Raw genomic sequence first — 54,552 nt, 5'->3', positions numbered from 1 at the left:
CCGCAAGATAAGACCCGAGCAAGTATCCATAAACAGTTGTGCTGGCGACAATAGCAAGAGTGAACCACCTGATCCCTTCCCGAACTCAGAAGTGAAACCTCTTTGCGCTGATGGTAGTGTGGGGTTACCCATGTGAGAGTAAGTCATCGCCAGCTCATTATTCCTAAAAATCCCCCTCCGCTATAAAGCAGAGGGGGATTTTTTTATGCGCGGAATAAATGTAAAGCAAAAGCAAAAAAGAAAAGTTCCCGCAACCAGCGAAAAAATCGGGAGCAGCGTTAATCCCGGTTTTTATTTCATATGTTTATATTGATAAAATCAGCTTTTCCATGCTCTAGGCAAAAAAGGAATTAATAAAGGCTTAAAAAAATCGCCATTTAGGCGATTTTTATCTTTAACTAGAACTTAAACTATTTTAGTTAAACATTTGAGTTGCAGCAGAATATAAAACCCAGAGAATAATAATAGCAACTACAGGTTCTAGAATTTTGGACCACCCTGGAACTGTAGTATTAGCTACTACTGCAGCATTGTGTTGATCTTCACTAACATCAGTATGTTGTTGACTTACCATTTGATTAAACTCCTTCATCGTTGAATCTAATGATATCTCTTCTTGCATAATTGGTTTAGAGCCTTTTAACTCTAACAGGTCGTTTGTTGACCAAACCCAATCAGGCGCTTGACCTGTAAGATGTTCAATTTGTCCTAAGAGTAATTCATGTAATCCTCGTACTTCGAGATTACCAATGTCATTGAGTTGCTTGAGCTCTGCCAGTTGTAAGCGCAATATCTCTGTGACTGCTGGCTCTAATTCACTTTTAGCTAATGTAGACTGGTTTTTTGGAGAAGTGGTCAGGTGGCGTGCAACCTCTTGTATAAAGAGCTCATCGGGTGAGGAAATTTCCTGATAAACTTTTTTGTCATTAGAACGCCAAAGTGTAATCAATTTACCCAACACAAGCGCATTTATTTCTAACAAATGCTCTTTTTTATCTTCTCTAGAGTATTGCCCGAGAAGCTGAGGCTTTTGAGTGTTAATCTGCTCAGCAAAATATTGTACTAAATCAAAAGCCATCAATTTACTCCATATTGTTTTAGTCTAATAACCGTAAACTTGGTTTTTTCTTAGTCTTGGGTTGTTCAGTTTCTTCTGAAAGTGTTGTTGATTTTAAAGTATCTTCAGGGATTTGGGTATCTTCATATTCACTTGGATCAAAGAATAGACCTTGACCATTTTCACGCGCGTAAATGCCCATCACTGCATTTAAGGGTACATATATATCACGTGATACGCCCCCAAAACGAGCGGAGAAAGTAATGGTAGCATCGCTTATATTTAATTTATGTACCGCATGAGGGGCGATATTTAAGACAATTTGTCCATCTTGAATAAATTGTTCTGGAACCATGGTGTTGGGTTGTGTGGCATCAACAAGTAAATGTGGGGTAAGGTTGTTGTCACAAATCCATTCATAAATTGCACGAGCGAGATACGGACGGGTGGGAGTGAGGTTTAATTCCTGATCAGACATTGAAAGATACTCTATTGATTCACTAAAATTTCACGATATTTATTTTTTTCCTGCATGGTCATAGACTTGATAAAAGCAGGACGGCTAAATATCCGTTGGCAATATAATAAAATGGGACGGCAATGTTGTTTAGGGAGTTCAATCCCCATGGAGTGTAACCGTAAAAAAATTGGCGCTAACATGCAATCTAAAATTGTAAAATTTTCTGACATAAAATAGGGGAAATGCTGAAATAATGGCGTTAGAGAGATGAGTATCTCACGCAATTGTTTTTGCGCTTTTGCCTTCTCTTTTGCATTTAAGCTATCTGGGTGACGCAGCATGACATCTGCAAGCTTTAACCAATCTTGTTCAAATCGCCAAATATATTGGCGCTGTTCAGCACGCGGCATAGGCGCATCCGCATATAATTTATTTTGACGATAGCGATCATCTATATATTCGGAAATAATACTGGTATTGAACAGTTTAAGTTCATTTTCAATCAGCATCGGAACTTGGTTGTATGGATTTAAGCTAGCGAGATCTTCATCGTCTTCATCTACAATAATCAGATGATATTTAATTTGCTTCTCGGCAAGGACATAACGAATCCAGTGTGAGCGAAAGTCATCTGCATGGCTATAGAGTGTAATTCCTTGAACAGGTGCGGTTTCGACGGACATAATCCCAAACAAAGCAAAAATGAATAGAATAGGATACTAAAATTCAACCTAAAAAGCACCAAGCATAAAAGATGAATCGATTGAAGACGATGTAAATTATAAGAAAATAACTGGAGGATAAGAAATTATGATAATTAAACTGGGTTTTATGCTGCTTTTTATTTTAATTGGTGTTGCTAACTACTATCTGAGTAAGTCTTTTTGGTGTCATGAGGGAGTGTGGGGTAAAGATGTGCATAAGCAGTAGAAGAACAAAGGCCTCACCTAAATTTTTAGGACATAAAAAAGCCTTGGATGAACCAAGGCTTCTTGTCCGATTCGGTAAACGAATTAACGTTTAGAGAACTGAGGACGTTTACGAGCTTTACGTAAACCAAGTTTCTTACGTTCAACTTCACGAGCATCACGAGTAACGAAACCAGCTTGACGAAGAGCAGGTTTTAAAGTTTCGTCAGAAGCGATCAATGCACGAGTAATACCGTGACGGATAGCGCCTGCTTGACCACCAATACCACCACCAGCAACAGTGATGTAAAGGTCATATTTTTCAGTAACTTCTAAAAGCTCAAGCGGTTGACGAACAACCATACGAGCAGTTTCACGACCGAAATATTGTTCGATAGAACGGTTGTTAATTACGAGTTTGCCTGTACCAGCTGACAAGAAAACACGTGCAGTTGCGGTCTTACGGCGACCTGTACCATAATTAGTAGCCATGTGCTGTATCCCTTAGATGTCCAAAACTTGTGGCTGTTGAGCTGTATGTGGATGCTCAGTACCAGCGTACACTTTCATTTTTTTGATCATTGCATAACCAAGAGGACCTTTTGGTAACATACCTTTAACAGCTTTTTCTAAAACTGCTTCAGGTTTGTGAGCGATTAACTTCTCGAAGTTAGTCTCACGGATACCACCAGGGAAACCAGTATGGCGATAGTATTTCTTATCCTGAGCTTTTTTACCAGTCACAGTAATTTCTTCAGCATTGATTACAACGATATAATCGCCAGTGTCAACGTGAGGAGTATAAGAAGTTTTATGCTTACCGCGTAAACGACGAGCGATTTCAGTCGCAAGGCGACCTAAAGTTTTGCCAGAAGCATCAACAACATACCAGTCATGTTGAACTTCAGCTGGCTTAGCGCTGAGAGTTTTCATTAAACCACTACCTATTATAGTTGGTTTGGACTATGGAATCTGTCCAAACAAAAGGAGACGCGATTCTAAACGAATACGTGAAGAATCACAAATGAAAATGTAGAATTTCAAGCGCTACATTTTATAGGTAAAAGCTGTAATGTGCAAAGAATAATCATAACTATTTTTATATTTTTCACAGAATGAATGGAACTGTGTATTTCTCTACTACATGATGAGGAACTGATACGTATTTTCTGTTCGAAAATAGAGCTTAGGGAAAAACTTGTTTATCTAACCTGTATATAATAATGCTATTCGAGCGCAGGTCAAACGAGACGAAAATATGCTTCCTTTATATGTAACCAGTGGTGAACCAGCAGGTATAGGTCCAGACATTTGTTTAAGTTTGGCAATGCGTATTGATGAACGTCCTATTGTGGTTTTGGCTGATCTGAATTTATTAAAAAAACGTGCTAAAACCCTAAATCAAACTATTGAACTGATTGAGTATCAAGGACAATTAGAATCTTCAGCACAAGGTCAATTATATGTTGAGCATATTCCACTCAATATTGATGTTGTACTGGGTGAATTGAACCCGAACAATGCGGCTTATGTGTTAGAACAACTGCGTCGTTCCGCTGATTATGCCATGCAGGGTAAAAGTGTGGGTGTTGCCACAGCACCCGTGCAAAAATCGATTATTAATGATGCCGGCATTCACTTTAGTGGCCACACCGAATATTACCAGGAATTTGCTGATGTTGAACGTGTGGTAATGATGCTCGCAACCAAAACCTTACGTGTGGCACTGGCGACCACACATCTCGCTTTACGTGACGTTCCAGACGCCATTACCACGCAGCGTTTGCACCAAGTGATTGATATTCTAATTCATGACTTAAAAACCAAGTTTAAGATTGAGCATCCGCATATTTTAGTCTGTGGCTTAAACCCGCATGCAGGCGAGGGCGGGTATTTGGGCATGGAAGAAATTGAAGTGATTAATCCTGTGCTTGAAAGCTATCGGGCACAAGGCATCAATATGAGTTTGAGCCTTCCAGCCGATACCCTGTTCACGCCTGAAAATTTAAAAGATGCAGATGCCGTTCTGGCGATGTATCACGATCAAGGCTTACCTGTGTTAAAATCTCAAGGATTTGGTGAAGCCATCAATATTACTTTGGGCTTACCTTTCATTCGAACTTCTGTCGATCATGGCACAGCACTCTCCCTTGCGGGTACCGGACTTGCGAAAAGTTCCAGCCTGCACGTTGCTGTCGATTTAGCCCTCGATCTGGCGCGCCACTGATTATTGTTCATCACTCACGTTGGAAATGTTTTTATGTATCAAATTAATGCCTTAAACCCAAAAGAAGAAGGGCATCAGGCTCGAAAACGATTTGGTCAAAACTTTTTACATGACCAGCGTGTCATTGCCAAAATTGTACGCTCAGTCAATCCGCGTCCAGGTCAAAATATTCTCGAAATTGGACCGGGTTTGGCCGCGTTAACCTCACCATTAATTGGCGAGTGTGATGCCTTAACCGTGCTTGAGCTGGATCGTGATTTGGCAGCAGGTCTACCGGGTCGTGTACCGCATCCTGAACGTTTAACCATTATTGAAGCCGATGCATTGAGATATGATTATTCTCAACTGTTCCAGGAAGACCGTCCATTACGTGTGGTTGGCAACTTGCCGTATAATATTTCAACTCCACTCTTATTCCATCTCTTGGAATTTGGTGACAAAGTGCAAGATATGCACTTCATGTTGCAAAAAGAAGTGGTAGATCGGATTACCGCTTTGCCAAATACCAAAGAATATGGCCGTTTATCAGTGATGATCCAGTATTACTGTAAACCGACATTTTTATTTGAGGTGCCACCAGGATCTTTTAATCCACCACCCAAAGTGACCTCTGCGGTATTTCGTTTAGAGCCATACGCAGTAAAACCGATTATTGCCAAAAATGAAAAAGCTTTGGCGCGTCTGGTTTCACATGTATTTACTCAGCGTCGTAAAACGCTGCGTAACAGCTTGAAGGGTATGTTGGTGGAAGATGCCTTCGAGAAAACCGGTATTGACCCGATGGCACGTCCAGAGACCTTATCTATGGCACAATTTGTTGCTTTGTCAGATCAAATGGTGGCTTAAGTGGTTCGCTCTGAAATTCGATACAATTATGTCATTGGTGATGTTCAAGGCTGTTTTGAAGCCTTAAAAGCCTTGCTAAAAGAAATTAAGTTTGATCCCGATCAAGATTTTATCTGGTTTGCTGGTGATTTGGTTGCACGTGGTGAAAATTCGCTTGGTGCATTGCGGTTTGTTAAAAAACTTGTTGATGGGGGAGTCGCCGCAACAGTTTTGGGCAATCATGATCTGACCCTTTTAGCCTGCGCGCGTGGTTTAAAAGAGTTGAAAGACAAAGACAATACTCGTGATGTAATTGATGCGATTGATAGTGATGACCTGATTGACTGGCTGCGTAAACAACCCTGGTGTCTTTTCCCCAATGATCACACCATTTTGACTCATGCGGGTATTCCATGCATTTGGTCAGCAGAACAGACTTCTGCTTTGGCAAAAGAAATTGAAGCGATTATCAGTCATGAAGATTTTGCCGTGGTCGATGCTTTCTTGGCTGATATGTACGGCAAAGAACCTGATCTTTGGTCAGATGATCTGGAGGGGAATGCACGCTTACGTTGTATTACCAACTATTTAACCCGTATGCGTTTAACCAGCAGTGAAGGCCGTTTAGAGTTTAGCTTTAAAGATACACTTGATGATCCCATGCCTCAGGGTTTTAGACCGTGGTTTGAGTTTGAATCGGAAGCTGCGAAAACCCATCAACTGATTTTTGGACACTGGGCAGCATTACAGGGTAAAACCATCAATCCTCAGATTCAAAATGTCGATGGTGGCTGTGTTTGGGGTAAACAGTTGATTGCCTATCGTCTGGAAGATAAAGAAATATTTAAAGTCGATAATCCAGTGATGTAATATTTGAATGACTTATAAAATAAAAAAGCCACATGATGTGGCTTTTTTTACGGGTATTTGTTGAGTTGCAATTTACTCAAGTCTAATCCAGGTTTGACTACGTCCCAAGGTTGAAACACCCATATAGGCTCTCAAAGTTAGACGTTTACCTGTAGCATTCAGCTTGATTTTTGCGTCATAAACTTTGCCTGCAAGCGGATCAATCACACGCCCTTTTTCATAGTTATTGGTTCCTGATACATGCTTTAAGCCTTTAATGATTTCCATACCCAGAATTGGGTCGTTGGTATAAGGCGCAGGGCAGTTATTACAGGTATCACGAGGTGTATAGCCAGGACGAGGCGTGACTTTAACAATTTTACCTGTGTAGGTCTGATTGGCTTCTTTATGAATTTTGATGATCGCTTTGGCCGCTCCTGATTTATCATCAATTTGCTGCCAAACTCCAGAAATATCCTCGGCAAAAACATTGCCACTGAAAAACAGGCTCGCTACAGTTGCAAGCAATATATTCTTTTGCATATAAAACCTTTGCATAATTCATGATTTTTATCAATTCGGTATATTAGGCGGTTTGTGTGATTAGTCAATATTCTGCAGAGTATGCAAAAAATAAAATCATTTTATTGACGAATGTAAAAAAGCCACATCACTGTGGCTTCTTATTGAGCTTAAATACTGGATTGGTTAATCTGCACGAAGCCAAGTTTGGCTGCGGCCTAGTGCTGAGATCCCAACATAACCACGTAAGGTTAAGCGTTTGCCATTGGCACTGAGTTTGACTTTAGCATCGTAGACTTTGCCTGCAAGCGGATCAATCACACGGCCTTTTTCATAGTTATTGGTCCCTTCAACATGCTTTAAGCCGGTGAGAACATCCATGCCTAAAATGGCTTTGTTGGTATAAGGGGCCGGGCAGTTGTTGCATAACTTTTGAGGTGTATAACCTGGACGAGGCGTAACTTTAATAATTTTACCCGCATAAGTATTATTGGCTTCTTGTCGAATTTCAATAAGCGCTTTAGGTGAACCGGTTTTATCGTCAATTTGTTGCCAAGTCCCCGACAGATCTTGTGCCAGTACATTTCCACTGAAAAGTAAGCCAACGAAAGTAGTAGCAAGTAAAATATTGTTTTTCATATCAATTCCTTCGACTGTGGAGAGTAATTTTTTTATCCATAAGACCATATTATGAGCGTTTAAGAATTAGTCAATATATTGCGTCATAAAAAATCAAAATAATGTGAAATATTTAAATAATAATGAATGAAAAGCCATATAACGCGGCTTTTTTTCAGGATTAATCACTTTTAATCCAGGTTTGAGTTCGGCCCAAGGCAGAAATTCCCACATAACCGCGTAATATAAAACGTTTACCGTTGGCGGAAACTCGTCCTTTCAAGCCATATATTTTTCCTGTCAAAGGATCCAGTACCCGGCCGTTGGCATAATTATTTCCATTGATATGTTGTAAACCCTTAAACACTTCTAATCCCAATATCGGTTGATCTGTGTAGGGCGGAGGGCAACGGAAACATGTTGCTCGGGGTGTATAACCTGGGCGTGGGGTTACTTTGATAATTTTTCCGGAATAAGATCCATTGCTTTGTTTCTCAATTTCAATCAGTGCCTTAGGTGAACCTGTTTTATCATCAATTTGGATCCAAGTACCAGCGATCTCCTGAGCAAAAACCGAAAAACTGCTGATGAGTGCTACAAGAAATGTAGTCGCGATTGCCATTTTTTTCATAAAATTTCCTTATTTATATAAGTTCACGATCCTGTTAACTTATTTTAAGTTGGAGGAGCGATACGAAATTAAGCAATCGTTTGAGATAAAAATTGAAGCGCTTATTCGTACCACACTAATCCTCTATGCTGAATTGTAATGAGCATAATTTAATCTTGTTTAATCCATGTTTGACTACGACCAAGTGCAGAAACGCCCACATAACCACGTAGCGTGAGACGTTTACCATTGGCACTTAATTTCGCTTTTCCGCTGTAAATTTTACCGGTGAGTGGGTCAAGAACTTTGGCATTTACAAAGTGGTTATCATTGGCAGCTTTCAAGCCGGTTAGAATATCTAAGCCTAAAATGGGTTTATTGGTATAAGGTGCGGGACAGTTTACACAGGTCTCCTTTGGGGTATATCCCGGGCGCGGGGTTACTTTGATAATTTTTGCTGTATAAGTACCGTTGGTTTCTTGGCGCATTTCCAAAATTGCTTTTGACGAGCCTGTTTTATCGTCAATGGTTTTCCAGGTTCCGCTAATATCATCTGCTAACACACTCCCACTAAAAACTGCACTAGCAAAAACCGCACATAATAGATTCTTCTTCATATCAATTCCTGTGAATGTGGAAAAATATTTTTATTATCTATATAAAGATATAATGATCGTTTAAAGATCAGTCAACCTATTAGTTCATGAAAATGAAAAATAATGTGAATTATTTAAACAATAGGGAAGAATAAAGCTACATAGTGCGACTTTTTGTCATATTTAGTCGTTTCTAATCCAAGTCTGGCTACGGCCCAAAGCTGAAACCCCGACATAACCACGCAAGGTTAAGCGCTTACCATTCGGGCTTAATTTCGCTTTCATACTGTAGATGTGGCCACTCAGGGGATCAATAATCTTGCCCTGAGTAAAATTGGATCCTGCTGCGGGTTTTAAGCCTTTTAGAACATCCATGCCTAAAATAGGTTTGTCTGTATAAGGCGCTGGGCAATTTACACAGCTTTCTTTGGCTGTGTAGCCTGGACGGGGAGTGACTTTTACAATTTTTGCGGTATAAGTACCGTTGGTTTCTTGACGAATTTCAAGAATCGCTTTTGAAGAACCGGTTTTATCATCAATATTTTTCCAGCTTCCTGAAATGTCTTCTGCAAAAACAGCACTACTGCTGACAGATAGAAGTAGCGCTGCTAAAATTTTGAAATTTCTCATCAAAAAACCTTTCGATAACTTTATGAACAGTTTTTATCATAAGGTTAAATTTTGACTATATAAATGTATATTAATGAAGTCCCAGTCACATTTTTTGCAAATAGAGTATAAACGTTGGCAACCAGATGGCAGTGAAGACGGCATTTACTGCCATGCCAAAAGCCGCATAACGGCCTGCCACACTGCCTCGTTGCCATGCCTGTGCAGTTCCAATGGCATGTGCGGCCAAGCCTAATGCCAGACCAGAGGCTCTTTCATCGTTAATATGACGCAAGATAAATGGCGAAAAAGCAGCGCCAATTACGCCTGATAAAATGACAATTAAAATGACCAAGCTCAGTGGGGCATGTAACAGTGTGGCGATATTAATGGCAATAGGGGTTGTTACCGCCCGAGTTGCAAATGCCATAATGCTAGCGTCAGACATATGCAATAAATAGGCAAGTCCCATTGGTAAAGCCACCGCACTAATACTGGCAAAAACCAAAATACCAACAATGGCTTTGAGTGGTAAGTCATCATAACGCATGGCTGCAAGCGGAATGGCCAAGGCAACGGTGACATAGCCAAGCAAATGATTAAACAGAGGATTGACCTGTGTCATATAAGATTGGTAAGGAATCCCAAACACAAACAGCAATCCAATAATGAAAAACATGCCGATGACAATGACAGGAACTTGTGGAAGCCTTTTATTTAAAGGTTTGGCAATCAGGTAGGCGAACAGGGTCAATATAAAACCGTAGAGTACTGCTAACATCATATTTCCCTTATAACCAGCGCTTGGCCATTTTTGCGTAAACCCATAATGGAATCAGGGTACTGATAACCATCACCCCAAGAAAAACAGGAATTTCCTTTCCCATGTGTACCAACATAATCAATGAGCCGGCACTGATCGGTAAAAAAGCAAAGGCACTTTCTTTCATGATTTTGTTATTGGTATCGACTAAACGCGCGGGTAATTTGTGGACATTTCTCCAAATAGACAAGCACAGCAACAAGCTAATCAAGCCGACCAAATTACCCAGTTCAGGATGATTAAATTGCGTCATTAACCATACTGCTCCCTCACGGAAGCAGATGATTAAGGCCAGCGTCCCAATCCATGCTGGCCAGTCGATTGTTTTTATCCAGTCCATTTTTACCAAACTTTAAAATTATACTTATCACGTTTTAACCGATTTATCTTTTGATTTCAAATTCCTCAAGCGGTTTTTTAAATTGGATGGCTTTTTTTCCCAGAATTTCATCAATCGGTAAATGGGCCTGTTTAATCAGTTGCTCCAGTTTTTGTGGGGCAATAATGATGTGTAAATGCAGGTTGCCTTCATCATCATGATGTTCAGTCTGAATGACATTTAGCGCATACAGTTGGGTGCGCAATTTTCCATATTCGGGTTTTAACACCAGCTCGAAACTTTGCAGCTGTCCCATCAAGCATTCCTGAACGGCTTGGCGTAACAAGTCCAAGCCTTGGTTGGCGTGTGCAGATACATAGACACGATCGGGCAAGTGCGGTTTGGCATACACAATTTTGGCATCTTCACCGCTGATATCGATTTTGTTGTAGACGCGCAGTACCGGAACATCGACACCAATTTCTTTTAACACCGATTCTACGGCTTCAATTTGTTCCAACATATCTGGGCTGCTGGAATCAATGACATGCAGCAGCAAGGTCGCCTCAGCCGTTTCCTCAAGTGTGGCTTTAAAGGATTCGACCAAGGCATGGGCCAAGTTACGGACAAAACCCACGGTATCGGCCAGAACCAAGGCACCAATCCCATCCCAATTTAAACGGCGTAAAGTTGGATCGAGTGTTGCAAATAGTTGGTCTGCCGCATAAACATCAGAGCGCGCCAATATATTAAATAATGTCGATTTACCCGCATTGGTATAACCGACAAGGGATACCGTTGGAATAGCGGCTTTCTGGCGTGCAGAACGACCTTGCATACGGGTTTGACGAACTTTTTCCAGTTTGTCTTTTAATTGTCCAATGCGTAAACGGAGTAAACGACGATCCGTTTCCAGTTGTGTTTCACCCGGTCCGCGTAAACCGATCCCGCCTTTTTGACTATCTAAACTGATACCGCTGCCGACCAGTCGTGAAGACAAATAATCCAATTGTGCCAATTCAACTTGAAGCTTACCTTCATGCGTACGGGCGCGTTGGGCAAAAATGTCGAGAATAAGCCGTGTACGGTCAATCACGCGGCATTGAATCACTCGTTCTAAATTACGTTCTTGGGAAGGACTCAGGGTCTGATCAAAAATGACCAAATCTATTTCTAATTCTTTAACTTGCTCCGCGATTTCTTCTGCTTTACCCGAGCCAATAAACAGTTTTGGGTCAGGCTTGATACGTTGAGCGGTAATATGTTCTACAATTTCAGCACCCGCTGACTGGGCCAATAAGCGAAATTCTTCTGCATCAAGGTCATCTAAAATTTGCACAGAGACACTTACTAATAGGGCACGTTCGCCACCTTGATGTCGCTCAATATATTCCACTAAATGCTATCTCAACTACGTTAAAACTTCATTCTAGTAGAAAATAAGCAGGGATAGTGAAAAATACAGCAGGCTTGCTCAACTAAGCCAAAAAAACATTGAGTAAATCAAAATATCTGGCCCAAATCTAAGATTTATCATTTTTAAATTAATATTAAGATATTGATAGTATTTATTATTTTTTGATCAATTGGCTTGGTAAATGATAGCAGTCTATTCGTATAATTTTTGTTTTAGATTAACGTCTCGTGTTTATAGATTTTCCTCATTCCATTAAAAAAAGCAAAGTTCGGTTTTTATGATCAATGCAAGATCAAAATGAACAGTATAGAATGGCAGAAAATAAATGATGAAGACTGTGTCTGGTAAATTAGTGATTAATCTATGACTCAACCCTCTGTAACTGAAAGTTCGCCGTTAAATAGTATGTCTAAATTTTTCTTATATAGTAAAAAGTTATTGGCGGTTGTCGCTGCGATTGCACAAGGATTTTATCTGGTTTTTCGCCATCGTTTATATAAAGACCCGAATAATCCGTGTAATACACGTTATGTGCAGCATTTTTGCCGTAAGTTATGCCAAGTTTTTAATCTTGAAATTCAGATACATGGTGTAATTCCGCGTGAGCCGGCACTGTGGGTGAGCAATCACATTTCCTGGCTTGACGTTGCTGTTTTGGGTTCTGGTGCTCGGGTGTTCTTTTTAGCCAAAGCGGAAATTGAACAATGGCCATTACTTGGCAAACTGGCCAAGGGCGGTGGGACACTGTTTATTAAACGTGGTTCTGGCGATTCGGTTAAAATTAAACAGCAAATTACTGAATTTTTAAAACAGGATATTCCAGTATTGTTTTTCCCTGAAGCGACCACTTCAGATGGCTCAAGAATTAAAAAAATTTATGGACGGATTCTAGGTGCAGCCATTGAAGCCAATCGTCCCGTGCAAATATGCTTAATTTGTTATGTGAATCAACACGGACAACTGGATCTGGTGGCGCCGTTTATTAATGATATAAGCTTTGCCGACCACGTCAAAAAAGTCCTGGAAATGCCTAAAGTGAAAGCGCATTTAATGGCCTTGCCGGCAATCTCTCCTGAAGGGCATACGGTCGAAACGCTGACTCAAGAAGTTCAAGATAGAATGACTGAAGGCCTAACACGATTACATCAAAAAGTGATTAAAAGCCCAACTTGAACGCGCACTAAAAATCAATCCCAGACAAGTGAAGGCTTACATAAAGCCTTCGAGTGGCAACCACGAAATCACCTTAACGCCTGCTTTTTGCCACCATTTCATTTTCGGTTCTTTGTGATAAGTCTTGATGCTGCCATCATGACGTTTAATTTTCCAGTTGATTTTGTTGTTGGCATCTAGAACCAGTTTATACGCATATTTGGATAAATTTTGATCCATGGTTTGGTGCACGGATTTGGCTAAATTCGGGCTATCCAGCAATACGCCAATTTCCGTATTTAAATAGGCAGAACGTGGATCGAAATTGAAAGAACCAATGAAAACCTGCTTTTGATCAATCGCCATCAGTTTGGCATGCAGACTGGAACGGCTTAAACCCTTTAAACTGACCTTGGCCTTTGCTGCCAGTTCATCGGTATTGGCATTCAAGTTTTCAGTTTCCGGCGCAGACAGAAACTCATATAACTCGACATCATTCTTTAATAAATTCTTTCGATATTTGCCATAAAAAGCATGCACTAAAAACACATCATTGGCTGTGAAAGAGTTGGTGAGCACCCGCACATGAATATTATTTTGAGCCAGTTCACTCAGCATTTTTTCGCCCTTTTTTTCAGGGACGAAATAAGCTGAAATAATGTCAACGCTCTGTTCCGGTTTTTCTAGACGATTCAGCAGTTGAAAATTCAGATGTTGCTCTTTTTTGGCTTTTGCCCTGATTTTACTCGGTGAATCATTCACGATTTCAGCCTTGACCCAATCAAACTGGATACTACTGTTCAGCCATTTTTCAAAGGCATGTGAGCGGTTGGCTAAATCAAGATAGTTCTGAACGGTAATGGTTTGTGAATGTTGTTCCAGTTGCTGTTTTAGACTGTCGAAACGCAAGGAATAATGCCGAGGATTGACAATTTTCTGGACTGGAAATGCATAATCATCATTCCAGTATTCATCAAAAGAATGAATGATTTCATCGGATGCAGAGCCGACCAGCATCACATCGACATCAGAAAACTGATAACTGTCGCTGACGTTATAGTATTGGTTACTCATATTGCGACCACCGATTAAAGCAATCTGGTTGTCTGCAATAAAGCTTTTGTTATGCATGCGCCGGTTAATGCGTTTTAAATCCAGCACCATGTCCATGGCACGGTAATGCCGGAAACGGTAAGGGTTATAGAGTCTGACATCAATATTTTTATGCTGATCGAGTGCCAGATAAATGCCTTCCATCTTTTTGGCGTTATTGTCGTCCATCAATAAACGGACTTTTACACCGCGGTCTGCTGCTTGAATGATGGAATGCAGCGCCAGCGAGCCAATTTTATCGTTGTCCCAGATATAATATTGTAAATCTAGGGTTTTTTCTGCTTTATCAATAAGATGTATGCGTGCCGCGATAGCTTCTAGGGGGTCATATAAAACATGATAACCGGTAAGGTCGGGGTTTTGTTCTCTGAGCGGTAAAATGATTTGAGCCAATGAGGTTTGTTTGGTTTCGGTATCAAACGCATATTCAATCGGTTGCGGTGTTTGCTTGGGCAGGGTGGTGCATGCAGGAATCCCTACAATCAGGCTACAACTCAACAATACTGCAGATTTATAAGTAGAAGAGTGACGCAATTTACCAGTATCGAGTTGAGTTGTGGGGTGGGAAGATTGCGCCATAAGTTATAAACAATACCAAAATTGGGTTTGAGTATAATTGCCAGCTGTGAAAAGATAAATATTAGAATAGATGAATGATGTCATATCTTCGTTATTGCTAGAGAAATTATTATGTGGGATACAGACTCGGTCGTGTTTTATTTTTATATCATTTTTTTTGTGCTTGGATGTTGGGGTGTGGCACAAGCATGGCTCAGTCAAACGCGTACGGAAACCATTCATCCGTTTAAAGCTTTTGTCCATTTACTGGCATTTTATTTATCTTACTTACTGCTGCCTTTATTTTTCTTTAGCCTGTATGCCGGTTGGAGTGGCTATTACACTATTCACCAGGCTGTGTTTATCTTCCTGCTCAGTAGTGTGCTCATTTATGCACGCTTTATTGAACCGCATCATGTCTGCGTTAAGACCCTGCAATATCAGTTGAATCCCGAACAGAAAATGCAGCGTCCGGTCAAATTGGTGTTGATTGCCGATTTACATATCGGGCTATTTTCCGGGCATGAACGTCAACTGAAAATTATTGTCGAGAAGATCAATCAGCAGCAACCGGATCTGGTGGTCGTGGCCGGGGACTGGACCTATGAACCCGAAAACAAACTTGCCGATGAACTGGCCATTTTAAAACAGATTAATGCACCGGTTTATTCGGTCAATGGCAATCATGATGAACAATATCCCGGTCCTCCAATTCAGCAATTATTAAGACATGCCTTAAAGGTCAATGATGTGATTGATATTGAAGGGCAGATGGTGGAATTTGATGAATTTCGCTTATTGGGGGTAGGCGATTTATGGGCAGGTAAAACCGATATGCGCTATATGCCTGACTTGCCTCAAGACAAGCCCTGGGTTATTTTATCGCATAATCCTGACACGGTGGATATGGTGCCAAAGTTACCCACACATCCATTAATGCTGTCTGGACATACCCATGGCGGACAAGTTGAGCTGCCCTGGTTGACCAATTACATCATGAAAAAAGTTTCTATACTGGGACATAAGAAAGGTTTGTATCAGCATGAAAATGCGGATGTGTTTGTCACGGTTGGAACAGGAATGGTCGGTGTACCGTTTCGTTTTCGGGTGCCGCCAACGATTGATGTCATTGAGCTGATTTAAATGTTCAAGATCGATTGCTGGAACAATTTTTGACATACCCTAAAACAAGATTGATTTATAACAATGAGAATACAACAGGAGAAGAGTATGTCTTTTTCAGAAGAGGTCGGTCAGTTTTTTGCTTTAACAGCGGCTCAATCGGCACAGCTTGAAGCCGGTTTGATTGCTTTAGAGCAGGCTTTTCAGCAAGCCGAAAGCGATGTAGTCAATACGCCTGCATTTGCCAGCAGGTTTTATCAAAAGTTTCAGCAACTGATTAGGGCATTTGCGATTGATGAAAATCATGTAGAAGCTTTTCTGGAGCATTTATATGCAACGGAAAGATACCGTCAACTGGTGACTTACATTGTTCCAAGTTATTACACTGCCGGTGGCGATCGAAAGGTGTTTGAAGAGCTGTATCAGGAAATGTTAAGCGATGAACAGATCTGAAAAAACAGCATAAAAAAACCAGCGTCATCACGCTGGTTTTTTTATTATTTGATGAAATTAAACTTGGTTGTTTACGTCATCATTTTTGGTTTCACGCATCGCCAGGAAAGCAAGAAGTGAAAGGATGGATGCAGCCGTCAAGTAATAACCTACCGCTTGTAAACCATAAGTGGTTGCAAGTTTAGTGGCAATCAGGGGTGCAAAAGATGCCCCAAAAATACCAGCAAGGTTAAAGGTTAATGCAGAACCAGTGTAACGAACTGAAGTCGGGAAGAGTTCAGAAAGTACAGTACCAATTGGGCCATAGGTTAAGCCCATGATCGCTAAACCAGTACATAAGAATAAGAACACGACAATGGTGCTGCCAGACTCAAGCATGCTTGCGAACACTAAACCGAATAACGCTGAAGCGATACATACGCCAATTGAAGTTGCCTTACGACCAAATTTCTCGGCAAAAACTGCAGAAAGGGGAATGAATGCAGCAAAACACAGGGTAGCAACCAATTGCAATTGCAGGAATTCAGCGCGGGTATAACCGAGCTTGGTTGTGCCCCAGTTTAATGCGAATACTGTGGTCAAATAGAACACCACAAAGGTACAAATCGCAGCAATGGTACCCAGAATGAGCATGCGCCAGTGTTTGGTCATGACTTCTTTAAATGGAATAGTTACTTCTTTTTGCTTGTCCAAGACTTTCTGGAATGCCGGGGTTTCATGTAGTTTTAAACGAATCCATAAACCGACAATCACCAATAATGCACTTGAGATAAACGGAATGCGCCAGCCCCATTGCATAAAGTCTGCTTCAGACATAAATGCACCTAGGGTCAAGAATGAACCTGTGGCCAAGATAAAGCCGATGGGTGCGCCCAGTTGCGGGAACATGCCATACCAGGCACGTTTGCCTTCAGGCGCATTTTCAGTGGCAAGAAGAACCGCACCACTCCATTCGCCACCAAGACCAAGCCCTTGTCCTAAACGACAAAGTGCAAGCAATAATGGGGCAACAATACCAATCTGTGCATAGGTTGGAAGTAAGCCAATACACACGGTTGAAATACCCATGGTGAGTAATGCAGCAACCAGTGTGGCTTTTCGACCAATACGGTCACCCAGATGTCCGAATAAGGCAGCACCAATTGGACGGGCAATAAAGGCAATAGCAAAGGTTGCTAAAGACTGAATAGTTGCAGTCGTTGGATCTGTACTTGCAGGGAAGAACAAATGAGGAAAAATAAGAACTGCCGCTGTTGCGTAAATATAAAAATCGAAAAATTCGATTGTTGTACCAACAAGACTCGCAGTGAGTACGCGGAATTTTGAGTTTGTAGCTACTTCTTCCGAAGCAGGAATAGAATTTGATGACGCCATGAGAAACCTTACACTTACTAAAAATAAAAAAGATTAGTTTTAAAAGCGTAATCTTTTTAAAAAAGGCGTAATTTCTTAAAAAAATACGAAATACCGGCTCATGTCCACGGATTTAGGGTTACTAAAAAATGCAGAAGTAGAGGGTTATATCACGTAAAGACAGATCGCTAAGAAATGTGATCCAGCGCCAATCAATACAAAAACATGCCAGATAGCATGCGTATATCTTACTCTTTTTAAGGCATAAAACAATGCACCAATGGTGTACGCAAGTCCACCAATGACAAGATAGGTTAATGCTTGATCGCTTAAAAAGCGTTGCATATCATCCATTACCAGTAGTGCAAGCCATCCCATCACCAGATAAGCGATGAGGGAAATCTTTTGGAAACGATGAATGAAAACTAACTTGAATAATGTACCAATGACAGCAATCACCCACAGTGCAATTAACAGGTACTGTGCTTTTGCCGTTGGAAGTGCGATAGACAAGAAGGGGGTATAGGTTCCGGCAATCAGATAATAAATTGCGGTGTGATCCAGTTTTTTGTACCAACCGCGACGTTGTGGCGATTCGGCATAGTGATATAAGCTTGAAGCGGCAAAAAGCAAGATCAGGCTCAATGCATAGACACATAGGCCAATAAACTGTCCTAGCGGTAAATAACTGCCTTTCACCAGCATGAAAATACTGGCAATGGCTGCTAAAACTGCGCCAAGTGCATGACTAATCGCATTTATTTTTTCTTCATGTGGATCGTAGCTCTGCAAGTTAGATGTGCTCATCGCTTATTTTCTATAATTAAAAATACACTTGTATAGTAATGAAGTTTTACCTTTAAAGTAAGAAGTTTTACACTGACCACTTAATTTACTCGAGTGATCTGTATGTCTCAATTGGCTTCTCCTTTTATTCAGGAACAACAATTCTTAGATGCTTTTCAGCAAGCCATTGAAACACAAAGTTTTGATCGAATGATTCTTAGCCAGTATAAAGGTGAACTTGAAAATCTGGAGAAAATGACCTTGCGAGTCATTTCACTGCAAGGGCAACCTGTTTTAAGTTGCCTGTATCGTTATAAGACTCAGGACGTCACCAAGAACTATCCTTTAGCAGAAGCCAGCCAGCTCGTTCAAGACCTATTGGCCCAGTGTAAACAAGCCAATCTGTTGACTACTGAAGAAGAGCTGCAGCTCAAAAAGAACAAGAAAAAAGCCATGCTGACGGTGAGTAAAAATAAATCCGCAGCCAAGACACAAAATTTAGAAAATCAGCAGGGGCATGACCGCACTAAACATCGCTATGTCGATCAGGACAGTTATTTTTTACAGCCTTTAGGTATTACTGATGCCAAGGCGCAAATTATTCCCAGCATGGCGCGTAAATGGAAACAGATTAATAAATTTGTAGAAATTTTCTCGGGTGCTTTGGATCAAATTACACCGCAAGATCATGCTTTGCGCGTGGTCGATTTTGGTTCGGGTAAGGGTTATCTCACTTTTGCCTTATACGATTATCTGGAAAAGCAGGGTCAAATGCCCTTTGTCACCGGTGTGGAGCTAAATCCGAAAATGGTGGAGTTTTGCCAGCAGGTGGCTGAAAAATCCCAATTTACCCAACTGGATTTTTTCCAGGGCGATGTACGCACCTATCAACCCGAACACCTGGATGTGATGATCGCTTTGCATGCCTGTGATGTGGCGACCGACTTTGCCATTCACACCGGTATTCGTTTAAATGCACAAATGATTATGTGCGCGCCGTGTTGTCACAAGGAATTGCGTCCACAGCTCAAAAGTCCGGAAGTGCTGAAACCGATGCTGCAATTTGGCATTCATTTGGGTCAACAGGCGGAAATGCTCACCGATACCATTCGCGCTTTATTGCTTAAAGCCTATGGCTATGAAACCAAAGTATTCGAGTTTGTGGCTTTGGAACATACCAGTAAAAACAAGATGATCTTGGCGACCAAACGTAAAGATTATCAACAGCCCGATCAGGCAGTGTTGGCTCAGATCCAAGCGCTAAAAGAGATGTATGGCATTCAAAAGCATTCACTTGAATTGTTGCTCAATAACCAGTGGGATCAGCAGGATATTGGCTGCAAGTGCTAACTTAAACCAGTTTAAAATAGATGAGGCAGTCGTAAGGCTGCCTTATTTTTAGGAAGATAATTTTTGATGAGCCAATTTAGCATATGCACAGGTCGCTGGGATGAATTGCAAAATGATGCAAAACTGATTCGTGAGCAGGTGTTTATTCAGGAACAGCAGATTGCGGTTGCAGATGAATGGGATGCTGAAGATGCCATATCCGTGCATTTCGTGGTTTACGATCAAGATCAGCCGATTGCCACAGCGCGATTGTTAAAAAATAACAGCGTCGGGCGTGTGGCGGTGCTGAAATCGCATCGCGGCTTAGGCATTGGAAAACTGCTGATGCAACAGATTATTCAGCAAGCCAAACATCAACAGCGCGAATTTTTAAAATTGTCTTCACAAGTACATGCCATTCAGTTTTATGCAGGCTTGGGTTTTAACGTTGAAGGGGAGCAATATCTGGATTGCGGTATTCCACATGTTGATATGCGATTGTTATTTGCGAGTGCTTAGCTGTTAAATTTTCAATTTTAAAGAAATAAAAGCCACTATAAAAGTGGCTTTTTATTTTTATGAAGCTAAGAATTAATGACCCTGCTCATGTTCAGCTGATTTTTCAGCTTCTGTCATTGCAGCATGTTCTTCTGCCAACATTTGTTGATGATCTTCCACTGTTGCAGAGTCCGCTTGCTTCTGCTTTTTAGCTTCTGCCAAAGCATCTTCAGACATTGCCGGTGCATTTTTAAATGCATGCTGCTGGGTATTTTTTTGCTGTTGGCTCGGCATGTAATCTGGTTCATTGCTTACGGCAAGATAGAAAAACCCCATGAAAAAAGCACTTAAAATAAAGGCAATAATGAGCGCTTTCCAGCCCCAAGGGGATTTTTCAGGAGAAGAATTGTCAGTCATGAGAAAATACCAAAATGGATAAAAATAAATCGGAATCTATGTAACTTTATAACACAGAATAGAATGAAAGCCGACTCATAAGTGATTAAACCCTTCATTTAAATAAGGGATTAAAATTAATTTTAAGAGTTGGATATTTATTTGAATAAGGTCAAAGTTTATATCAGTGTTAGGCAAGGGCTTAAAAATGGACAGGTATTTTTAATGCTCAAAAACAATCCTTAAATGCATGAACGCCCTGATCTTCGATAAAAAGTAAGGGCGTTCATGCTTTATCGCACAATTGTGATTATGAAATTTTCTCGCCAGAGTGCACTTTATCTTTCAGCAGTTGCGGTGCTTTAAAACGTTCACCATATTTGGCTTCAAGTGTGTTGGCACGGATCAAGGCTTTTTCCAGACCATATTGATTCAGATACTGTATGGCACCCCCTGTCCATGGCGCAAAGCCAATTCCAAAGATCGAGCCGACATTGGCGTCCACAACCGACTCCAACACGCCTTCTTCATAGCAGCGCAAAGTATCCAGCGCCTGAACAAAAAGAAAACGGTCAATCATTTCCTGTTCGGAAATATCAACATCTTTTTTCCAGTGGCTTAAACCCGCCCATAAATATTTTTTACCCCCTTCAGGATATTCATAGAAACCCGCACCCGCAGCTTTACCTTTACGGTTAAATTGATGAATCATGCTTTCAATCACATCATTTGCAGCCGAACGTGGCAGGTCTTTGCCTTCAGCTTGCAGGGCTTTACGTGTCTCGGCAGCCACATGTTCAGACAAAGTCAAAGACACTTCATCCTGAATAGCAAGGGGGCCAACAGGCATACCGGCTTTGAGCGCTGCCATTTCAATCTTGGCAGGATGAACCCCTTCAGCAAGCAGTCGTAAACCTTCTTGCACAAAAGTCCCAAAGACACGACTGGTGAAGAAGCCACGGCTGTCATTGACCACAATTGGGGTTTTACCAATTTGTTGTACGAAGTCAAAAGCTTTAGCCAAAGTTTCAGCTGAGGTGTTTTTACCTTTGATGATTTCTACCAATTGCATCTTATCGACTGGGCTAAAGAAATGCAGACCAATGAAATGGCTCTCATCTTTAGAAGCTTTCGCAAGTCCCGTAATCGGTAAGGTAGACGTATTCGATGCAAAAATGCCATTACCCGATAAATAGCTTTCAGCTTCCTGGGTGACTTTGGCTTTCAGTTCCGGATTTTCAAACACCGCTTCAATCATCAGGTCACAACCTTGTAAATCTTCTGCAGAAGCGGTTGCAGTAATCAGTGCTAAAACTTGATCGCGTTTTTCAGTGCTTAAACGGCCTTGAGCAACTTTTTTATCCAGCAGCTTTTGGCTGTAGGCTTTGCCTTTTTCAGCAGCCTCGAGAGATACATCTTTTAGCATGACTTGTATGCCTTTCGATGCAGTGACATAAGCAATCCCAGCACCCATCATGCCTGCACCTAAAATACCGACTTTAGTGGCTTTCCATTTGGCAATGTCTTTCGGGCGACTGGCACCTGATTTAATCGCGTTCAGACCATGCCAGAACGTGCCAATCATATTTTTGGAAATCTGACTGGTGGCAAGGTAGGTGAAATAACGAGATTCAATGGTCAGTGCGGTATCGACATCGACCTGCGCACCTTCAACGGCTGCGGACATAATCGCTTCAGGGGCAGGGTAACAACCTTTGGTTTTGTCACGCAGCATGGCTGGTGCAATCGCAAGCACTTGAGCAACAGCAGGGGTTTTTGGATCACCACCTGGAATTTTATAGCCTTTCACATCAAAGGGTTGTTGCGAGATAGGATTGGCTTTGACCCAGGCAATGGCTTTGTCTAAAAGTTCTTGCTCAGTTTCCACAATATCGTGAATTAAGCCCAAAGATTTGGCTTTATCGACAGAAAATTGTTTGCCTTCCATCAACAGTGGAAAGGCATTTTGCAAACCGAGTAGTCTTACAGTACGCACGATCCCGCCACCGCCGGGCAATAATCCTAAAGTCACTTCAGGTAAGCCAAATTTCGCTTTCGGGTCATTCAGTGCAATACGATGGTGACAACACAAAGCCAGTTCCCAGCCACCACCGAGCGCCGTGCCATTGAGTGCAGCAACCACCGGAATACCACGTGTTTCGATATAACGCAGTTTGGCTTTCATCTCTTCAATCATGTTGAAGAATGCTGTGGCATACTCCGGCTCTGCCTCAATCAGTTCATCCAGGTCGCCACCAGCAAAAAAGGTTTTTTTCGCTGAACGGAAAATAATCCCTGAAATTTCTGCATCTGCCTGTAGTCTGGAAACTGTATCTTCCAGTGCGACACGGAAATCTGCGTTCATGGTATTGGCAGATTGGTTTGGAGAATCTAAAGTTAAAATGACGATATTGTCCGCATTTTTTTCATATTGAATTGCGCTCATTGTTATTCTCCTTATACCAATTCAATAATGGTTGCGATGCCCATACCACCACCGACACATAACGTAGCCAAGCCACGTTTTTTGCCTTGACGTTCCAGTTCATCCAGCAGCGTTCCCAGAATCATCGCACCAGTTGCACCCAAGGGATGACCCATGGCAATTGCACCACCATTGACATTGACTTTAGCCGAGTCAACCTTCAGTTCGGTAATAAAGCGCATCACCACGGCAGCAAAGGCTTCATTGACTTCAAACAGGTCGATGTCGTCAATCGTTAGACCGGCTTTTTCCAAGGCTTTACGCGCTGCAGGAACAGGACCGGTCAACATGATGGTTGGATCAGATCCGACCAGTGCCGTAGCTAAAACTTTGGCACGCGGTTTTAAACCCTGTTCTTTCACCGCTTTTTCTGAGGCAATTAAAACAACAGCTGCACCATCGACAATGCCGGATGAGTTTCCTGCATGATGTACGTGATTGATTTGCCCGACTTCTGGATATTTTTGCAGGGCAATCGCATCGAAGCCCATTTGTCCCATCATGGCAAAACTTGGATTGAGCTTGGCTAAACTCTCAGCCGTAGTCGTAGGCTTAATAAATTCATCTTGAGCTAAAATGGTCACGCCAGCTTTGTCTTTGACAGGCACAATCGATTGATTGAAATAACCTTTAGCTTGAGCTGCGGCAGCTTTCTTTTGCGAGTTTTCGGCAAAAGTATCGACATCTGCGCGACTATAACCATCAATGGTCGCAATCAGGTCAGCACCAATGCCTTGCGGGACAAATTCGCAGGCCATATTGGTTTCCGGATCCAGTGCCCAAGGACCGCCATCCGACCCCATCGGCACACGCGACATCGATTCAACCCCACCCGCCACCACAATATCTTCCCAACCGGAACGGACTTTCATGGCCGCCATATTCACGGCTTCAAGTCCGGAGGCACAGAAACGGTTAATCTGTACGCCTGCCACATCATTGTCCCAACCTGCAGCAATCGCGGCCGTTTTGGCAATATCAGCGCCTTGATCACCAATCGGGGTTACACAGCCCAGCACAATGTCATCGACTTTGGAGGTGTCGAGTTGGTGACGATCTTTTAGTTCATTGAGTAAGGTGGTGAGTAGGGTGATCGGTTTCACTTGATGCAGTGAACCGTCTTTTTTTCCTTTTCCGCGTGGTGTGCGAATGGCATCAATGATGTAGGCCTCGCTCATAGCTGTTCCTTTGTTATGACTTTTAAATTGTTATACTTTTCGAGTGTAATGATTAATTTTTGAAGTGCAATGACGAGAACGGATCAGATCAAATGAGTTTTTTTGCCAATTTTCGGCCATAAAAAAGCCCAGACATTTGAATCTGGGCGGAGGGACTACAATGAATCTAAATCATTAGGTCAAACGAGACATAGCTTGTCATTAGCATGATAATCCATATCAGTATCTTAGTTTTTTTAACGAACCATAATGACATCATATTGCGACCCAACCGATGTCATTATGAGTGTAAGACGACTCAAGCTGTATCATTTTTCGATAAAGGATTTTTTAGGCTCAAGATCTTTAAGTGGGTTCTAACAAATGTCTTTCATATAACAGCCATTACGTTAAATAGGAGTGGAATATAGCCTCTAATGAACGAAAAAGTTCCAAATCCATCTAAAAATATTGCCAACGCTATTAGGAAATAAATAGCCTATAACGAAACAGGAAATTACTGTAAAAATGACAATTTTAGCTGAGCTAATCGTAAGACTTAGATATAGAGATGAATAGATTGCTAGTCCTAGACCTAAAATGATCCCACCTACAGAGTAGTACAATGCTGTGATGAAACATTCTGAATTATCCATTATTGCCCCAAAATTCTAATTATTTTAAAAAAGATAGTACGGCTGTTTAGAAGTAAATAATAGAAGACTCAACTTTCTGCTGGAAAGCCATGAAGCATCCATTGTATGCCCCACAAAATAGCTATGATTAAAACAACTGAAACAATATTTTTAAGCTCTGGATTCTAAAGCTAAAGAGCAGCATTTTCTTTATTTTTCATGTTCCATAATGACAATTAAATATTTTAATTATTTAACTCTTTCGATAATCCTTCTGAAAATTACAACTGATTAAAATCTAGAAAATATTAATTTTTAAAAAGTCGGTGTTATAAAAATCTCGTCCACTATTGAGGATTTTTTATGACAAACGATGAGTCATCTAATGACAAACAATGAGTCCCATGACGGATTAATGATAGCCGTGTAATTGGCGATACAGTCCCGGTGTAACTCCCGTCCATTTCTTGAATGCACGGTGGAAAGTACTGGTTTCACTGAAACCGACTTGTTGTGCTACATCTTCTAGGGTTAAGCCCGGGTTGAGTAAAAGATGAATCGCAGCATCACGGCGTAATGCATCTTTAACCCCTTGATAGCTTTTACCTTCAGCAGCCAAACGACGACGTAAAGTCTGCGGAGACAAGTACAGCATAGAGGCCACATCATTTAAGGTTGGCATTTCTTCACCAATCTGGCTCTTGAGGACTTCACGAATACGTGAGGTTAAAGAGTTGGTGTTTTTGAATTTGACCAGCAATTGAGCCGGTGCAGCTTTTAAGAATTCTTCCAGATTTTCTTCAGTTTGACGAAGCGGTAAATCCAGATAATCGGCTGCAAAGGTAATTTCGGTACGTGGTGCATCAAACTGCATCACCGGTGCGAAGAACAGTGCATCGTATTCATCGGCATGGGCAGGGCGTGGATAGCCAAAGTGTACACGTTCCAATGGAATACGACGTTCAATCAGCCAAGATGCCAAACCGTGCCAAATCATCAGCATACTTTCAGTAATGAAATGATCGGGATCCATGCTTTTTGGAATGAGCGGAACAAGGCGTGCTTCATGTTTGTCACGTTCCAGTGTTACCGACCATTCATCGCCAAACAGTTTATAAAACTGTGATGAAAGCTCCAAAGCATCGCCTAGAGTTTTCGCGTGAATAATCAACTGACACATAATGGCGAAAGTGCCCAAACGTCGCGGTTGAACATCGAAGCCGACATGTTCGTCCTGGGTCACCATCCACAACATTTTAATAAAGCGTGTGTATTGTTCTGGAGAGATACGCGCTTTAGGCTGGCGTAGTAATTCTGCCTCTATACCGACATGCGACAATAGAGTTTCGACGTCCATTCCTAGACGCTTCACGCCTGTTAGAGCCGCATTCACGAAATGGATACTAATCGTATCGCGGCTCATGTTAAATCCTTCAGTCTCTTTTGTATTCACTTGCTGTTGACCTAAATGACGCTAAAAAGTGTTTGGGTGGCAATTTACAATAGATGTTTTACCTTATTTACATCTTAAATTGCCGAAATGATCAAGGTAAATGGCTGAACATGACATTGTTTCATTGCATTTATATTTCTAAGATGGGTGAAAAATCAACATAAAGTGAGTAAAAAGAATATGGACGGTGCTTTAAAAGGATTAAAAGTTCTCGATTTTTCCACGCTTTTGCCTGGACCATTCGCCACCTTATATTTGGCTGACATGGGTGCAGAAGTCATCCATGTGGAATCGCCAACACGTCCGGATTTAATCCGTTTACTCCCGCCGTATGCCAATGGACAAGCGACTGCGCACACTTATTTGAACCGGAATAAGCAGTCCATCGCCCTGGATTTAAAAGATCCTGAAAATATTGCCACCATTAAGCAGAAAATTTCTGAATTCGACATTGTGATTGAGCAGTTTAGACCTGGAGTCATGCAAAGGCTGGGTTTGGACTATGCAACCCTGGCCAAAATTAATCCGCGATTGATTTATTGTTCCATTACCGGTTATGGGCAAACCGGACTTTATAAAGATAAAGCCGGTCATGACATCAATTATCTGGCACTTTCTGGAATTGCAGGACATAGTGGTCGACAAGACAGTGGTCCACCGCCAATGGGCATTCAAATTGCAGATGTTGCGGGAGGCTCTTTTCATGCAGTGATTGGAATTTTATCTGCGGTGATTGAACGGCAACGCAGCGGGCAGGGTCAATATATTGATATTTCAATGACCGACTGTGTGGTAACCATGAATAATATGGCTGCTGCAGCATCCTTGGCAGGGAAAACTCAACAATATGCTGAAAAAGGGCATTTGAATGGTGGAACTTTTTATGATTATTACCAGACCCAAGATGGCCGCTACTTATCTGTCGGGAGTTTAGAGCCTCAATTTATGTCTGGCTTGGCCACGATTTTGGAACTTCCGGTACTTTTAGAAAAAGGCGCTTCTTTTGATGAGGCAGATCGGCAACTGGTTAAGCAGGCCATTCAGGACAAAATAAAATCTAAAGCTTTTGCTGAGTGGCAGGCAATTTTCGCAATGCACGACGTTTGTGTTGAACCGGTCATGCATTTGGATGAGGCGCTTGATTCGGAACTTGCGCAGCAACGACAATGGACAGTCGAGGTGCCTTTAGATACAAATTCAGAACAGACAGAGCAACAGTTAAGCTGTCCAATTAAGTTTTCCCGGTCAAAAAATGTCTATAACTTCGCTGGACAGCGACTTGGAAAAGGAAAGTGGTGATCATTTTTTTCTTCTTTTTTATCAAACGGTTAAAAATATTTAATTGATGGGATAGAAGATTGTGAAGAAAAAATTGACCAATTTCACAAAAAACAGGCGTAATATATACAAAATACATATAAATATATCATGGTTTCTTATATGCACTTTTCTCCTAAAGCCAAGGCGGTTTCTGTTGCATTAACTGCCTTCTTATCTAGTGTTTCTGCAGCACATGCAAATGATGCATTTAGTGCGGAAAGCCCGTGGATGCTCGGTGACTGGAATGGTCAGCGTACTGCATTGCAAAATCAAGGCTACGATTTTAGCTTCGGTTATACCGGTGAAATGGCCACTTTACTTGATGCAAAATATGCCTCAAGTCATGGAACTGAATACGCAGACCAGTTTGCAATTGGTGCGCACTTAGACTTAGAAAAGATTGCTGGCTGGAAAGATACCGAAGCTCAAATTACCGTGACTGAACGGAATGGCCGTAACCTATCAAACACTTCTGATGCTTTAAATGGTCAATCTACTGGTGTGGAAAATGGCCATTTAAGTTCTGCACAAGAAGTGTGGGGCCGTGGTCAGACTTGGCGTCTAACTGATTTCTGGATCAAGAAAAAATTCTTGGAGCAGAAATTAGATGTAAAAGTCGGTCGTTTTGGTGAAGGTGAAGACTTCAATAGCTTTGACTGTGATTTCCAGAACCTGGCGCTTTGTGGTTCACAAGTGGGCAACTGGGTTGGCGATCAGTGGTACAACTGGCCTGTAAGCCAGTGGGCTGCACGTGTGAAATATAACGTCACTCCAGAAGTTTATGCGCAAGTCGGCGTATATGAATACAACCCTGAGAATTTAGAAAGCGGTAAAGGCTTTAACTTAAGCACAGATGGTTCAAAAGGTGCGATTATTCCTGCAGAAGTGGTTTGGACGCCGAAAGTCGGTACTGAAAAACTTCCGGGCGAATATCGTGCCGGTTATTACTACAGCACTGCTGATGCAGAAGTAATTAGTAATAATGATCAAAAAGATCATCATCAAGGTGGTTGGGTTGTTGCGAAACAACAATTGACTGCACATAAAGGTGACGCTTCTCGTGGTTTAACCGGTTTTGTGAATTTAACGGTTCATGATTCTGAAACCAACAATGTGAGTGATATGCAAAACATGGGCCTTGTTTATAAAGGTGCTATGGATTCTCGCCCTAAAGACGAAATTGCCGTCGGTGTTGCACGTATCAACATGAACGATGATCTGAATGATCAACGTAGTGAAGAAATTGATGCAGAAATCTATTACGGTTTACATGCAACCAATTGGTTAACGATCCGTCCAAACGTTCAATATATTCGTCATGTCGGCGCGTATAAGAATGGCGAAAATGCGTGGGTTGGCGGAATCAAGTTCCAAACTGCATTCTAAGGTTCATACAGCGTCTTAAAAAATTGAGAGGTCATCACCCACTGTGATTACCTCTAATTTTTTTTAAAGAGGCTGGTTTTTGTAACTCATGTACATACGGTTAATCAAAAGGGTTATGAAGAATCTTTTTGATTAACCATACTAAAAATCAAAGATTAAGGTGGTTAATATGAGTCATCCATCTACAGCAACAGGAATGCGTACATTTAGCGTCATTATTTTGGCGATATTTGCGTTAATCCTGCTGATAGGCGGTATCTGGCTAGCTGTGCTAGGCGGGTCAATTTATTACATCGTTGCCGGTTTATTATTATTGGTAACAGCGGTTCTTCTTAAGAAATCGAATTCGAAAGCATTTTGGGTTTATGCCGCACTAATGCTGGGTACGGTCATTTGGGGTGTTTGGGAAGCAGGTACTGACTTTTGGGCACTTGCACCACGTTTCGATATCTTGGGTTTACTGGGTTTATGGCTGTTGATTCCTGCGGTTTCTCGCGGGATCAGCGATGCTAAAACAGGTAAAATTGCATTGTCTGGTACTTTGATCATTGCCATTGTTGTGATGATTTATTCAATTTTTAATGACCCACAAGAAATTCATGGTGAAATTAAAACTGAACAGCCTAAACAAGCGCAAGCCACTACTGGCGTAGCGCCTGAAGACTGGCCAGCTTATGGTCGTACTCAAGCGGGTGTGCGTTATTCTCCTTTAAATCAAATTAACAGCGACAACGTTAAAGATTTAGAAGTTGCCTGGACCTTCCGTACCGGCGAAATGAAAACTGAGAATGACTCGGGCGAAACCACCAATCAGGTGACTCCAATTAAAATTGGCAACAACATGTTTATGTGTACGACACATCAACGTCTGATTGCGCTTGATCCTGCTACAGGTAAGGAAAAATGGAGTTTCGATCCGAAGTTAAAAGCTGATAATACCTTCCAGCATTTAACCTGTCGTGGTGTGTCTTATTTTGATGCAGGCAACACTGTTCAATTTGAAAAAAGTTTAGAAAGCAAAAAATCAAGCTCTGCACTTTGTCCACGTAAAGTCATTCTTCCTGTGAATGATGGCCGTCTTGTCGCAATCAATGCAGACAATGGTCAACGTTGTACCGACTTTGGTAAAAATGGTGAAGTTGATCTTCAAAAAGACATGCCATTCCCATATCCAGGCGGTTATGTACCGACTTCACCTCCAGTTATTACCGGTACGACTATCATTATTGGTGGTTCAACCACAGATAACTATTCTACTGAAGAACCTTCTGGTGTGATCCGTGGTTATGATGTCAATACCGGTGAACTGCTTTGGGTATTTGATACTGGCGCAGAAGATCCAAATCTAATCCCAGCTCCTGGTCAAAAATATGTTCAAAACTCACCAAATGCCTGGGCACCATTGGCTTACGATGAAAAATTAGACATCGTTTATGTACCAACTGGTGTAGGTACTCCAGATATCTGGGGCGGGAATCGTACTGAGCTTGCCGAGCGTTATGCAAACTCAATGCTTGCACTGAATGCGTCTACAGGTAAGTTGATTTGGGACTTCCAAACTACACATCACGATTTGTGGGATATGGACGTACCATCACAACCTTCTTTAGCTGACATCAAAGACAAATCTGGCAACATTGTTCCTGCAATTTATGTGTTGACTAAAACAGGGAATGCCTTTGTTTTAGACCGTCGTACAGGTGAAGCAATTGTTCCGATTACTGAGAAACCAGTTCCACAAACGGTGAAACGTGGTCCGCAAACCAAAGGTGAGCGTTATTCACCCACTCAACCGTTCTCTGATTTCGATCTTGCACCACAAGATAAATTAACTGACAAACAAATGTGGGGTGCAACCATGTTTGACCAGTTGATGTGTCGTGTTTACTTCAAATCGTTGAACTATGATGGCATTTATACACCACCTTCTGAAAACGGTACTTTAGTGTTCCCAGGTAACTTGGGGGTGTTTGAATGGGGCGGTATGTCTGTCAACCAAGACCGTCAAGTTGCAGTGATGAATCCAATTGGTTTGCCATTTGTGACTAAACTTATTCCTGCAGATCCAAACCGTAAACAAACTGCCAAAGGTGCAGGTACGGAAGCTGGTGTTCAACCGATGTACGGCGTGCCTTACGGTGTAGAGATTAAAGCGTTCTTGTCACCACTGGGTTTACCTTGTAAACAACCGGCTTGGGGCTTTGTAGCGGGTGTTGATCTTAATACACATGACGTGGTTTGGAAAAAACGTATCGGTACAATCCGCGACAGCTTGCCGAACCTGTTCCAGTTGCCAGCAGTTAAAATTGGTGTTCCTGGCTTAGGTGGTTCAATTTCTACAGCGGGTAACGTGATGTTCGTTGCTGGTACTCAGGATAACTATATCCGTGCCTTCAATGTGACCAATGGTGATCAATTGTGGGAAGGCCGTTTACCCGCAGGTGGACAGGCGACTCCAATGACCTATGAAATTAACGGTAAACAGTACATTGTGATTATGGCCGGAGGTCATGGTTCATTTGGTACTAAAATGGGTGACTATTTAGTAGCCTATGCTTTGCCTGATCAAAAGAAATAATCATTAAAATTAAAAAAGCCTGATTCGTCAGGCTTTTTTATTGCGTAAATTTAATCATTTTTAAACTCTAATTTTTTTTTCATCTAAAAATAGATCTCTTTAAGTGCGAAGGTTTTCAGATTTATTCTTCATATGAAAAATAATGCTAAGCAAGTGAAAACAACATCAAATCTGATTAAAAGCAGCAGAATTTGGCTGTAACTGGCTATATCAGTGAAATCCAGACATGCTTATCAATAAAACCGCTATTAAATATGTAAAAAACGCATTTTGTTGATAGTTTAAATCTCGTTATGCTGTCAGCCGTTATAATGAACCTACTAGCTGTACGCCATGTATTTATATACTGATTTCGATCAGCAACTGATCAATGAACGTGTTGCACAGTTCCGTGACCAAACGGAACGTTATTTAGCGGGTAAATTGACGGAAGATGAATACCGTCCGCTACGTCTCCAAAACGGTTTATACGTGCAACGCTATGCGCCAATGTTACGTATTGCTGTGCCTTATGGTCTGATGAACTCGAACCAGCTTCGTAAAATTTCGGATTTGGCTAAAGAATATGACCGTGGTTATGCACATGTATCAACACGTCAAAATATTCAGTTTAACTGGCCTGCACTAGAAAATGTGCCTGACATGTTGGCAGAGCTTGCAACTGTACAAATGCATGCCATTCAAACATCGGGTAACTGTATTCGTAATACTACAACTGACCAGTATGCAGGTGTGGTTGCCGGTGAAATTGCTGACCCGCGTCCAACCTGTGAATTGATTCGTCAATGGTCAACCTTCCACCCGGAATTTGCTTTCCTGCCGCGTAAATTTAAAATTGCGGTATCTGCTCTGGCTGAAACAGACCGTGCAGCAGTTTCATTCCATGATATCGGTGTGTATATCGTGAAAAATGAAGCAGGCGAGATCGGCTATAAAATTAAAGTCGGTGGCGGTTTGGGCCGTACCCCAGTGATTGGCAGCTTTATTCGTGACTTCTTGCCACGTGAAGACTTAATTGCTTATTTAGAAGCAGTTTTACGTGTGTACAACTTGCATGGTCGCCGTGACAACAAATATAAAGCACGTATTAAAATTTTGGTGAAAGCTTTAACGCCTGCAGTATTTGCTGAAAAAGTTGAAGCTGAATTTGCCCATACCATTCAGACTTTGAAAATTCAGCCTGAAATCTTGAAAAAACTGGATGAAGAATTCACGCCATTTGATTATCAAGATTATGCAGATGAAGATTTCTCTGAACAGTTTGCTGCGCATCCAAAATTCAAGCAATGGTTCAACATCAACACCAATGCACATAAAGTCAAAGGCTATCGTATTGTTACGATTTCACTGAAACGTGCCGGTATTGCCCCTGGTGATATGAGCGTTGAAGAAATGAATTTGATTGCAGATCTTGCAGACAAATATACCTTTGGTGAACTTCGTACCACACACGAACAGAATATTTCATTGGTTGATGTGCCGCAAAAAGACCTGTTTGAATTGTGGACTATTCTTGAAAAGAACAACCTGGCACGTGCACATATTGGTTTCTTAACCGACATCATTTGCTGCCCGGGCGGTGACTTTTGTTCATTGGCAAATGCGAAATCGATTCCAATTTCTGAAGCGATCTCACGCCGTTTTGATGATCTGGATACCGTATATAACCTCGGTCACATCGACTTGAATATTTCAGGTTGTATGAATGCCTGCGGTCATCACCATGTCGGTAATATCGGTATTTTAGGTGTTGATAAAAAAGGCGCTGAATTCTACCAAATCACGCTTGGTGGTAATGCCGATCATGATGCTTCAATCGGTGACATCTTAGGGCCATCATTTGCAGCAGACCGTGTACCGGATGTGATCGAAGAGATTCTGAATACTTATCTTGATTTGCGTGCTGACGGTGAAGAATTTATCGAAACCTACCGTCGTGTTGGCATTCAACCATTCAAGGAGCGTGCATATGCTTAATACCGCACTACAAGTGCTCTCTAAAGATGGCACGATTACAGACAATACCTATCAATTGATGGGTGAAGATGGCGTATTACCGCAAGGTGACGTGGTTTTAACGGTTGAACAGTTAGATCAAATTGCCAATGTTTCAGGTAAAAAAGCGCTTTACATCACTGTAGATGCATCTCCTGAAGTCAATGAATTTCCGCTGGATCAGCTTGATGCAATCTTTATTGAGTTTGCAGGCTTTAATGATGGCCGTGGCTATTCATTTGCAGCGCTTTTACGCCGCCAAGGTTATCAGGGTGAGCTTCGCGCAACTGGCGATATTTTTAAAGATGTACTGAATTATTTAAAACGTTCAGGCTTCGATACTTTCGTGGTTAAAGAAGGTAAAGATATTCAGGAAGCTGCTGCGGGTTTAAATGATTTTAAAAATCCGTATCAGGCATCGACTGCGGTTGCACAGGCACGTTATCAAACCGGTGCTTAATCCCAGTGTTAAGTGCCTTCTTTGAAAATAATTAGCTACTTATTTTCAAATAAAAAGCCTGCTCTGCAGGCTTTTTATTTGCTTTAAATTTAATGAGCTGATTGTTTTTTAACTATTTTGAATGCTTTAATTTGGTGCAAAGTGCGGTAGTATAAGTGCGCTTATGCTTATAGTGACTCGGTGCGAGTGCTATTTTTAGAGTATAGAAAATGAATCAACAGGACGATTTTAAATAGATTGCCCTCTGATTTATTTTTAATTTTTTCATGATGAAGTGACTTGTCTTTATGCAAAATTCTATCCGTATTGGTATTGCTGGTTATGGTAACTTAGGTCGTGGCGTTGAAACAGCCATTCAAAAAAATCCTGATTTAACCCTGGTTGGTATTTTTACTCGCCGCGCACCTGAAACGGTATCTCCTTGCTTCACAGCAACTCAAGTATTCCACATGGACTCACTTACAGATTTCCAAGATAAAATTGATGTATTGATTTTATGTGGTGGTTCAAAAGATGATTTACCGCAACAAGGTCCAGTTTTAGCCAGTCAGTTTAATATTGTCGATAGTTTTGATACCCATGCACGTATTCCTGAATATTATGCTGCGGTAGATGCACCTGCGACAGCAAACAACAAAACTGCCATGATTTCGATTGGTTGGGATCCTGGTATGTTCTCGATTAACCGTTTATTTGGCGAAGTACTGTTGCCAGATGGTGAAACCTATACCTTCTGGGGTAAAGGCTTAAGTCAAGGTCACTCAGATGCAATTCGCCGTGTGGATGGTGTGAAAGCTGGTGTTCAATATACAATTCCATCAAATGATGCGATGGATCAAGTGCGTAGTGGCACGCGTCCAAATTTAAGCACTAAAGAGAAACATACACGTGAGTGCTATGTGGTACTTGAAGAGGGCGCAGATGCTGCAGTAGTAGAGCAAACGATTGTGACAATGCCCAATTATTTTGCTGACTATGACACGACAGTGAGTTTCATTGATGAGGCAACTTTGGCAAAAGACCATCAACGCATGCCGCATGGTGGTTTTGTGATTCGCAGTGGCAACACCAGTGATGCACATAAACAAGTACTTGAATTTTCATTGAAGCTGGAAAGTAATCCAGAATTCACAGCCAGTATTTTGGTTGCTTATGCACGAGCAACCTATCGTCTGAACCAAATGGGGCAGTACGGTGCGAAAACGGCATTTGATGTGGCACCCGGTTTATTGTCAATGAAATCGCCTGAGCAACTTCGTAAGGAAATTCTCTAAGGGGCGATGGTTCAGCAAGAAAGTTGAGATATTCCTTTGTTGAACTCAATGGTTTGATTTGAGATATAGAAAAGCCTCCGATTGGAGGCTTTTCTATAGAATGATGCTTATGGTTGTAAGAGAGTGTTTCCCTGGTTTAAAGGGAAATTTTGAGGGATTGTCTTAAATAATCTCCCCTAAACCCAATCTTTATAAAAAAAAGCGGGGCTTCAAAAACATTTAAAGCAGCTCAATCGCCACCGCAGTTGCTTCACCACCACCAATACACAGTGCAGCAATGCCTTTTTTACCGCCCGTACGTTTAAGCGCATGAATCAAGGTCAAAATAATACGTGAACCGGTTGAACCTACTGGATGGCCAAGTGCACATGCACCACCATTAATATTCACTTTAGCTGAATCAAGCTTGAAATCATCCATAGGACACATGGTCACCATGGCAAATGCTTCATTGATTTCCCAAAGGTCAACATCAGAAGCATCCCAACCACTTTTGTTGAGAACTTTTTGAATTGCACCAACAGGGGCGATAGTAAATTCAGAAGGGTGCTGTGAATTTGATGCATAAGCGACAATTTTCGCCAAAGGTTTTAAACCTTTTGCAGAGGCATTGTCTGCTGAAGTAAGTACAAGTGCAGAAGCACCATCTGAAATTGAGCTGGCATTGGCTGCAGTAATGGTGCCGTCTTTAGCAAAAGCAGGACGAAGTGTTGGAATTTTTGCAATATTAGCATTAAATGGCTGTTCATCTTTATCAACAACTACATCACCTTTACGTGTAGAAATTGTCACAGCAACAATTTCATCAGCGAAGTAGCCTTCATTCACTGCGGTTTGAGCACGTTCCAGTGAGCGAATGGCAAAGTTATCCATTTGCTCACGTGTATAGCCACGGGTATTTGCCATATCTTGGGCAAAAGAACCCATCAGGCGGCCTGTTTCAGCATCTTCAAGGCCATCAAGGAACATGTGATCTTTCACATCGCCGTGACCCATGCGGTAACCTGCACGTGCTTTGGTCAATACATAAGGTGCATTGCTCATTGATTCCATACCGCCTGCAACTACAATTTCAGCAGAACCTGCTTTAATCATATCGGCAGCTTGCATCACGGCTTTCATACCTGAACCACAAAGTTTATTGATGGTGACTGCACCAGTTGAATCAGGTAGTCCGGCTTGACGCATTGCCTGACGTGCAGGACCTTGCTTTAAGCCGGCAGGCAGCACGCAGCCCATAATGACTTCTTCGACATCAGTTGGTTGTAATCCTGCACGAGCAATGGCTTCTTTGATTGAAGCTGCACCAAGTTCAGGTGCTGTTACACCCGCTAAGCTACCTTGAAAACCGCCCATAGCTGTACGCGCACCATTTACAATTACGATGTCTGTCATTTTTTGTCTCTCCGAGATTTACTTTTTTAGTGGATTGTTTTCCAAACATAAGCAGTATATTGAAAAATGAGCAGGAATAAAGTCTGTTTGTTCTACAGCTTTAGACTGATAAGTTTTTAGCAAGTGAGCGGATTCTCAATACGGGTATGTCCCATACGGCTCAATAAAATTTTATAGTGAGTTTGTTGATAAGTAGAACAATAATAAAAACTGCCATTTGATCCATTCGGAAGTCCATTTGAGGCTTGAAAAGTTAAGCTTGGAATACTTAAAGTACCTCTCCAATCCAAATTTCCATATTTTAGCTCAGTTGATTGTGTATCGATAATTTTTTCCTCAGTATCCACCTGTCTGTTTTTATTGACATCTAAAAAGACAATAAAACCTGAATTCCAATAGCTTGCTTGGCAATTCACTCTATTTTGGCTGGGACAAATAACCACATTGGTGTGGTGTATAGCGGCATGCGATTTCGCCAAATGAATACTTGAAATGAGTTTATGGGTAATATTTTTGATTTCTTGTTTAGCCATTGTTTCATGAAAATAAGGTAAAGCTATGCTAGTCATAATTGCTAAAACAGCGAGCGTAACGATGAGTTCAACGAGTGTAAAACCCTTCTTTTGTATAGAAATCATTAAATTAACCTTATAATATGTTTTTTTTTAATTGTTTATGTTATTAATATTTTGTTTTTAATCGTTTTTTTTGCGAGTAAGATTTATTACTCAACTTTTAAGAAAGCTGTTAAAATAATTGGTAAGTGACAATAAGCTATTCACAAGAATAAATTGAGTAAAAAATTACCGAATTACAACGGAAATTGTAAGTAATTTTGTCAATAATTTACTTGATTAAAATTATCAAGCACTTGGAAAAGAAATAAAGTGTTTGTATGATTCAAAGTGAATGGCTTAAAAATAAAACTGGGGTATTAGAAAGCCCATCTCAGAATAGCCCAAATTTAGGCTTGAGCTTGAACTTGAAAACAATTGTTATCTCTGGAGGATAATTTCATGAAAATGAGTCGTATTGCATTAGCAATGCTCGTTGCTGCACCTTTGGCTGCTGCTAACGCTGGCGTAACTATTACACCATTAATGCTGGGTTATACTTGGCAAGATACTAAACACAACAATGGTCAATCTCAGTTGTTATCTTCTAAACTTGGTCAAGGCGAAATGAAAGACGACTTGTTCGTTGGCGCTGCGCTTGGTGTTGAATTAACTCCATGGTTAGGTTTTGAAGCTGAATATAACCAAGTGAAAGGCGACGTTAGCCAAATGAACGGTTCACATGGTTTTGGTCAAGCAAATAGCTTGGTTGATCTAGATGCTGAGTACAAGACTACTCAAATCAACGGTAACTTCTATGTTACTTCTGACTTGATCACTCAAAACTATGACAGCAAAATCAAGCCATATGTACTTGGTGGTGCAGGTCACTACAAAACTAAATTCAGTGGTGTAGCGCGTGACAACCGTAATGGTGCAGGTGGTCGTGATCGTGGTAACACTGAAGAAGGTACTTTAGCGAATGCGGGTGTAGGTGCATTCTGGCGCTTAAACGATGCGCTATCTCTACGTACTGAAGCACGTGGTACATACCACTTTGATGAACAATTCTGGAACTACACAGCTTTAGCTGGTCTTAATGTGGTTCTTGGTGGTCATTTGAAACCGGCTGCTCCTGTAGTTGAAGTTGCTCCAGTTGAACCTGTAGCTCCAGTTCAACCAGCTCCACAAGAGTTGACTGAAGACCTTAACATGGAACTTCGTGTGTTCTTTGATACAAACAAATCAAACATCAAAGATCAATACAAACCAGAAATCGCTAAAGTTGCTGAGAAGTTAGTTGAATATCCGAACGCTACTGCTCGCATCGAAGGCCATACAGATAACACTGGTCCACGTGCATTGAACGAACGTTTATCATTGGCTCGTGCTAACTCTGTTAAATCTTCACTTGTAAATGAATACAATGTAGATCCAGCTCGTTTGGCTACTCAAGGTTTCGCTTGGGATCAACCGATTGCTGACAACAACACTAAAGAAGGCCGTGCTATGAACCGTCGTGTATTCGCGACTATTTCTGGTAGCCGTACAGTTGTTGCAGAACCTGCTCAAGAGCAAGCTCCAGCAGCTCAATAATCTGTTATTGAACTGATTTAAAAAAGCAGCCTTAGGGCTGCTTTTTTTATATCTGCTACATAAGCATAACTTGTTTAATACACTGTTTCATTTTTATCTTGTTCTAATAAATACCCCTATACAATAAAAAGAGGGTAAAACAATGAGCCAGATGTTAACGACTAAAGATGGTACCTCAATTTATTATAAAGATTGGGGGAAAGGTGCTGTAGTTGTCTTTTCACATGGATGGCCTTTATCCAGTGATGCTTTTGAAGACCAGATGTTATTTCTGGCTGAGCATGGTTATCGAGTCATTGCATTTGACCGGCGTGGTCATGGGAGGTCAAGTCAACCGTGGTCTGGGCATACGATCGATCAATATGCAGAAGATTTACATCAATTGGTTGAACATTTAAATTTAGATCATTTTGCTTTAGTCGGGCATTCTACGGGGGGCGCAGTAGTCACACGCTATACTGCGAAATATGGACAGCAGAAAGTCACTAAACTTGCGTTGATTGCTGCTGTGACGCCGTTAATGATTAGACGAGATGACTATCCAGATGGTGCTGATCCAGAAGTATTTGATGAAATGCGTGCAAATTTGTTGGATAACAGAGCTGATTTTTATTTGGATTTTGCCAAAAAATTTTATGGTTATGACAAATTGCTCAATAAAACCTCTGAAGGGGTGGTACAAAATTTTTGGCGTATTGCGATGCAGGGTTCAATCAAAGCACATTACGATTGTATAGAGGCTTTTTCGGAAACAGATTTACGTGAAGATTTAAAACAAATTGCTGTGCCGACTTTGGTGCTTTATGGAACGGCAGATGAAATTGTACCTCCAGAAATTTGTAGCCAGCAGGCGGTAAAGCTTTTAAAGCAGGGCGTAGAAGAGCAAATTAAAGGAGCGCCACATGGTTTGTGTACTACCCATAAAAATGAAGTTAGTTTTGCTTTAAAACAATTTTTGGCAGATAACTCAATATTATAAAAATAAAAAACAGCCCAAAGGCTGTTTTTTATTGAGGTAGAAAATTAATCACGTTCTACATTTACAGGTTGAACATCCATTTCTTTATATGGAATCAGCTTGGTTTTATATTTCCATTTATAACCGAGCCAGATCACAAGAAATAATGGAATACTGATATAGGTTGAAAGCAAACCTAACCAATCAATTTTTCCACCGGTCAATGCTTCATAGTTCTGACCTAGAATAATGATCGAGCAAAGAATGAAGGCAAACCATGGGGCAAAAGGGAAGAACTTGGCTGTATACGCTAAATCTTCAAGTTTATAGCCTTGTGCTAAATAGCCTTTACGGAAACGGTAATGTGAAATGGCAATACCTAACCAGACAATAAAACCACACATGCCTGACATGTTGAGCAGCCAGTTAAAAACTTGTTGTTCGCCAATAAATGTCGTTAAAAAGCAGAGTGCAGCAATTGCAGTGGTGGCATAAAGCGCATTCATTGGTACGCCACGAGGGTCAAGTTTAGCAAACCATTTTGGTGCGCGTCCTTGACGTGCCATATCGAAAAGCATACGGGTAGATGAATACATGCCTGAATTACCTGCAGACAATATTGCAGTCAGAATCACCGCATTCATTAAACCTGCAGCAAAAGCAAAACCTGCCTTTTCATACAATAATGTAAAAGGTGAAAGAGTAATGTTGTCACTTGCAGCAGCTTGTAAAAGACGCGGATCATCATAGGCAACCAATGTACCGATAATGAAAATACACACCACGTAAAACAATAAAATACGCCAGAAAATTTGCTTAATGGCAACAGGGATGGTTTTTTTAGGGTCTTTCGATTCACCTGCGGCAACTCCGACCATCTCGGTTCCCTGAAACGAGAAACCGGCAATCATTGCCACACCAATCATGGCTTGCAAGCCACCAACAAAAGGCGCATCGCCTTTGGTCCAGTTGGAGAAGGTCATCATATTTGGTGTCAGCATGATTTTTGCAATCATGGCAATACCAATAATGATAAAGACAATAATCGCAATCACTTTGACGAGAGAGAATAAAAATTCAGTTTCACCAAAGCCTTTAACAGTCATGGCATTAATAGCAAAAATAATGGCAAGGAAAATAGCACTCCAGTAGAAACCAGGAACGTCTGGAAACCAGAACTTCATAATAAACTGTACTGCAACCAGTTCAAAAGCCACGGTAATGGCCCAGTTGTACCAATAGTTCCAGCCTAAGGCAAAACCAAAGCCACCTTCCACATATTTAGTCCCATAGGTGAAAAATGCACCTGAGGTGGGGTTGTGGGTCGCAAGCTCACCCAGACTGGTCATCAAGAAATAAATCATGATTCCAATCAAACAGTACGCAAGTAATGCACCACCAGGACCAGCATTGGCAATGGTTGCACCAGAAGCCAAGAATAATCCTGTACCGATAGAACCACCAATGGCGATCATATTAAGATGGCGAGCACCAAGCTTACGCTGTAGGTGCGGTTGTCCTGTTTCGCTCATCATTTTTCCTTAACATTTTTTTGCATTTTGGCGAACAGTACTTTAAAGCCTTGTTGATCTGCTTTAGTCGTACATTGACCAAAATTCTGTTCAATTAATAATGGATAATTCAGAAAGCGGTTTGCCACAATCCATAATTCGCCGCCCGATTTTAAATGACGTCGTGAAGTTTTACATAAACTTTCGCTGGCGTTGTAATCGGTTTGGATGCCCTGATGGAAAGGAGGATTGCTGACGATGGCATGCAAGAAGAGAGGAGCATCCTCAATACCTGTCACTGCGGTAATTTCAAGTTGTTCTGGTGCAAGATCATTTTTTTCAAAGGTCATGCGGGTAGACGCCAATGCAAAAGCATCAACATCCATCGCAAAAATTCGATTTTTAGGATTCAGTTTGGCTAGATAAGCACTGATCACGCCCGCACCACAACCAAAGTCGGCAATTTTACCTGAAGTCACCTTTGATAAAAAAGGCAATAATGCGGCTGTGCCGACATCTAGACGATTTTGACTAAACACACCTGGAAGGGCACAAATGGTTAAATCACCATTAGGTGTCGCGACCGTATACTGCTGCGCCCAATCTGCTAAAGCTTTTGCAGTCACTGTAGTGTTAATGGTGACTTGCCACATCTGGCAATGGCGTGCGCTGTCAAGTTTTAGTGCTTGACCATAAGGTTGTAATTGCTTGGCTGCACGCTCAACGCCGGCTTTCTTTTCGCCGACCAGAAAGATAGAAGCCCCCAGACTTAAGCGACTAACTACATTGTGTAGAATATAGTTGAGTAATTCTTTCGACTTAGGCACAAAAATGATTGCTTGGTCAAAATCGCCTTCAGGAAGGTCGACACCAAAGTGGACATTGGCTTGTTGTGGCTGAAAGTATTGAAATTCATTATAATCCCATGTCCATAAACAGGGAGTGATGTCTTTCTCTAAATTGGAAAGTAAATCATCTGTTGGTGCATTAACCAGCAATACACGTCCAGAAAGATATTCATGCTGTCGAATGACAACTTCACTTCTTGGATCCATTTTTTATCTCGCCATTGAAAAACTCTGCCCAGACAATGCTGGGCAGAGTTGATGCTGAAATGAAATTATTTCTTCGATTCAGGAAGAATAATATTTAATAACAATGCTGCAATACCGCCTGTCGCAACACCAGAACTGAAGATGTTACGGAATAATTCAGGGAGATGTTCCAGAATTTGTGGCACTTGTGCAACCCCTAAACCAAGGGCAAGCGAGATTGCAATAATCAATAATGCACGACGGTCAAGCTGCACCCCTGAAAGAATGTTAATACCAGATGCTGCAACAGCACCGAACATCACCATAACGGCACCACCAAGCACGGCTTGCGGTACAGCTTGAATGACACCTGCAACTGCAGGAAGCAAGCCAAGAATCACCAATAATGCTGCAATCCAGATGCCCACATAACGGCTGGCAACACCAGTCAGTTGAATGACACCATTATTTTGTGCAAATACAGAACTAGGGAAAGTGTTGAAAATACCCGCCAAGAAAGAATTTGCACCATTTACCAGTACACCACCTTTAATGCGTTCCATCCATTTTGGACCATCTACTGGTTGGTTTGAAATCTTGGAAGTTGCGGTGATGTCACCAATTGCTTCCAGTGATGTCACCAGGTAAATAAATGCCATCGGAATAAACAAGCTCCAGGAGAAGCTTAAACCAAAGTGCATTGGGGTTGGAATCTGAACAATCGGGGCATCTTTCAAGCCGGAAAAATCCAGGTGTCCCATGAAACCGGCAAGCGTATAGCCAATAATTAAGGCAATCAGAATCGCGGAGCTTTTTACCCAGGTAATACGGATACGATTCAAAATAACAATGATCGCAAGTACGGTACATGACATGATCAGGTTATCTGCGTTGGCAAAGGTCTTATCGCTCATCGCCTGATAGCCACCACCCATACTGATTAAACCTTCCTTAATTAAGGTCAAACCAATCAGCAGGACAACAATACCGGTAACAAGTGGCGTAATCAGCTTTTTCACCCACGGTAAAATGCGGGACACGGTCATTTCAATAAATGAACCGGCAATCACCACACCAAAAATAGAAGCCATCACGGCTTCAACCGGGGTGCCCGCAGCGACCATCGCTGAACCAATACCGATAATTGGACCAATAAAGTTAAAGCTGGTGCCTTGAACAATTAATAAGCCTGCGCCAAAAGGACCAACTTTTTTACATTGTAGAAAGGTTGCAATACCCGAGATCACCAATGACATCGAAAGAATCATGTTAGTGTCTTCTTTTGACACACCCAAGGCTAAGCAAATCAGCAAACCGGGCGTGACAATTGGGACAATAATTGCAAGTAAATGTTGCAGTGCAGCTAAAAAAGCGATGAAAGGTTTAGGACGATCGTTTAATCCATAGACCAAATCAAGGCGATCTTGTTGCTCGGGAGAGTTATTCAAATCAGACATGTAAGACAGGTACAGCAGCAATTTGTCGTTATTCTAATCGAGTTACAGGACATTACAAATGAAAAAAAGTGTGATTTGTCAAAAAAACTTGTAACTGTCAATAAACTGTCACTACTAAAACTTTGTATTTTTCTGTATAATTTGCCCTCAAATTTAAAGCGTATCGAATTATACATGTCAGATATTAAAACTCTCCGTAACATTGCCATTATTGCGCACGTCGATCATGGTAAAACGACTCTTGTAGACAAACTTTTACAGCAATCAGGTGCTCTTGGCGATCGCGCGGGCGAGATCGAACGTGTGATGGATTCGGGCGCTATCGAGTCTGAACGTGGTATTACCATTCTTGCAAAAAACACTGCAATTAAATGGACCGATGCTCGTACAAACACAGAATACCGCATTAACATTGTGGACACCCCGGGACATGCTGACTTCGGTGGTGAAGTTGAACGTGTAATGTCTATGGTTGACTGTGTATTGCTTCTTGTAGACTCACAAGAAGGTCCAATGCCACAAACTCGTTTCGTAACGCAAAAAGCGTTCGCACGTGGTTTGAAACCAATCGTAATTATCAACAAAGTTGATAAACCAAGCGCGCGTCCAGACTGGGTAATTGATCAAGTATTTGACTTGTTCGATAACTTGGGTGCTTCTGACGAACAGTTAGATTTCCCAATCGTTTATGCTTCAGGTCTACGTGGTGTTGCTGGTCCTTCTCCAGAAGAACTTGCTGACGACATGACTCCATTGTTCCAAACAATCGTAGACATCGTTGAGCCGCCAGCAGTTGACGTTGACGGTCCATTCCAAATGCAGGTTTCATCTCTTGACTACAACAGTTTCGTAGGTGTAATCGGTATTGGCCGTATTCAACGTGGTTCAGTAAAATTGAACACACAAGTCACTGTGATTGATAAAGAAGGTAAGACTCGTAACGGTCGTATCCTAAAAATCATGGGCTACCATGGTCTTGACCGTGTAGATATCGAAGAAGCAAATGCAGGTGACATCGTTTGTGTAACAGGTATCGATGCATTAAACATTTCTGACACAATTTGTGATCCGAAAGCTGTTGAAGCACTTCCTCCACTTTCTGTAGATGAACCTACAGTGACCATGACTTTCCAAGTAAACAACTCACCGTTTGCTGGTAAAGAAGGTAAATTTGTAACTTCACGTAATATCCGTGAGCGTCTTGATCGTGAATTGATCCACAACGTGGCATTACGTGTTGAAGATACTGATTCTCCAGACCGTTTCAAAGTATCTGGCCGTGGTGAACTTCACCTTTCAGTTCTGATTGAAAACATGCGTCGCGAAGGCTTCGAAATGGGCGTATCACGTCCGCAAGTGATCATGAAAGAAGTTGATGGTCAAATGCAAGAACCGTTTGAAAACGTAACTTTTGACGTTGAAGAACAGCACCAAGGTTTCGTTATGGAACAAATGGGCTTCCGTAAAGGCGAAATGACCAATATGGAAGTAGACGGTAAAGGCCGTATCCGTATTGAAGCAACTGTTCCTTCACGTGGCTTGATTGGTTTCCGTTCGGAATACCTAACCATGACTTCTGGTACAGGGATCATGACTTCAAGCTTCTCGCATTATGGTCCTGCTAAACCGGGTACTGTTGCGAAACGTCAAAACGGTGTGCTAGTTTCTATGGTTCAAGGCGTGTGTCTTGGCTATGCATTGTTCACACTGCAAGACCGTGGTCGTCTATTTGCACGTCCTCAGTTAGAAGTTTATGAAGGTATGATCGTAGGTATTAACTCACGTTCTGACGACATGGCTGTGAACCCAACTAAAGCGAAACAGTTAACTAACGTACGTGCATCTGGTACAGATGAAGCGTTAACTTTAGTACCTGCAATTGAATACACGCTTGAACAAGCGCTTGAATTCATTGAAGATGATGAACTAGTTGAAGTAACCCCTAAATCAATCCGTATTCGTAAACGTTGGTTGACTGAAGGCGAACGTAAACGTAACCGTGGTAAATAAGATTTAAAATAATTTTGCTCATTTAGAGTGATGTTATGAAAAATGCTATCCATTTATGGGTAGCATTTTTTTTGTTTGTAATTGGCAATTCCATATATTCAAAATAAATAATTCCGAGTAAATTACAGGGAATTATGCGCTGTTATCAGTGCACTACAATGTGATACAGTTCGCAAAATATTTTAATTAATAAAGAAATAGCTTTAAAGATAAACTGGAGAAAGATATGAGTATTGTTCAAGAATTTAAAGAATTCGCCATTAAAGGCAATATGATGGATTTAGCGATTGGTGTCATCATTGGTGGCGCTTTCAGTAAAATCATTGATTCATTGGTTAAAGACATTATTATGCCTTTAATCACAATTATTACCGGTGGTGGTGTTGATTTCACGCAAAAATTCTTTGTATTAGGCGCTAACCCCGATAATTTACAATCTTTAGATGCCTTAACTAAGGCGGGTGTTAACGTAATGACTTACGGTAACTTTTTAACGATTTTAATTAACTTCTTGATCTTGGCGTGGGTCGTGTTCTTGTTGGTTAAACTCATGAACCGTTTACGTAAACAGGAAGGACCAGTAGAGGAAACTCCAACAACTCCAGCCGATATTGAATTACTTCGTGAAATTCGTGATGAGTTGAAAAAACGTCCACCACTTTAATTTTATTTATATAAAAAACGGCATCTTGAGATGCCGTTTTTATTTGTGATTTACCTCTCCCTAACCCTCTCCTAAGAGGAGAGGGAACATCCATTTATAAAACACAGATAAGTTATTTTATAACGAAAACTCCCTCTCCCTATGGGAGATGAGTAGCACTGCTGCGCAAGGGGTGAGGGGTCACGAATAGATATTTTTCCTTGAGAAATATTTTTCCTCGCTTCCTAAAAAGAGAGAGAATTTAAAATATTAGGCTTAATCCATCCGAAACTTAATTTCGAGCAAATGCCAGCCAAACTGACTTTTGATTGGGCCGTGTAATTCACGCTCTGGCAAGGTAAATACAGCTTTATCAATTGGACCAACCAACTGACCTTTTTTTATCTCTCCCAGTTCCCCACCTTTTTTGCCCGACGGACAAGTCGAATGCTGTTTGGCGAGTTTGGCAAAATCTGCACCGGCTTTAATTTTCTTTTTTAGCTGTTCAGCCATTTCTTTATCTTTCACTAAAATATGACGAACGATGGCAGATTTCATGCTTTATTCCCTTTAGATGGAGTCTTGGTCGCTATTTTAACTTTTTTTAAAGGCTGACACTGCGGACAAAATACACTGGCGCGTTGTCCAAGCTTTAAATTTTCCAGAGTCGTTTCACAGTTTATGCACATTTCGCCAGCGCGACCGTAAGCCAACAGGGTTTGCTGGAAATAGCCATTTTCACCCATTGCATTGGTATAGTCACGCAGGGTAGAGCCTCCTAAATCAATGGCTTGTTTTAAAATCCGTTTAACTTCGATCACTAATTTTTCAATTTGAACACGGCTTAAACTGGATGCGGGCTGAGCAGGATGGATGCCTAAGTTAAACAGGCTTTCAGTGGCATAAATATTTCCCACACCGACCACAATATGATTGTCCATAATCGCTACTTTAGCGCCGACATTTTTCTTTTTAAATTTTTCCGCTAAATATTCTGCATTAAAGGCATCACTTAAAGGTTCTGGACCTAAAGTATCAATCAACTTGCTTTGTGAGTTGGGATCTAACCATAAAATACAGCCGAAACGACGCGGATCGTGATAACGCAGTTCTACATCTTCAAACTGAATAATCACATGATCATGCTTACGCAATTCTGTATTTGCATCACAAAGACGGAAACTGCCCGACATGCCTAAATGCCATAGCATGCTGTCGTGTTCGAACTCCGCCAGAATATATTTAGAACGTCGGGTGAGTTTTAGTAATTTTTGTCCCTTCAATTTCTGAATATCATCAGGAATAGGCCAGCGTAAACGTGATTCACGGACTTGAACAGAAATGACTTTTTGGTCAATTAAAGGCAATAAACTGGTTTTGGTGGTTTCAACTTCTGGTAATTCGGGCATGCTGGATTCTAGTATGAGTAGATAATGCTAATATCGGGTTGCCAGTGAATGAATGCAAGTTTTTATTTTAAAGTAGAGTTCAGTCAGTAAAATTTATGCTTTTCCCCTAGAATGATCATTTTTAAATTGATTAAAAATGTCCTGTTAAGTTTTATTTTAAATGCTTTTTTAATAAACATAATAATTTTTTAAATTTAATTCTCTACATAATTTATTGAAAAATATTAATATATTTAAGTTTAATTAAACTATTGGTTATTTGTTTTACATTATGTATAACTTTTTGTTTTCTCTATAATAAAAATAATGATGAGATTAATATTTAAAAATTATGTAATTTTCACACAATATATACAATTTATTTGAATTGTATTCTCTCGAACGTTGCTGTGATCTCTCGTATGAAAAAATTTAGTCTCGCTTTATTACCAACTTTGATGATGGTTGCCATGACCCAAACTCAAGCCGCTGAAGCATTTGTCCCAAATGGTCAGTATTTGTTAGGGGACTGGAACGGTAAACGTACTGAACTTGCTGCTCAAGGTGTGAAATTTGATGCCAATATTGCTGCTGATGCTGCCTATTTAGCTGATGGTGGCCGTGATGACGGCAATGATCCGACTGTGGCGAGCCAATTATGGTTAGGCTCAACCTTTAATATGGAAAAACTTGCAGGCTGGGATGGGGTGACGATTCGTGCTGCGCTAAGTGCGCGTCAAGGGCAAAGTACAACCGTCGATGATTTACAAGGTGAGGTGCCGCAACTTGCCAATGTTCAAGCAAACTTTGGCCGTGGTAATCAAAAAACACGTTTAAGCGAATTGTCGATTGAAAAGAATTTTAAAGCGCAAGGCATCAGTGTCAAGGTCGGTCGTTTAGGTCTGGGTATGGACTTTAACGTGATGGCGTGTGATTTCCAAAGCACAGCATTTTGTGCTGCGCAAATGGGGAAATGGCAAGGTCTGATTTGGATGAACACACCTGTTGCACAATGGGGGGGGCGTGTGAAATATCAGGTGACGCCTGAAGTGTTTACTCAAGTGGGTGTCTATGAATACAACCCTGAAAATGCTTTAGAGCGTCATGGCTGGAATTTGGATACTGATAATGCGGATGGGGTAACCATTCCAGTTGAAGTGGTATGGCAACCTAAATCATTTGTGAATGGTTTGCCGGGTAGCTACCGTGTAGGTGGAATATACAACACTGCAGATGACGCTAAAAACCAATACGACATTGCTTATGCAAAAGGTGCAGTCGCTGAAGATCGTACCTATGGTGGCTGGTTGGCAGTAGAACAACAATTGACATCGACGGGTGCCGGTCGTCAAGGCTTGCATAGCTTTGCCAACTTTACCTGGCATGACCGTACCACCACCAAAGTGGACAATTCACAACAAATTGGTGTGAAATATATTGGTCTATTTGATTCTCAACCGAATGACATTTTAGGTCTGGGTGTAAACCGTGTACACATCAATGACCATGTGACTAATCCTGCATTTAATGCCAGTGCTGAATACAATGTTGAATTGAACTACAGCTATTATCCAACCAAATGGTTAATGCTTCGTCCAAATATTCAATATGTTATTAACCCAGGCGCTACAAATAACGTAGACGATGCCTTGGTTCTTGGTTTAAGCTCTAAAGTAGTATTTTAATATGACATAGAGAGCTGCCCATGCAAGGTAGATATCACCTGATTCCTATCAATATGACTTTACTTTGCCTGACGGCATGCATCTGCCAAAACCTCTATGCTGAAACAGGTTCTACGGAACCTGTTTTGTTGCCCACCTTAAAAATAGAAGCGACACGCACAGATACAGACTGGTTGCAAACACCGGCTTCCGTGTATCGAATTGATCAAAATAACAATGAAAATAATCTGGGTGTTAATTTATCTGAAACCTTAAAAGGGGTTCCCGGCTTACAACTGAATAACCGTGAAAATTATGCGCAGGATTTACAAATCTCGATGCGTGGCTTTGGCGCACGTTCAACTTTTGGGGTACGTGGCATCCGCTTATATGTCGATGGCATTCCAGCCACCATGCCTGATGGTCAGGGGCAAACCTCAAATATTGATCTAGGAAGTCTGGATCATATTGAAGTATTGGGTGGACCATTTTCATCACTTTATGGTAACTCTTCTGGCGGGACGATTTTAACCACCACTAAACAAGGCGAAGGTCGTGACTCTATCCAGTTAGGCTACTCTGCCGGTAGTCATAACAAAGGTCGTGCCGATATTGTCTTGCAGGGCGGGGCAGATCAAGCCAATGAACCGAGTTATGTCGTAAGCTCTTCTTATTTTGATACCGATGGCTATCGTGAGCATAGCGCTGCCAAAAAAGTGTTAAGCAATGCCAAACTGACTTGGGACCTGGATGATGGTTCTAAAGTGAACTGGATTGTGAACCATGTTGATATTAATGCCGATGATCCAGGTGGCTTAAGACGAGAGGACTGGAAAAGTAATCCTAAACAAGTGGTAGCGAACGTTACAAAATATAATGCTCGTAAAGAAATTCAACAAACCCAAACGGGCTTGACTTGGTCTAAGCCGATCAATGATCAGCATGAAGTCTATATAATGGCTTATGCCGGACAGCGTTCAGTAACCCAATACCAATCTACTCCGGATACTTCACAAATCAAAGATCCTATAACTGAAACAGTTAAGCCTTATCAAGCAGGCGGGGTAATTGATTTTGATCGTAACTTTTATGGATTAGATTTACGTTGGACAGGTAAGGAACTAGTACCAAATACTAGATTTTCTGCAGGTCTGGCTTTTGATACGATGGATGAAGATCGACAAGGTTATAATAATTTTACTACTGCAGAAAAGGGTGTAAAAGGCGATTTACGTCGTGATGAAAATAATACGCTTTGGAATTTAGATCCTTACCTGCAAGCATCTTGGGACTTTTTACCCAATTGGACATTAGATACTGGCTTACGTTACAGCAATGTACATTACAAATCTAAAGATCATTACATTGTAGGCCAAAATCTAAATAATAGTGGTAAGACAGATTACGATAAGGTGCTACCATCCGCAGCGCTTTCATGGAAAGTAAAGGATAATTTAACTGCTTATGCAAGTTATGCAAAAGGTTTTGAAACCCCAACTTTTACTGAAATGTCTTATTCGCCTGCCGGTGACACAGAAAATAATAATTTTGAATTGCAACCTGCAACTAGTGATAACTACGAAATGGGTTTAAAAGCTCAAAATAAATTAGGTAATTTCACTGCAGCAATTTTTCAAAGTAAAACCCAAGATGATATTGTTTCAGCAGGAAATGATAATGGTCGCGCCACTTTTAGAAATGCTGATAAAACTTTACGTGAAGGCATAGAGCTATCGTGGAACAGAAATATTTGGCGTGATTTGACTGCTCAAGCCAGTTATAGCTTTATCGATGCAACTTTTGATGCAGACATTTCCAATACCGATCCTGCAAAGGTTGTGGCGAAAGGAAATTACATTCCGGGTGTCGCTAAAAATCAGGCTTTTGTCGCTTTGGCTTGGCAACCTGAAACTGGCTTTAATGCAGGACTGGATGTTCGCTATATCGACAAATTATATGTAGACGACATCAATTCAGATGCTGCGCCAAGCTATACCCTTACCAGTGCCAATATCGGTTATGTCTGGAAAAATGCAGACTGGAAAGTGCGTACTTTTGCACGTGTTGATAATTTATTTGATGAAGAGTATGTAGGCTCTGTCATTGTTAATGATGGGAATGGCCGTTTCTTTGAACCCGCAGATGGCTTGAACTGGAGCGCAGGTTTAAGCCTAACTAAAGCATTTTAAGGAGAATAAGTGTGTCTTTATTATTTGAATCCATTCAATTTGGCTCTTTAAAACTTGAAAATAAAATTGTGGTTGCACCGATGTGTCAGTATTCGGCAACTGAACAGGGCGAAGTGACCTATTGGCATGAACAGCAATGGGCAAATTATGCATTATCTGGTGCGGGTTTATGCATTATTGAAGCGACTGCCGTTCAGCCTGAAGGACGGATCAGTTATGCAGATTTGGGATTGTGGAATGACTTGCAACGTGCCCAAATGAAAGCGCTGTTGGCTAAAGTGAAATCTTTATCTCCTATGCCTTTTGGTATTCAATTGGCGCATGCGGGCCGCAAAGCCTCTACCGATAAACCCTGGGATGGAAAAGGTCAATTTAAGCCAGATGAAACCCATGGCTGGCAAACCGTTTCAGCCAGTGATTTGCCATTTAACCCAACCGATCACCCACCGCATGCGCTGAGTAAAGATGAAATCCAGAAAGTGATTCAGGACTTTGCCGATGCTGCCGTGCGTGCTGTAGATGCCGGATTTGATTTGATTGAAGTGCATGCAGCCCATGGTTATCTGTTGCATCAATTTATGTCGCCATTGTCGAACAAGCGTACTGATGAATATGGCGGCAGTTTTGAAAATCGTATTCGTCTAACGCTTGAGGTTTTTCAGGCAATCAAAAATGTGGTACCGCATGATTATCCAATTGGGGTGCGTATTTCCGCGACTGACTGGATGGATGGAGAATACAGTTGGGATGTTGAATCTTCGGTCGGTTTATCAAAAGCTTTAGAGCAGTTGGGTGCTGTGTATATTCATGTTTCAAGTGGCGGTCTGTATGCCAAGCAAGAGATTAAAATTGGGGCCAACTATCAGGTGCCTTTTGCTGAAGCCATAAAGAAAGTGGTTCAGATTCCAGTGATTGCAGTGGGACTGATCACAGAAGCCGAGCAAGCTGAAAGTATTTTACAATCCGAGCAAGCCGATGCGATTGCTCTGGCTCGTGCCATGCTTTATGAGCCACGTTGGCCTTGGCATGCAGCAGCGACCTTGGGTGCGCATATAAAAATTGCACCCCAGTATTTGCGCTGTCAGCCGCATGGTGTGAAATCTCTGTTTGAACCCTTTTAGAAATAAAATTTAAATGTAAAAATGCAGTGATTGAGCAGAATTAATCTTGCCTAACAATAAAGAGCCGTAAGGAGCAGTTGTGGTTTTAAGTGTGATTTTACCGATCTGCCTGCTGCTTCTATTGGGATTTATCTGCGTAAAATTCGACTTTATTTTAGCCGAGCATATAAAAGGCTTAAGTCAATTTGTTTTTAAAATCTCTTTACCTGCATTTTTGCTGCAAGCCTTAGCCAGTAAGCGTTTTGATGAAATCTGGAATTCCAGTTATTTTATCGCATATGGCGGCGGTTCACTGATTATTTTTGCGTTTGCCTTTTTGTTGTACCGCAAATTTTTCCACTGTGGTCTAACCGAAGCTGGAGTGTTGTCCATGGGTGCCTCCATGTCCAATACCGGTTTTATTGGCACAGCAATCCTGACAATGCTGATTGGGCAGCATGCAGCAATTTATCTTTCTCTGACCCTGATTATTGAAAATTTATTGATTGTAGCGTTGACGCTGATTATTGCTGAAGCAGGGATACATCAACAACGGGCAACCTCGCAGGTGCTTAAGCAGACCTTGCACAATGTGATTAAAAATCCGGTCATTCTGTCGATTATATTTGGCATGTTGTGCGTGGTCTTGAATATTCATCTTCCCTCTTATCTGGTTCAGGCTTTGGAGATGTTGGGTAAAACCGCATCTCCGATTGCCTTATTTGTGATTGGTGGAAGCCTGGTTGGCATGAGCTTAAAAGCTGTCGATCTGCAAAGCGTAATTCTGGTGGGAATTAAAATAATCCTGATGCCGCTGACCATCTTTGCGTTATTGAGTATTTTGCCAAATGTCAGTCAAGAAATGCTTTATGCCGGGACATTGCTTGCAGCACTACCCATGCCGATTGTTTTTGGAATTATGGGACAGCACTATGGACTCAGTGATAAAGCACTCAGCGCTTTAATGTTAAGCACGATATTGGGCTTTATGCTGCTGAGCGGTCTGATAGCCATGTGGTGGTAACAGATTCTTCCAGTCATAGAAAAGCCCCATAGTCAGGGGCTTTTTTTATCGGAAAAAATTTAACTTTTCTTGGCAGCTTTTGCTGGATTTTTTGCTTGTTCAGCAATCATTTTATCCACGGCTGCTAAAGACTCCTTGGCTTGCGGTATATTTTCTTTGGCTAGGGCAGAGAAAATTTTCTTCGCTTCAGGCAGGTTTTGCGGAACAATATTGCCATTTGCAAACATATTTGCCACTGCCATAAGAGCAGGAATGTAGCCTTTTTGCGCTAAGTCCTGAATGCTTTTCAAGCCTTGTTTAATTGGCGCTTCACTTTTATTTTTAAAGCCTTGACTAATGTCATATAAGGCTTTGGCATGAACCGCTTGATAGTTACCTTTTTTAATTAAAGGATCTAATTTTTGCAAGGCCAGTTTATCTGAGGCAGGTGTGCCTTCAGCAAAAAGTAAAACTGCGAAATCCACGGTAGCATCAGCAAACCCTTGGTCAGATGCTTTCTGCAAATACTGTTTGGCTTTTTTAGTGTCTTGTTTAAGGCCCAAAGTTCCGCCAACGTAGTTTTTACCCAATACATAGTTGGCAACCGGATAACCTTTGCTTGCGGCCTCTTCATACAGCTTAATGGCTTTTTTCTCATCTTTGGCTGTGCCTTGACCGGTTTGAGTCAGATAGCCTAAGTTATAAAT

The 54,552-nt window shown here is 41.3% G+C and carries 50 protein-coding genes and 1 rRNA gene (1 of these 51 cut by a window edge); 23 read left to right on the top strand and 28 right to left on the bottom strand.

What is annotated here, in order from left to right:
* Window positions 1–40 precede the first annotated feature (40 nt).
* Window positions 41–155, top strand: a 5S ribosomal RNA gene (rrf, locus tag E0H81_RS07645).
* Between the two features lie 260 nt (window positions 156–415).
* Here the strand turns inward: rrf and E0H81_RS07640 are convergent.
* The 5 genes from E0H81_RS07640 to rplM all read right to left on the bottom strand — a co-directional run bounded on the left by E0H81_RS07640 (window position 416) and on the right by rplM (window position 3,358).
* On the bottom strand, window positions 416–1,078 hold the full coding sequence (locus tag E0H81_RS07640; protein WP_131317890.1) for a hypothetical protein: 663 nt from the start codon (window positions 1,076–1,078) through the stop codon (window positions 416–418).
* 19 nt (window positions 1,079–1,097) lie between these two features.
* The gene (locus tag E0H81_RS07635) at window positions 1,098–1,535 is read right to left on the bottom strand and encodes a ClpXP protease specificity-enhancing factor (protein ID WP_131269345.1); all 438 of its coding nucleotides are present in this window, start codon (window positions 1,533–1,535) and stop codon (window positions 1,098–1,100) included.
* A gap of 11 nt (window positions 1,536–1,546) precedes the next feature.
* Complete coding sequence (locus E0H81_RS07630) at window positions 1,547–2,200, bottom strand: glutathione S-transferase N-terminal domain-containing protein (RefSeq protein WP_131269344.1); 654 nt, start codon at window positions 2,198–2,200, stop codon at window positions 1,547–1,549.
* 330 nt (window positions 2,201–2,530) lie between these two features.
* The gene (gene rpsI, locus E0H81_RS07625; protein WP_067864908.1) at window positions 2,531–2,917 is read right to left on the bottom strand and encodes a 30S ribosomal protein S9; all 387 of its coding nucleotides are present in this window, start codon (window positions 2,915–2,917) and stop codon (window positions 2,531–2,533) included.
* Between the two features lie 12 nt (window positions 2,918–2,929).
* On the bottom strand, window positions 2,930–3,358 hold the full coding sequence (gene rplM, locus E0H81_RS07620) for a 50S ribosomal protein L13 (RefSeq protein WP_067864911.1): 429 nt from the start codon (window positions 3,356–3,358) through the stop codon (window positions 2,930–2,932).
* 325 nt (window positions 3,359–3,683) lie between these two features.
* Between rplM and pdxA the strand changes: the two genes are divergently transcribed.
* Genes pdxA through E0H81_RS07605 form a run of 3 tightly spaced genes read left to right on the top strand, consistent with a single transcriptional unit; the run spans window position 3,684 to window position 6,347 of the window.
* Complete coding sequence (pdxA, locus tag E0H81_RS07615) at window positions 3,684–4,652, top strand: 4-hydroxythreonine-4-phosphate dehydrogenase PdxA (RefSeq protein WP_131317888.1); 969 nt, start codon at window positions 3,684–3,686, stop codon at window positions 4,650–4,652.
* A 33-nt stretch (window positions 4,653–4,685) separates the two neighbouring features.
* Window positions 4,686–5,498, top strand: a complete 813-nt coding sequence (rsmA, locus tag E0H81_RS07610; protein WP_131317886.1) for a 16S rRNA (adenine(1518)-N(6)/adenine(1519)-N(6))-dimethyltransferase RsmA — start codon at window positions 4,686–4,688, stop codon at window positions 5,496–5,498.
* A 15-nt stretch (window positions 5,499–5,513) separates the two neighbouring features.
* Entirely contained in the window at window positions 5,514–6,347 is an 834-nt protein-coding gene (locus E0H81_RS07605) for a symmetrical bis(5'-nucleosyl)-tetraphosphatase (RefSeq protein ID WP_171458584.1), read from the top strand.
* Window positions 6,348–6,419: 72 nt separating this feature from the next.
* Here the strand turns inward: E0H81_RS07605 and E0H81_RS07600 are convergent, their stop codons facing one another.
* The 8 genes from E0H81_RS07600 to hflX all read right to left on the bottom strand — a co-directional run bounded on the left by E0H81_RS07600 (window position 6,420) and on the right by hflX (window position 11,819).
* Complete coding sequence (locus E0H81_RS07600; protein ID WP_131317882.1) at window positions 6,420–6,869, bottom strand: DUF2147 domain-containing protein; 450 nt, start codon at window positions 6,867–6,869, stop codon at window positions 6,420–6,422.
* Window positions 6,870–7,034: 165 nt separating this feature from the next.
* Complete coding sequence (locus E0H81_RS07595) at window positions 7,035–7,487, bottom strand: DUF2147 domain-containing protein (RefSeq protein WP_131317880.1); 453 nt, start codon at window positions 7,485–7,487, stop codon at window positions 7,035–7,037.
* 160 nt (window positions 7,488–7,647) lie between these two features.
* Window positions 7,648–8,097 carry a DUF2147 domain-containing protein gene (locus E0H81_RS07590; protein WP_131317878.1) on the bottom strand — a complete coding sequence of 150 codons (450 nt, stop codon included), beginning with the start codon at window positions 8,095–8,097 and terminating at the stop codon, window positions 7,648–7,650.
* 149 nt (window positions 8,098–8,246) lie between these two features.
* Complete coding sequence (locus E0H81_RS07585) at window positions 8,247–8,693, bottom strand: DUF2147 domain-containing protein (protein ID WP_131317876.1); 447 nt, start codon at window positions 8,691–8,693, stop codon at window positions 8,247–8,249.
* A gap of 162 nt (window positions 8,694–8,855) precedes the next feature.
* Window positions 8,856–9,302, bottom strand: a complete 447-nt coding sequence (locus tag E0H81_RS07580) for a DUF2147 domain-containing protein (protein ID WP_131317875.1) — start codon at window positions 9,300–9,302, stop codon at window positions 8,856–8,858.
* An 85-nt stretch (window positions 9,303–9,387) separates the two neighbouring features.
* Window positions 9,388–10,062: an LrgB family protein gene (locus E0H81_RS07575; RefSeq protein WP_131317873.1), complete on the bottom strand. Its 675-nt coding sequence runs from the start codon at window positions 10,060–10,062 to the stop codon at window positions 9,388–9,390.
* 10 nt (window positions 10,063–10,072) lie between these two features.
* Window positions 10,073–10,444 (bottom strand): hypothetical protein, encoded by a 372-nt coding sequence (locus E0H81_RS07570; RefSeq protein WP_131317871.1) that lies wholly within the window; start codon window positions 10,442–10,444, stop codon window positions 10,073–10,075.
* Between the two features lie 43 nt (window positions 10,445–10,487).
* Window positions 10,488–11,819, bottom strand: a complete 1,332-nt coding sequence (gene hflX, locus E0H81_RS07565; RefSeq protein WP_131269334.1) for a ribosome rescue GTPase HflX — start codon at window positions 11,817–11,819, stop codon at window positions 10,488–10,490.
* Between the two features lie 384 nt (window positions 11,820–12,203).
* Between hflX and E0H81_RS07560 the strand changes: the two genes are divergently transcribed.
* On the top strand, window positions 12,204–13,013 hold the full coding sequence (locus E0H81_RS07560) for a lysophospholipid acyltransferase family protein (RefSeq protein ID WP_131317869.1): 810 nt from the start codon (window positions 12,204–12,206) through the stop codon (window positions 13,011–13,013).
* A gap of 36 nt (window positions 13,014–13,049) precedes the next feature.
* Here the strand turns inward: E0H81_RS07560 and E0H81_RS07555 are convergent, their stop codons facing one another.
* Complete coding sequence (locus E0H81_RS07555) at window positions 13,050–14,684, bottom strand: phospholipase D family protein (RefSeq protein ID WP_131317867.1); 1,635 nt, start codon at window positions 14,682–14,684, stop codon at window positions 13,050–13,052.
* 111 nt (window positions 14,685–14,795) lie between these two features.
* Here E0H81_RS07555 and E0H81_RS07550 point away from each other — a divergent pair, with 111 nt between their 5' ends.
* Entirely contained in the window at window positions 14,796–15,806 is a 1,011-nt protein-coding gene (locus E0H81_RS07550; protein ID WP_131269331.1) for a metallophosphoesterase, read from the top strand.
* An 87-nt stretch (window positions 15,807–15,893) separates the two neighbouring features.
* Window positions 15,894–16,238: a hypothetical protein gene (locus tag E0H81_RS07545; RefSeq protein ID WP_131317865.1), complete on the top strand. Its 345-nt coding sequence runs from the start codon at window positions 15,894–15,896 to the stop codon at window positions 16,236–16,238.
* Between the two features lie 57 nt (window positions 16,239–16,295).
* Here E0H81_RS07545 and E0H81_RS07540 read toward each other — a convergent pair whose 3' ends face one another.
* Together E0H81_RS07540 and trhA are read right to left on the bottom strand one after the other, a co-directional pair.
* Window positions 16,296–17,612: an MFS transporter gene (locus tag E0H81_RS07540; RefSeq protein ID WP_131269329.1), complete on the bottom strand. Its 1,317-nt coding sequence runs from the start codon at window positions 17,610–17,612 to the stop codon at window positions 16,296–16,298.
* A gap of 144 nt (window positions 17,613–17,756) precedes the next feature.
* The gene (trhA, locus tag E0H81_RS07535; protein ID WP_131317863.1) at window positions 17,757–18,398 is read right to left on the bottom strand and encodes a PAQR family membrane homeostasis protein TrhA; all 642 of its coding nucleotides are present in this window, start codon (window positions 18,396–18,398) and stop codon (window positions 17,757–17,759) included.
* 102 nt (window positions 18,399–18,500) lie between these two features.
* Between trhA and E0H81_RS07530 the strand changes: the two genes are divergently transcribed.
* On the top strand, window positions 18,501–19,727 hold the full coding sequence (locus E0H81_RS07530; protein ID WP_131317861.1) for a class I SAM-dependent methyltransferase: 1,227 nt from the start codon (window positions 18,501–18,503) through the stop codon (window positions 19,725–19,727).
* A gap of 66 nt (window positions 19,728–19,793) precedes the next feature.
* A complete protein-coding gene (locus tag E0H81_RS07525) occupies window positions 19,794–20,225 on the top strand; it encodes a GNAT family N-acetyltransferase (RefSeq protein WP_131317859.1) in 432 nt (143 codons plus the stop codon).
* 72 nt (window positions 20,226–20,297) lie between these two features.
* Here the strand turns inward: E0H81_RS07525 and E0H81_RS07520 are convergent, their stop codons facing one another.
* The 4 genes from E0H81_RS07520 to E0H81_RS07500 all read right to left on the bottom strand — a co-directional run bounded on the left by E0H81_RS07520 (window position 20,298) and on the right by E0H81_RS07500 (window position 26,300).
* Window positions 20,298–20,621 carry a hypothetical protein gene (locus E0H81_RS07520; RefSeq protein ID WP_131317857.1) on the bottom strand — a complete coding sequence of 108 codons (324 nt, stop codon included), beginning with the start codon at window positions 20,619–20,621 and terminating at the stop codon, window positions 20,298–20,300.
* Window positions 20,622–20,910: 289 nt separating this feature from the next.
* Entirely contained in the window at window positions 20,911–23,046 is a 2,136-nt protein-coding gene (locus E0H81_RS07515; RefSeq protein WP_131317855.1) for a 3-hydroxyacyl-CoA dehydrogenase NAD-binding domain-containing protein, read from the bottom strand.
* Between the two features lie 11 nt (window positions 23,047–23,057).
* A complete protein-coding gene (locus E0H81_RS07510) occupies window positions 23,058–24,263 on the bottom strand; it encodes an acetyl-CoA C-acetyltransferase (RefSeq protein WP_131317853.1) in 1,206 nt (401 codons plus the stop codon).
* Window positions 24,264–25,289: 1,026 nt separating this feature from the next.
* On the bottom strand, window positions 25,290–26,300 hold the full coding sequence (locus tag E0H81_RS07500; protein WP_131269321.1) for an AraC family transcriptional regulator: 1,011 nt from the start codon (window positions 26,298–26,300) through the stop codon (window positions 25,290–25,292).
* Window positions 26,301–26,510: 210 nt separating this feature from the next.
* Here E0H81_RS07500 and E0H81_RS07495 point away from each other — a divergent pair, with 210 nt between their 5' ends.
* From E0H81_RS07495 to E0H81_RS07470, 6 genes are all read left to right on the top strand, one after another.
* Window positions 26,511–27,629, top strand: coding sequence for a CaiB/BaiF CoA transferase family protein (locus E0H81_RS07495; protein WP_131317894.1), 1,119 nt, complete (start codon window positions 26,511–26,513; stop codon window positions 27,627–27,629).
* A 141-nt stretch (window positions 27,630–27,770) separates the two neighbouring features.
* Window positions 27,771–29,036, top strand: coding sequence for a carbohydrate porin (locus tag E0H81_RS07490; RefSeq protein WP_131317849.1), 1,266 nt, complete (start codon window positions 27,771–27,773; stop codon window positions 29,034–29,036).
* Between the two features lie 169 nt (window positions 29,037–29,205).
* Window positions 29,206–31,614, top strand: a complete 2,409-nt coding sequence (locus E0H81_RS07485; RefSeq protein WP_131317847.1) for a glucose/quinate/shikimate family membrane-bound PQQ-dependent dehydrogenase — start codon at window positions 29,206–29,208, stop codon at window positions 31,612–31,614.
* Between the two features lie 333 nt (window positions 31,615–31,947).
* A complete protein-coding gene (locus E0H81_RS07480; protein WP_131317845.1) occupies window positions 31,948–33,591 on the top strand; it encodes a nitrite/sulfite reductase in 1,644 nt (547 codons plus the stop codon).
* Window positions 33,584–34,069, top strand: coding sequence for a DUF934 domain-containing protein (locus E0H81_RS07475; protein ID WP_131269317.1), 486 nt, complete (start codon window positions 33,584–33,586; stop codon window positions 34,067–34,069). Before E0H81_RS07480 ends, E0H81_RS07475 begins: the two co-directional genes overlap by 8 nt.
* Window positions 34,070–34,356: 287 nt before the next feature.
* Window positions 34,357–35,343 carry a diaminopimelate dehydrogenase gene (locus tag E0H81_RS07470; RefSeq protein ID WP_131317843.1) on the top strand — a complete coding sequence of 329 codons (987 nt, stop codon included), beginning with the start codon at window positions 34,357–34,359 and terminating at the stop codon, window positions 35,341–35,343.
* 219 nt (window positions 35,344–35,562) lie between these two features.
* Here the strand turns inward: E0H81_RS07470 and E0H81_RS07465 are convergent, their stop codons facing one another.
* Both E0H81_RS07465 and E0H81_RS07460 read right to left on the bottom strand, forming a co-directional pair.
* Window positions 35,563–36,738, bottom strand: a complete 1,176-nt coding sequence (locus tag E0H81_RS07465; RefSeq protein ID WP_131317841.1) for a thiolase family protein — start codon at window positions 36,736–36,738, stop codon at window positions 35,563–35,565.
* A 116-nt stretch (window positions 36,739–36,854) separates the two neighbouring features.
* A complete protein-coding gene (locus E0H81_RS07460) occupies window positions 36,855–37,376 on the bottom strand; it encodes a GspH/FimT family pseudopilin (protein WP_131317839.1) in 522 nt (173 codons plus the stop codon).
* A gap of 378 nt (window positions 37,377–37,754) precedes the next feature.
* Here E0H81_RS07460 and omp38 point away from each other — a divergent pair, with 378 nt between their 5' ends.
* On the top strand, window positions 37,755–38,888 hold the full coding sequence (gene omp38, locus E0H81_RS07455; RefSeq protein WP_131317837.1) for an outer membrane protein Omp38: 1,134 nt from the start codon (window positions 37,755–37,757) through the stop codon (window positions 38,886–38,888).
* Between the two features lie 142 nt (window positions 38,889–39,030).
* Window positions 39,031–39,867, top strand: coding sequence for an alpha/beta fold hydrolase (locus E0H81_RS07450; protein WP_131317835.1), 837 nt, complete (start codon window positions 39,031–39,033; stop codon window positions 39,865–39,867).
* Between the two features lie 44 nt (window positions 39,868–39,911).
* Here the strand turns inward: E0H81_RS07450 and E0H81_RS07445 are convergent, their stop codons facing one another.
* The 3 genes from E0H81_RS07445 to E0H81_RS07435 form a co-directional block, all read right to left on the bottom strand.
* A complete protein-coding gene (locus E0H81_RS07445; protein ID WP_131317833.1) occupies window positions 39,912–41,378 on the bottom strand; it encodes an amino acid permease in 1,467 nt (488 codons plus the stop codon).
* Window positions 41,378–42,412, bottom strand: a complete 1,035-nt coding sequence (locus tag E0H81_RS07440) for a methyltransferase (RefSeq protein WP_131317831.1) — start codon at window positions 42,410–42,412, stop codon at window positions 41,378–41,380. The genes E0H81_RS07445 and E0H81_RS07440 overlap by 1 nt, the downstream gene beginning before the upstream one ends.
* A 65-nt stretch (window positions 42,413–42,477) precedes the next feature.
* A complete protein-coding gene (locus E0H81_RS07435) occupies window positions 42,478–43,848 on the bottom strand; it encodes a uracil-xanthine permease family protein (RefSeq protein ID WP_131317829.1) in 1,371 nt (456 codons plus the stop codon).
* A gap of 174 nt (window positions 43,849–44,022) precedes the next feature.
* Between E0H81_RS07435 and typA the strand changes: the two genes are divergently transcribed.
* Together typA and mscL are read left to right on the top strand one after the other, a co-directional pair.
* Window positions 44,023–45,858: a translational GTPase TypA gene (gene typA, locus E0H81_RS07430; protein WP_131317827.1), complete on the top strand. Its 1,836-nt coding sequence runs from the start codon at window positions 44,023–44,025 to the stop codon at window positions 45,856–45,858.
* Between the two features lie 226 nt (window positions 45,859–46,084).
* Window positions 46,085–46,522: a large conductance mechanosensitive channel protein MscL gene (mscL, locus tag E0H81_RS07425; RefSeq protein WP_131269307.1), complete on the top strand. Its 438-nt coding sequence runs from the start codon at window positions 46,085–46,087 to the stop codon at window positions 46,520–46,522.
* Between the two features lie 255 nt (window positions 46,523–46,777).
* Here mscL and E0H81_RS07420 read toward each other — a convergent pair whose 3' ends face one another.
* Both E0H81_RS07420 and mutM read right to left on the bottom strand, forming a co-directional pair.
* A complete protein-coding gene (locus tag E0H81_RS07420) occupies window positions 46,778–47,059 on the bottom strand; it encodes a peptidylprolyl isomerase (protein WP_131317825.1) in 282 nt (93 codons plus the stop codon).
* A complete protein-coding gene (gene mutM / locus E0H81_RS07415) occupies window positions 47,056–47,910 on the bottom strand; it encodes a bifunctional DNA-formamidopyrimidine glycosylase/DNA-(apurinic or apyrimidinic site) lyase (RefSeq protein ID WP_131317823.1) in 855 nt (284 codons plus the stop codon). The genes E0H81_RS07420 and mutM overlap by 4 nt, the downstream gene beginning before the upstream one ends.
* Window positions 47,911–48,311: 401 nt before the next feature.
* Between mutM and E0H81_RS07410 the strand changes: the two genes are divergently transcribed.
* The 4 genes from E0H81_RS07410 to E0H81_RS07395 all read left to right on the top strand — a co-directional run bounded on the left by E0H81_RS07410 (window position 48,312) and on the right by E0H81_RS07395 (window position 53,866).
* Window positions 48,312–49,574 (top strand): carbohydrate porin, encoded by a 1,263-nt coding sequence (locus E0H81_RS07410; RefSeq protein WP_131317821.1) that lies wholly within the window; start codon window positions 48,312–48,314, stop codon window positions 49,572–49,574.
* Window positions 49,575–49,594: 20 nt separating this feature from the next.
* Entirely contained in the window at window positions 49,595–51,742 is a 2,148-nt protein-coding gene (locus tag E0H81_RS07405; protein ID WP_131317819.1) for a TonB-dependent receptor, read from the top strand.
* Between the two features lie 11 nt (window positions 51,743–51,753).
* Window positions 51,754–52,863, top strand: a complete 1,110-nt coding sequence (locus E0H81_RS07400) for an NADH:flavin oxidoreductase/NADH oxidase (RefSeq protein WP_131317817.1) — start codon at window positions 51,754–51,756, stop codon at window positions 52,861–52,863.
* Between the two features lie 79 nt (window positions 52,864–52,942).
* On the top strand, window positions 52,943–53,866 hold the full coding sequence (locus E0H81_RS07395) for an AEC family transporter (protein ID WP_131317816.1): 924 nt from the start codon (window positions 52,943–52,945) through the stop codon (window positions 53,864–53,866).
* Between the two features lie 59 nt (window positions 53,867–53,925).
* Here E0H81_RS07395 and E0H81_RS07390 read toward each other — a convergent pair whose 3' ends face one another.
* Window positions 53,926–54,552, bottom strand: the 3' portion of a protein-coding gene (locus E0H81_RS07390; protein WP_131317814.1) for a tetratricopeptide repeat protein. 180 nt of this gene lie beyond the right edge of the window; only the last 627 of its 807 coding nucleotides appear in the window; its start codon lies beyond the right edge, outside the window; the stop codon is at window positions 53,926–53,928.

The sequence above is a fragment of the Acinetobacter terrestris genome (assembly GCF_004331155.1).
Taxonomy (GTDB): Bacteria; Pseudomonadota; Gammaproteobacteria; order Pseudomonadales; family Moraxellaceae; genus Acinetobacter; species Acinetobacter terrestris.
The sequence above is the reverse complement of the archived record's forward strand: the minus strand, read 5'-3'. Positions and strand labels throughout refer to the sequence as shown.

What these genes read in the sequence shown, in the direction of transcription:
- E0H81_RS07545 (WP_131317865.1), top strand. Translation starts at nt 15,894, where the DNA reads ATGTCTTTTTCAGAAGAGGTCGGTCAGTTTTTTGCTTTAACAGCGGCT.
- E0H81_RS07590 (WP_131317878.1), bottom strand. Translation starts at nt 8,097, where the DNA reads ATGAAAAAAATGGCAATCGCGACTACATTTCTTGTAGCACTCATCAGC.
- typA (WP_131317827.1), top strand. Translation starts at nt 44,023, where the DNA reads ATGTCAGATATTAAAACTCTCCGTAACATTGCCATTATTGCGCACGTC.
- E0H81_RS07525 (WP_131317859.1), top strand. Translation starts at nt 19,794, where the DNA reads ATGAGCCAATTTAGCATATGCACAGGTCGCTGGGATGAATTGCAAAAT.
- E0H81_RS07595 (WP_131317880.1), bottom strand. Translation starts at nt 7,487, where the DNA reads ATGAAAAACAATATTTTACTTGCTACTACTTTCGTTGGCTTACTTTTC.
- rpsI (WP_067864908.1), bottom strand. Translation starts at nt 2,917, where the DNA reads ATGGCTACTAATTATGGTACAGGTCGCCGTAAGACCGCAACTGCACGT.
- E0H81_RS07550 (WP_131269331.1), top strand. Translation starts at nt 14,796, where the DNA reads ATGTGGGATACAGACTCGGTCGTGTTTTATTTTTATATCATTTTTTTT.
- E0H81_RS07540 (WP_131269329.1), bottom strand. Translation starts at nt 17,612, where the DNA reads ATGGCGTCATCAAATTCTATTCCTGCTTCGGAAGAAGTAGCTACAAAC.
- E0H81_RS07420 (WP_131317825.1), bottom strand. Translation starts at nt 47,059, where the DNA reads ATGAAATCTGCCATCGTTCGTCATATTTTAGTGAAAGATAAAGAAATG.
- E0H81_RS07450 (WP_131317835.1), top strand. Translation starts at nt 39,031, where the DNA reads ATGAGCCAGATGTTAACGACTAAAGATGGTACCTCAATTTATTATAAA.
- E0H81_RS07530 (WP_131317861.1), top strand. Translation starts at nt 18,501, where the DNA reads ATGTCTCAATTGGCTTCTCCTTTTATTCAGGAACAACAATTCTTAGAT.
- omp38 (WP_131317837.1), top strand. Translation starts at nt 37,755, where the DNA reads ATGAAAATGAGTCGTATTGCATTAGCAATGCTCGTTGCTGCACCTTTG.
- E0H81_RS07555 (WP_131317867.1), bottom strand. Translation starts at nt 14,684, where the DNA reads ATGGCGCAATCTTCCCACCCCACAACTCAACTCGATACTGGTAAATTG.
- E0H81_RS07520 (WP_131317857.1), bottom strand. Translation starts at nt 20,621, where the DNA reads ATGACTGACAATTCTTCTCCTGAAAAATCCCCTTGGGGCTGGAAAGCG.
- rplM (WP_067864911.1), bottom strand. Translation starts at nt 3,358, where the DNA reads ATGAAAACTCTCAGCGCTAAGCCAGCTGAAGTTCAACATGACTGGTAT.
- E0H81_RS07475 (WP_131269317.1), top strand. Translation starts at nt 33,584, where the DNA reads ATGCTTAATACCGCACTACAAGTGCTCTCTAAAGATGGCACGATTACA.
- mscL (WP_131269307.1), top strand. Translation starts at nt 46,085, where the DNA reads ATGAGTATTGTTCAAGAATTTAAAGAATTCGCCATTAAAGGCAATATG.
- E0H81_RS07630 (WP_131269344.1), bottom strand. Translation starts at nt 2,200, where the DNA reads ATGTCCGTCGAAACCGCACCTGTTCAAGGAATTACACTCTATAGCCAT.
- trhA (WP_131317863.1), bottom strand. Translation starts at nt 18,398, where the DNA reads ATGAGCACATCTAACTTGCAGAGCTACGATCCACATGAAGAAAAAATA.
- E0H81_RS07560 (WP_131317869.1), top strand. Translation starts at nt 12,204, where the DNA reads ATGACTCAACCCTCTGTAACTGAAAGTTCGCCGTTAAATAGTATGTCT.
- E0H81_RS07580 (WP_131317875.1), bottom strand. Translation starts at nt 9,302, where the DNA reads ATGAGAAATTTCAAAATTTTAGCAGCGCTACTTCTATCTGTCAGCAGT.
- E0H81_RS07500 (WP_131269321.1), bottom strand. Translation starts at nt 26,300, where the DNA reads ATGAGCCGCGATACGATTAGTATCCATTTCGTGAATGCGGCTCTAACA.
- E0H81_RS07470 (WP_131317843.1), top strand. Translation starts at nt 34,357, where the DNA reads ATGCAAAATTCTATCCGTATTGGTATTGCTGGTTATGGTAACTTAGGT.
- E0H81_RS07635 (WP_131269345.1), bottom strand. Translation starts at nt 1,535, where the DNA reads ATGTCTGATCAGGAATTAAACCTCACTCCCACCCGTCCGTATCTCGCT.
- E0H81_RS07570 (WP_131317871.1), bottom strand. Translation starts at nt 10,444, where the DNA reads ATGGACTGGATAAAAACAATCGACTGGCCAGCATGGATTGGGACGCTG.
- E0H81_RS07510 (WP_131317853.1), bottom strand. Translation starts at nt 24,263, where the DNA reads ATGAGCGAGGCCTACATCATTGATGCCATTCGCACACCACGCGGAAAA.
- E0H81_RS07495 (WP_131317894.1), top strand. Translation starts at nt 26,511, where the DNA reads ATGGACGGTGCTTTAAAAGGATTAAAAGTTCTCGATTTTTCCACGCTT.
- E0H81_RS07465 (WP_131317841.1), bottom strand. Translation starts at nt 36,738, where the DNA reads ATGACAGACATCGTAATTGTAAATGGTGCGCGTACAGCTATGGGCGGT.
- E0H81_RS07410 (WP_131317821.1), top strand. Translation starts at nt 48,312, where the DNA reads ATGAAAAAATTTAGTCTCGCTTTATTACCAACTTTGATGATGGTTGCC.
- E0H81_RS07445 (WP_131317833.1), bottom strand. Translation starts at nt 41,378, where the DNA reads ATGAGCGAAACAGGACAACCGCACCTACAGCGTAAGCTTGGTGCTCGC.
- E0H81_RS07640 (WP_131317890.1), bottom strand. Translation starts at nt 1,078, where the DNA reads ATGGCTTTTGATTTAGTACAATATTTTGCTGAGCAGATTAACACTCAA.
- E0H81_RS07405 (WP_131317819.1), top strand. Translation starts at nt 49,595, where the DNA reads ATGCAAGGTAGATATCACCTGATTCCTATCAATATGACTTTACTTTGC.
- E0H81_RS07485 (WP_131317847.1), top strand. Translation starts at nt 29,206, where the DNA reads ATGAGTCATCCATCTACAGCAACAGGAATGCGTACATTTAGCGTCATT.
- E0H81_RS07585 (WP_131317876.1), bottom strand. Translation starts at nt 8,693, where the DNA reads ATGAAGAAGAATCTATTATGTGCGGTTTTTGCTAGTGCAGTTTTTAGT.
- E0H81_RS07575 (WP_131317873.1), bottom strand. Translation starts at nt 10,062, where the DNA reads ATGTTAGCAGTACTCTACGGTTTTATATTGACCCTGTTCGCCTACCTG.
- rsmA (WP_131317886.1), top strand. Translation starts at nt 4,686, where the DNA reads ATGTATCAAATTAATGCCTTAAACCCAAAAGAAGAAGGGCATCAGGCT.
- E0H81_RS07515 (WP_131317855.1), bottom strand. Translation starts at nt 23,046, where the DNA reads ATGAGCGCAATTCAATATGAAAAAAATGCGGACAATATCGTCATTTTA.
- E0H81_RS07460 (WP_131317839.1), bottom strand. Translation starts at nt 37,376, where the DNA reads ATGATTTCTATACAAAAGAAGGGTTTTACACTCGTTGAACTCATCGTT.
- E0H81_RS07440 (WP_131317831.1), bottom strand. Translation starts at nt 42,412, where the DNA reads ATGGATCCAAGAAGTGAAGTTGTCATTCGACAGCATGAATATCTTTCT.
- E0H81_RS07435 (WP_131317829.1), bottom strand. Translation starts at nt 43,848, where the DNA reads ATGTCTGATTTGAATAACTCTCCCGAGCAACAAGATCGCCTTGATTTG.
- E0H81_RS07480 (WP_131317845.1), top strand. Translation starts at nt 31,948, where the DNA reads ATGTATTTATATACTGATTTCGATCAGCAACTGATCAATGAACGTGTT.
- pdxA (WP_131317888.1), top strand. Translation starts at nt 3,684, where the DNA reads ATGCTTCCTTTATATGTAACCAGTGGTGAACCAGCAGGTATAGGTCCA.
- E0H81_RS07490 (WP_131317849.1), top strand. Translation starts at nt 27,771, where the DNA reads ATGCACTTTTCTCCTAAAGCCAAGGCGGTTTCTGTTGCATTAACTGCC.
- mutM (WP_131317823.1), bottom strand. Translation starts at nt 47,910, where the DNA reads ATGCCCGAATTACCAGAAGTTGAAACCACCAAAACCAGTTTATTGCCT.
- E0H81_RS07600 (WP_131317882.1), bottom strand. Translation starts at nt 6,869, where the DNA reads ATGCAAAAGAATATATTGCTTGCAACTGTAGCGAGCCTGTTTTTCAGT.